The following is a 57,671-nucleotide window of genomic DNA, read 5'->3' on the forward strand; positions in this document are numbered from 1 at the left end:
ATAAGCTTGTCTTTATAGGTTTTGATTTTCATTGGCTTGGTGTGTCTAGCCAATATATCGGTTGCGCTGCCGATGTCGACGATGTGACCGTTTTCTACGACGATCATGCCATCTTCAAAAAATTGGTATGAGTTCTCTAGACCCACATCTTTGGGGTCAGCAATGCTATGTAAAATGCTGGCGCGATAGGCCTTGCGTTGTGTTGTCATGACACTTCCTTTCTCTGCCCGAATTCCTCAGGCAGTATTATTATTGTAATCCTTTTGCGGCTTTTTAGCCTGCTTGGTCTAGCTCTTGGCGCGTGTTCGTGGGACGCTTTTGCTCTATCGGGTTACCTTGATAGTGGGAAATCAGCTCACCCGCAACCGAGACCGCAATCTCTGCTGGGTGTTTTCCAGTGACCGCTCCGATGCCTATCGGGCAGGTCATAGTGTTGATCTCATCTTGACTGAAGCCACGTTGCGCCAATCGGAAATCAAACTTCTTACGCTTGGTCAGTGATCCAATCATCCCAAAGTAGGCGCTGTCACTGCGCTTGATAATCGCTTTTGCCAGATCGAAATCGAGTTGATGATTGTGAGTCATTACGAGGTAATAACTGTTTGGTGGCATCTGAGCGATTTCGCCAACTGGATCGTCACTCACAAGCTTATTGACACCTTGCGGTAAGATGTCCGGAAATTCAGCCTCGCGCTCATCAATCCACGTTACTCTAAAGGGCAGAGTAGCGACAATATGAACCAATGCTTTTGCCACATGACCTGCACCAAAAAGTACCAAATGCTTTTGTGAAGTACCGATAGGTTCAAAGCTGAGCGTTGCCATACCACCACAGCATTGTCCTAATCGAGCACCCAAATTAAATCTTTCTACTTTTAGGCTTTGCTCTCCAGAAAGAAGCATTTCTCGTGCCATTTTAGAAGCGACATGCTCTAAATGACCGCCTCCAATGGTCGCGATGATGTTGTCTCGGGTTACCAGCATTTTTGTACCTGCATCTCGCGGCACGGAGCCGCGATCTTCAAGTACGGTCACCATGACACAAGGTTCGTGTTGTTCTTCGAGCCTAGCAAGCTCATGAATCCAGTTATCCTTAAACATAGTGACCTCCTGTTAATTAGTTTCCGTGAAGGATGCCGTGTTAACACTCTGACCTTGTGTCACGGCTTGTACCGCCATTAACACACGTTCTGGTGTTGCTGGGGTATCCAGTTTGGGAATCGCACCATCAACGGCGACATAAGAGATGGCGTCTTTTAGCGCACTCCAAACGGACATGCCGAGCATGAAAGGCGGTTCACCCACCGCTTTGGAGTTGAACACGGTGTCTTCTGGGTTACTTCGGTTTTCGAGAAGATGCGTTCTAAAATCGATCGGCATGTCTGCAATAGCAGGAATCTTGTAGCTTGCAGGGCCATTCGTCATCAAACGTCCTTGCTCATTCCAGACGAGCTCTTCGGTTGTCAACCAACCCACACCTTGAACGAAGCCACCTTCTACCTGACCAATGTCAATGGCAGGGTTAAGCGATGCGCCTACATCATGCAAGATATCCACGCGCAAGATTTTGTATTCACCAGTGAGGGTATCGATGATGACTTCTGAACACGACGCGCCGTAAGCGTAGTAATAGAAAGGGCGGCCACGTGCTTTCTCATGGTCATAGTAGATTTTAGGCGTGCGATAAAAACCTGTGCTTGATAGTGAGATTTGGTTCATCCATGCCAACTGCGCAAAGTCGGCAAATGTCATTATTTGTTCGCGTATTTGGACCATGCCATTTTTAAACAGCACTTCTTCAGGAGTGACTTTAAAGTGAGAAGAAGCAAATTCAATCAGACGCTGTTTAATGGTTATTGCGGCGTTTTGTGCAGCTTTACCGTTGAGATCGGCGCCCGATGAGGCCGCCGTGGGCGAGGTGTTCGGCACCTTGTCGGTGTTGGTAGCGGTGATTTGGATACGGTCAACATCTACTTGAAACTCCTCTGCAACGATTTGCGCCACTTTGATATTCAGACCTTGACCCATCTCAGTCCCCCCGTGGTTTAGGTGGATACTGCCATCGGTATAGATGTGTATAAGAGCGCCAGCTTGGTTTAGGAAGGTGGCGGTAAACGAGATACCAAATTTGACGGGCGTGATAGACAAACCCTTTTTCAAAATTGGACTGTTTTTGTTGAACTCAGCGATCTCTTTGCGCCTTGCGTGGTAATCACTGCTTTGTTCTAACTGCTCAGTGATTTCAGGAAGGAAGTTATCTTCCACTGTTTGGTAGTAGTGGGTAACGTTTCGACCCTCTTCGCCGTAGTAGTTGGCTTTGCGAACTTCTAACGGGTCTTTGTTTAGGTAGCGGGCGATTTCATCCATGATGTGTTCAATGGTCATCATCCCCTGAGGACCACCAAAACCACGGTAAGCGGTATTCGAAGCGGTATTGGTTTTGCAGCGGTGTCCGGTAACGGTCGCATCACCCAAATAGTAAGCATTGTCAGAGTGGAACATGGCACGGTCGACAATCGAGCTCGACAGATCTGGCGAGTAGCCACAGTTACCGGCGACAACAATATCGACACCTTGAATCACACCGTTATCATCAAACCCAATCTTATATTGGTTGTAGAATGGGTGACGTTTGCCGGTCATGGTCATATCTTCATTGCGAAGCAGACGCATCTTGGTTGGTCGACCTGTCAAATGGGCGATGACCGCTGCCATACAAGCAGGCGCAGCCGCTTGTGTCTCTTTACCACCAAAACCACCGCCCATGCGGCGCATATCGATAACTACCTTGTGCATCGCAACTCCAAGTACCTCAGAGACCAGCTTTTGCACTTCTGTTGGGTTTTGTGTAGAGGTATAAACAATCATGCCGCCGTCTTCGGTTGGCATTACGCTGCTAACTTGTGTTTCGAGATAGAAATGTTCTTGACCGCCAATTTCGATTTCACCCTCGATGACGTGCTTTGCGCTCGCGAGTGCTTTGGCGGAGTCACCGCGCTTTTGCTGGTGGCTTTCTGTCACGAAATGCTTTTTCGCGAGTGCTTCTTTGACATCCAGAACGGCAGGTAGTGGTTCGTACTCAACGATGGCTGCGTGCGCTGCTTTTCTTGCAGTTTCGAGGTCGCTCGCCGCCACTGCGATGACAGGCTGACCATAGTACTCGACGATGCCATCGGCAAGCAGAGGATCACCGGGAAGGATAGCGCCAATATCAAGCTGTCCTGGCACGTCTTTGGACGTAATCGCAATAGCAACGCCAGCGAAATCATAACAAGGAGAGACGTCTATCTTCGTGATTTTTGCGTGTGCTTGTGTGCTTAGTAGTGCGTAGACATGAAGTTGGTTTGGGAACTCAAGTCTGTCATCGATATAGACAGCCTCACCCGTCACTTGTTTTGGTGCGCTATCGTGCTTTACGCTTTTACCAACACCTGTTTTAAGATCTTGTTTGACGATAGCAACCATCTCTTCGTGAGTCAGCTGCTGATGATTCACATTAGACATAAGATGTTACCCTCGTTTCAATCAGATTGTTGGTGTTATTGGTTTCAATGTAATAGCGTTTGAGCATATTGGCTGCGGTGAGGCTCCGGTAAGTCTGGCTTGCGCGAAAATCTGATAGGGGCTCAAAGTCGTGACTCAGTGCTTCCATTGCCTTGCTAATGGTCTCTTCATTCCAAGGCTGTCCGACTAACGTCTGCTCACAAGATATTGCTCGTTTAGGTGTTGCAGCCATGCCGCCAAAGGCGATACGAGCACTCACTACATGGTTATCTTTCACTTCAATGCTGAAAGCACCGCAAACTGCAGAGATGTCGTCATCGAGACGTTTCGAGAGCTTGTAAGCTCGGAATGTGCTTGATGATGGCTTAGGTATAACGATCTTTTCAATGAACTCGCTAGGCTGCTGAGCAGTGACTTTGTAGCTAATGAAGTAGTCCTCAATAGGCATAACACGTGTTTCATCACCACAGCGTAGTTGGATTTTTGCATCAAGAGCGATGAGCAGCGGTGGGGTGTCTCCGATAGGCGAAGCGTTAGCAATATTGCCACCTATAGTGCCTTGATTTCTAACTTGCAAAGAGGCGAAGCGATGCAACAGTTCACCAAAGTCGGGATAGTGCTTGTTTAGTAGTGTATAGACATCGCTGATTGGAAGGTTTGCGCCAATCTCTAGGCTGTCTTCTGTCTCTTGGCAAACTTTCATCTCTTCGACGAGATTCACGCTGATAAGGGTTTCTATCTCGCGATGGAATTGAGTAACTTCGAGTGCCAAATCTGTACCACCGGCAACCAGTTTGGCCTGTGGATGAGCTTTGTATAGTTTGGCAAGCTCTTCAGTGTTCTTTGGAGAAAATGCGGTAAGGTGTCCAAGACGAAGACTCGCTTCTTCATTTTGGATTTTTTCTAGTTTAGCGATGGTCGCTCGTTCAAGCTCTGAGAATTGGTCAACGATTTGCTCTTCCGAACACAGTGACAAAGCAGAATCTACGATAGGTCGATACCCTGTACAACGGCATAGATTGCCCGCCAATGATTCCATCACATCGGCTTTGTTTGCATTCGGCTTGTTCTTAGTCAGAGCGAACATCGACATGATGAATCCAGGCGTACAGTAGCCGCACTGAGAGCCATGAAACTCGACAATGGCTTGTTGAACTGGGTGAAGTGACTTATCGCGAGCTTGCAGATCTTCTACCGTGATAAGTTGCTTGCCGTGAAGAGCAGAAATAAAAGTGAGGCAGGAGTTAACGCTGCGATACTCAAGCTTACCATCGACGAGCTCACCAAGTACCACGGTACATGCACCGCAATCACCAGAACCGCATCCTTCCTTGGTGCCTGTTTTTTTAACATGAGTGCGCAGATAGTTCAGCACCGTCATGTTTGGGGAGACATTTACTTCCTGTCTGATTTCTTGATTGAGTAAAAAAGTAATCAAGAGACCTCCTTGTACAGTGTATTCATGAATTTATTTTTCTGACCTTCTGGTCAATAATTGGCTAAATTGACCACAAGGTCAACTATTAATTTACAAGTTGGCAACATTTCTAATGGGTTGAGATCGAGGTCAAATTGGGAGTTGTGGCTAGGTTGTTGGTTTGGAAAGTGTTGTGTGGTGGAGAGTACCGCTGTGTGCGATACAAAAAATCATCGTTGAAAACTGACGTTAAGAACTGATTTTTGGGTAAGGGTGCAAATGTAAAAAGACCAGCATTTTGTTTGCTGGTCTTCGTTTTAACTCGCTTTGTTCTTCAAAACATCTGAGAACACGACATGGAGGTCATTAGAGGCAACGCTATCATCAAGGTTAAGCTTAGCTCGAATGTGTTCTAGGTGAACTTTCATCAATGAGACTGCTTTCTCTTTGTCTCGATCTTCGATCGAATCCAATAGCTCTCGGTGTTCGTCTTGCGAACAATGAGCATTGTTAGTTGTTTCGTACATTGCGATAAGTAGAGATGACTGAGAGACTATGCTGCGTTGGAATGTTAATAGTGGCGCGTTCTCAGCCATTTCAGCTAGCTTGATATGAAACTCACCGGATAAACGTAAGCCTTTGCCGTAGTCATTAGTAGCAAAAGCATTATCTTCGTCTTCCACCAATTGACGACACTCTGTAATCTGAGCGCTAGTTGCGTGCTCCACTGCAAGCTCGATAATAGCAAGCTCAAGTACTTCACGCGCTTTGAAGATCTGTTTGGCTTCTTCGACTGAAGGAGCCGCAACGATTGCACCTCGGTTTGGTCTTATATCTACGACCTTTTCCAGTGAAAGCCTTAGTAGTGCACGGCGAATAATCGTTCGGCTTACGCCAAAGATTTCAGCCAATGCTTCCTCACTAAGCTTTGTCGCTGGTGGCAGTCGTTGTTCAAGAATGGCATCAAAAACGTGGCAATAGACCACATCGTCTTGGGTCTGTCCTGCGATTTTGGTTTTCACACCTTTATTCACTGAGCTTTTTAGGTTTCCCATCTGGTTACAGCACTCTACAGTTTTCTTTCCTTGTTAGAACAATAATACTCCACTTTGTATACAAATAGCCACTACGACCAGATTTTGTGAAACAACCAGCAATAATAGGAACAATAAAGGTTAAGAGTCGGTTTGTGTTGGTGAGAAGGAGGAACGTTTCCTCCTTCGATCGATGAGAAGTAAGTTCGAGTTAGATCCCGAAGTCATAGCCTTTGTAAATATCAGAGAGTGTTTTCGGCTTTTTACTGCGTTTTGACTGCGCAGTGTGTTGTTGACTCTGTAGCGCTTCAGCATGAGCTTGCGCAGATTTCATGAATTCAGGATTGGCCATCGCTTTTTTACGCAGCTCGTTGATGCGTTCTAGTCTTTCTTGCAACATAACTACACCTCATGAATTACTGTATGTAAAAACAGTATATGCAGTAACTGTATAAAGATCCAGTATTGATGTGCAATCGTTAGATTTTCTGTTTGTTTAGTCAATTGTTGATGAGTTGATGAGGGAATACCCAGTGCAAATTGACGTGGAAGTTACCATTCTTGACTTACGTATGTGATTTAGATCAAACAATTGTGATTGTCTTGGGGTACAAAATTTGCGCGGTTTAACATAAGTGGTGCGCTTGGTTGCATGTGTTTGGTTATTGAAAAGTAGGTAAAGATTTTTAGGGTTAGCAAGATGTTAAAATCACAAGTCTACGTCCTAACTTCATGTAAATTAAAACAATATAGAGATTAGCTTGTTTTTTGAACATTGTTTTTCATGGTTTATCGTTATGGTTCTAGTATTGCTAATGATGATGAATGTTTAATTATTCATGCACTGTGCGTAAAGATTGTTAAAATTTGTGACAGGCGAGGGTAGTGGGTATAGTCTCGGCCAACTAACAAAATGTGTCTAATTGTTTCAAGAAGACATCAGTTAAGGAGATTTATCGACATGATCACTAATGATGCTGTCATCATGGGTTTGTTAGCCGTTATCCTCGGCGCTGTATTTATCACAGAAAGCAGTAAAAACCCGTTCTGGAAAAAATTCTATTCCGTCGTTCCTGGTCTTTTGCTGTGTTACTTTCTGCCGTCGCTACTTAATACGACTGGTTTGATTGATGGCTCAGCCTCTAACTTGTATTTCGTTGCAAGTCGTTATCTGCTTCCAGGTGCGTTAGTACTACTTATCGTATCTGCTGATCTGAAGAAGATCTTCGGCTTAGGCTCTAAAGCCGTCATCATGTTTTTAACAGGCACCCTTGGTATTATCATTGGCGGCCCAGCGGCGATTATTATTTTAAATTTCGTCAATCCTGACCTTGTCTCTGGTGACGTATGGCGAGGGCTAACTACGGTAGCGGGTTCTTGGATCGGTGGTGGTGCAAACCAAGCGGCGATGAAGGAAGTGTTTGGCGTTGGTGACCAACTGTTCTCCGCAATGATCACTGTTGATGTTATCTGCGCCAACATCTGGATGGCCGTGCTGCTTATCATGGCTGGTCGTCAAAAGAAAATGGATGCTTGGCTAAAAGCAGATACAACGTCCATCGACGAACTTAAAGAGACGGTGGCGAAATACGAAGAGGAAAACTCTCGTCCGATCACGACAACAGATATGATGAAAGTCGTCGCGATTGCGTTTGGTTTGACAGGCTTGGCTCATTTTGGGGCAGACTTAATTGCACCATGGATTGCAACCAACGCACCTGAGCTTGAAAAGTACAGCCTGACTTCAGGATTCTTCTGGCTAATCGTATTGGTTACGACATTCGCTCTTATCGCTTCAATGTTTAAACCTGCTCGCACCCTAGAGCACGCTGGTGCATCAAAAATTGGTTCGGCATTCATCTATATTCTCGTCGCGACGATTGGTATGCAAATGGATGTGACTGCGATTCTAGATAACCCAGGTTACTTCTTTATCGGTATTACATGGTTAACGATTCATGCACTGCTGATGATTGGCGTCGCGAAGCTTATTAGAGCGCCACTATTCTTTATGGCGGTAGGTAGCCAAGCAAACGTGGGTGGCGCAGCATCGGCTCCAGTTGTAGCGGCAGCATTCCACCCATCACTGGCACCCGTTGGTATTTTGATGGCGGTTCTCGGCTATGCATTGGGTACTTATGGCGCGTATATTTGCGGCATATTGATGCAAAGTGTTGTTGGCTTCTAAAACTAGCTGAATACACTCAAAAGAAAGGCATGGTTTTTACACCATGCCTTTTTACGCTTTGAACATCTGCTTCAGTTATTCTGTTGCTTGTTGAAGCTTTTGCCGTTTTTTCATACGCAAAGTTGAGTACACAGAGAACACCGCCAATACGATGAACGCGAGTGCGATCGGTCTTTCATATAAGAATGACCAGCTGTTATCGTACATAAGCAACGCTTTTCGAAGGTTGGTCTCTGCCATCGGTCCCAAGATTATTGCTAGCAGAATTGGTGACGAAGGTATCTCTAGCTTGCTTAGAACAAAACCAAGGAAACCAAAGCCAATCGCAATGCCGACATCAAACATTGAGTTGTTGATGGCATAAGCACCGACGACCGACAAGAAGATGATGATTGGAATCATGAGTATCTTCGGCACCTCAATGATGCGGCAGAAGAATCGAATACCGATCAACCCAACGATAAGCATGACAAGGTTAGCCACCAACATTGAACTGAACACGCCATAAACGACTTCTGGGCTTTGTGCGAACAGCAGAGGACCAGGCGTTAAACCTTGAACAATCAGAGCGCCAAGCAAGACCGCGGCGACCGCATCTCCTGGAACACCAAGAGTAAGCAAAGGCACGAGTGAGCCGCCTGTTACCCCGTTATTACCAGCTTCTGCGGCAGCAAGCCCGCGCACAGACCCTTTACCAAACTCTTCTGGATTCTTCGACGAGCGCTTCGCTTCGTTGTAGCAAACAAACGCTGAGATATCCGCGCCAGCACCGGGCACTGAACCAATAGAAGTTCCTAATAAGCCGCTTTTGACTGCTGTTGGCATCATCTCTTTGAGATCTTGCTTGCTCATTAGGCTTCGATCGAATTTCGGCTTCGCCATTTTCTTTTCTGACGTAATTTTTTCGATTTGATTGAGCGCTTCGGACAGAGCAAATAAACCAATCAGTACAGGAATGACGTTGATACCGCTGTATAGATCCATTACGCCAAAGGTAAACCTAGGGACGCTACTAATAGGGTCTAAACCGACCGTTGAAATAAGAAGTCCAATCGCACCCGCGAGCAGGCCCTTGAGAATATTTTGAGCTGAGACGCTAGCAATGATGGTTAGGCCGAACACAGCCAATGCAAAATATTCAGGAGCATTAAATCTCAGAGCGAAGTCTGCTAAGAGCGGTGAGATACCGATGAGAACTATGGTACTGATTAAGCCACCCGTAAATGAAGCCACAGCAGAGATACTTAACGCACGAGCCGCTTGCCCCTTAGCAGCGAGAGTATGCCCATCTAGAACGGTTGCTGCAGATGCTGGCGTGCCCGGAGTTTTTAGCAAAATAGCAGCAATGGAGCCGCCGTATATTCCACCGATATAAACACCGATTAGCATCACGAGTGCGGCGGTTGGCTCCATTCCAAAGGTAAAAGGTAGCAAGATGGCAACCCCCATGGTGGCTGTTAAGCCGGGTAGGGCACCAAGGATTATGCCCCCAAGGACACCAAACACAAGAACAGGAAGAACGGAGAAACTAAATGCGACCGCTAGGCCATTAACTAAATGTTCAAACATAGCGGTCCCTTAATATAATAAGCCTTCTGGTAAAGCGATGATAAACACCTCACCAAATAGATAGTAAATTCCATAAACAAATGCCCACGCGACGGCATAGTAGAGCGGCTTTTTGACTTTGAATATGACGAGATAAATGGTGAATGCGATAAATGATGCAATGAGATATCCCACTAAATTGATCAATAAAGCGTAGCCACCCAAAAATGCGAGACCGAACACCGATAATTTAGTGAAAATTGGCAGCTCTTCTTTAGTGAGCTTGTTTTGCATGACATGTTGGATGATCAGTAGACCGGATAGAAGAATGATGGCGATGGCGACAACGCTAGGAAAAAATTTGGCATCTACACTCGCGTCTTGAAAGCGAGGCTCTGCAAACTGACTTATGAAATAAAGGCTTAGAGCGCCAAAGATGATCATAAGCGAAGGGAAAATAACATGACGACTTTTCATAGACTCACCTCAACTGCGTGAGAGATGCGGGGGAGAGAAACGCCCCCGCAGGTAATACATACTAGATAATTGAATTAGTTAATAAGTTGACCCAGTGCTTTCGTGTCTTGCTCTACGAACGAGGTGAACTCTTCGGCATTTAGGTTATGGATTGTCATGGCACCTTTTTCCATAAACTCGATAAACTCAGGTGATGCCATAGCTTGGTCAAATGCTTTGCCAAGTGTTTCGATAACTTCATCTGGCGTGTTCTTAGGAGCGCCAATGCCACGCCATGTACCTGTTTGCACGTCTACACCTTGCTCTTTAAGCGTTGGAACGTCAGGAATGTAAGCAATGCGCTCTTCAGACATAACACCTAGCGCTTTTAGTTGACCTGAGCGCAGTTGAGCAATGGCTTCTCCCGGCGTAACCATAGTCACATCAGTATGTTTACCAAGAACCGCAGGGATCGCTTCAGAAGCGCCGTTGTAAGGAATGGCATTGAGCTTAATGCCTTGGTCTTTTTCTAACGCCATCAGATAGAAGTTAGGCGCTGCTGTTGATGCGAACTTAACCGCGCCATCTTCTTTCTTCGCCTCAGCGATCAGATCGTTAATGGTGTTATATGGGCTGTCAGCGGAAACAAGTACAACAGCTGGGTCAAGGTTGACCATACGAATAAGTTTGAAATCATCAGCCGTATGCTGCATCAATCCCATTTGTGGAAGAGAGGCAATCTCGCGAGTGACAACCGTTAGTGTATAGCCATCTGCACGTTGCTGAGCACCAAAGCTCATACCAACAGCGCCAGCACCACCAGTACGGTTCATTACCGCAATGTTCTGTCCTAGAACGTCTTTCGCTGAGTTTGCTAGTGTACGACCAACTGCATCGGTACCACCACCTGCACCGAATGGAACAACAAGGCGAATATTTTTAGCTGGGTAGTCGGCAGCGATGACCGATGTCGAAAGGAGAATACCAGCGGTAACAAATAGTTTTTTAAGTAAGTTGCTCATAGTTTTGACCTTAATTATCTAAATTGTTGTGTAGGGGTAGTGTTTTTTATTGATTGATATTCACTGATAGTGAGTTGCTCTATAGCTAGAGCAATCCAACTGCTAATTAGCATGTCGTACCATTGTTCAACGCCACTACATGCGACGACGATATCGCCATAAACAAAGGAGCCATAAAATAAAACGTCGCCTTCACGCAGTGAGGAAGGGTGAACAGACTGCTGATGAATATTTGGAGTGTTGTTCCTCCATGCCTGCTGGGCTTTCTTTCTTGCCAATTTATCGAATTCAATCGTCCATTGAGATGGATTTCCTAGTGAAGACTCGATCAAAATAGACTCTTCAAAGCTGCCTTCCCAAGGCTTGATGGATGGGTCCATAACGACGATGTGTAGCTCTTTGCGATTCGTACGCTCAAACAGTTTTTCAATTGCGGGTTTCACTAATTCGATAGCATCTAATGCGATCTCTTTATTGCTTTTCATAGCACCTCCAATGGCAATGAATTTACTATATTGTAAGACAATAATTTCTCGCCACTTGTCGTCGAACAAAATGATAGAGAGGTCACGGTAGATAGATTTTATTTGCCGACAAGATCAATTTAATTAATTAAAATAGCAATTTAAATGTGATGTGGAATAGGTTTTTACAATTCAAATAAACTGTGAGTTATTAAAATATATTTGTACTAATAAATTACAAAAATATGACGAAATTACCGCCAAAATATTCCATGTTATGAACTGTTTATTAGACCTGATATTCGTCACTAGCTCTCAAAACCTGCAAGTCGATGATCAGGGGGCTTGCCTTAACTGGTGTGTTTGTGACAATCTTTTGAATAGTTATTCATTTTTTAGGCAGGAAGCCCATGAAACCCATTATTAAACCAAGCAATCCTAACTTCTCTTCAGGACCTTGCAGTAAGCGCCCAGGCTATCAACTATCGAATCTCGATACGGCATCTTTGGGGCGCAGTCACCGTTCTTCACTTGGTAAAGCCGTTTTAGCTGAGTCTATCGACAAGACTAAGGCGATTTTAGGCATCCCGGACGACTATCGCGTCGGTATTGTCGCAGGTTCAGATACCGGTGCGATGGAAATGGTGATGTGGTCAATGCTAGGCGCACGACCTGTTGATGTATTTCATTGGGAGTCGTTCGGTTCTGGTTGGTTAACCGATATCACTAAGCAGCTAAAGTTGGATGAGGTAAATAGCTATCTTGCGGAATACGGCGAGTTGCCTGATCTCTCTCAGGCTAATCCAAGTCATGATGCGGTGTTTACGTGGAACGGTACTACCTCTGGTGTGAAAGTCCCTAACGGTGATTGGATCAGTGATGAGCGTGAAGGACTGACTATTTGTGACGCGACTTCGGCAGTATTTGCAATGGATATGCCTTGGGAGAAACTCGATGTTGTGACCTACAGCTGGCAGAAAGTACTTGGTGGAGAGGGTGGTCATGGCGTGATTGTTCTAAGTCCAAAAGCGGTTGAGCGTCTAGAAAGTTACACACCATCTTGGCCACTTCCGAAGATCTTCCGAATGACGAAAGGCGGTAAGCTGATCGAAGGCATTTTCAAAGGGGCGACCATTAATACTCCTTCAATGCTGTGTGTGGTGGATTACATAGACGCTCTAGATTGGGTGGATGGTTTAGGCGGGGTCGACGTGGCAATAGAGAAATCTCAAGCGAACTTAGCCGTGTTAACGAACTTTGTTGATTCTCGCGACTGGATTCACTTCTTAGCGAAAAATCCAGAGCAGCGCTCAAATACCAGTGTGTGCTTAACCTTAGATGCGACGGAAGAGCAGGTTAAAGCCATGATTAAGCTTCTTGATGAAGAGCAAGTTGCGTTTGATATCGGTGCTTATCGTGATGCCCCTGCTGGTTTGAGGATATGGGCGGGAGCGACCGTCGAGGCAACAGACATAGAAGCATTGTTGCCGTGGCTGGATTGGGCTTACGCAGAAGTCACTAAATAAAGAACAAAGCACCTGCTTATCAGGTGCTTTGTTGTCTCTGGCGCAACATAAAAAAGCCAGCATTGGGACGAATAAAGTGCACTGATGGGTAGAAAAGGATTTTCAACTTAAAGTGGAACCAATAATGAAACAAATAAAAACCTACAACGCGATTGCTAATAAAGGACTCGATAAGTTTTCACGTGATCAATACGAAGTCTCAAGCGAGTTTAGTGCGCCTGATGCGATTCTTCTGAGAAGTCAAAAACTGCATGAAGAACCGATAGCCCCGAGCGTTAAAGCCATCGCTCGCTGTGGAGCGGGGGTGAATAATATTCCGATTCAAGCCTGCACAGAAAATGGCATTGTGGTATTCAATACACCTGGCGCTAATGCGAATGCGGTAAAGGAATTAGTATTAACAGGGCTGTTACTCTCGGCGCGCGATGTTTTTGGCGGAATGCAGTACTCCCAGTCGCTTACTGAACTCTCTGATGCAGCCGCAATGGACAAACTACTGGAGAAAGAAAAGAAACGCTTCTCGGGTTCGGAAATCAAAGGTAAAACGCTGGGCGTTATTGGTCTTGGTGCAATTGGTGCGTCTGTCGCGAATACCGCTATCGATTTAGGTATGGAAGTCATCGGTTTCGACTCGGCGCTCAGTGTTGAGGCAGCATGGCGCCTTTCAAGTCGTATCCAGCGAGCGGAGAACTTGCAGTCGTTAATCAGTAAGTGCGACTTCGTTACGGTCCATGTTCCAGCCCTTCCAGCGACCATCGGACTTATCAGCAGTGAACTACTCGCATCGGCTAAGCCGGGTCTGGTGCTGCTTAACTTTGCTCGCAAAGAGATTGTCGATACTGACGCCGTGGTTACGGCACTAGAAAATGGTCAAGTAGGTCAATATGTGACGGACTTTCCAACGCCGTCATTGATAGGCAGAGAAGGCGTTATTCTCATGCCACACATCGGCGCGTCTACGGCAGAAGCAGAAGAAAACTGTGCGGTGATGGGAGCCATGCAGCTTATTGATTTCCTTGAAAACGGCAATATTACCAACTCGGTTAACTTTCCTCAGATCACCCTAGAACGCGCCGAAGGCTATCGAATCACGTTTGCCAACGACAATGTTCCTAAGGTGCTTGGTACGGTTCTTTCTTTACTTGCGGATCTGAATATCAACGTACTTGATATGCTCAACAAAAGTCGAGATGAAGTGGCGTATACAATACTGGACATCGAGCAAGAGCCGAACGCGGAGCTTCTATCTGCAATCAGTGGGGTGGAGCACGTATTCAACGTTAGGGCGCTTTGATTGTCAGTTATTTGCGAGGATTACTAGTACCTTCGTATAACAATGACTAGGTTGGTGACCCGTTTATTGGGTCACCAGTGAATCATTGGTGACAAAGTCATAAATCGAGTTCTTCCCTAACGCCTTGTACCAAAGTGCGGTAAGCACGAGCGAGTTAGTATTGATGTTGTAAGCCGTATTGGTACCACCATTTTCATAGATACCTGTGGGAATACTGCGCGAGCTCAAGCTTGAATTAAGCACAGTTTCGTTTAGCGTAGCGGCGAATTCATCGTCAAAGATTACACTAAGTCCAAAACCTACTTTGTTACTGAAAATCTGCGGATTTTCAATGGGCTTTCCTCCTGGACTGACACTTATCCACGGTTTTCCGTAGTAATAGACATTATTGTAAGCAAACCAAGGGCTTTTATTCATCGCGTCTTCCGCATAGACCTTGAGTTTTCCTGACAAGGCAGACTCACTTTTATGAAGTTCATAAAGAGTGTCTAGCTGATTCCACCAAGTATTCAGATTACCGATTTCAATCGCAAGAAGAACATAAGGATCAGTGGTGAAATAGGGGAGGTTACGCTGGTCAATGAGGAGCTTTTGATTGTCGACTTCTACGGCTTCAATGTGGTTCCAACTGAAACTCTCATCCAAATCATAACCAAACAACACAAAGCCTTGAGCAGCATATTGCAGGTATCCTAAACGCCCTTCTTGACGATAATACTCTTTGCCTTGGTATAGCTTGGTCCCAAATAAGTCTCCATCTTTAACTGCTTTTTCAATCGACCATCGTTGTAGTATTTTTTCAATGTCTCGGTTTAGGTCCGGAAATCTTTCTTGTGTCACTTTGAGCCAGATAAGTAAACGGCCAATGTCGAGTGCCGACCAGCCATTGCCATTGCTATCAGATTCAGAATAACTGCCTGAAGGTAGGCCAGACTCGGTGCTGTACTCTCTATTGGGTAGGGTGTTTTTGTAGAGAGGAAGTTCGGCGAGTGTATTTAGCGTCAGCGTTAGGGTGTCCTTTGTCACTTCACGCGATGCGAGTTCTAAGTCATAGGCCGCAATGGTTGCTGCGATGCCACTGGCCACATCCCACATCGTGGCGTGATGATAGCCTTGTACTGAATCCCAAAGTCCGGTCTCTGGGTGATAGTTGCGATCAAAGTAGTGCTTTGACTTTTTAGCCAATAGCCAGTCGTTGCGATCTAATCGTGAGAGGTCGAGGGTTATTTTTTTAAGGGTAACTTCATTTATCGGGAGGACAGACGACGATTCAAACTCGTTGCGTGGTTCGGCATGAGCTTCGATGATGATCGGTGGAGCTATCGCTCGGCGCTGAAACTCTATCTCACTTTTGGGGCCAGTTGCCTCTCCTTGAGTCATACCCCGTCCGCCATAAAAACTTGGCGACGCCTCTTCAGAAGCAATCACATGAACGCTAAGTATACAACCCAGTATGGGAAACATTACTTTTTGTATACTCACTGTTCGCTTCATCCTTGGTAATTGGCAATCCTAAACTAATGATAATACATGGTTTATGTATTTCGAGAATAATTAATCGGGCGTACATCAAATCTTCGAAAAATCGCAACATTAGGTGTGTATAAAAAATGTACAAATAAATGTCATTCTGCGTTAAGTTTTGCTAATATGTTGGCGTCAACGGACTGTAATGGGTCAACGGATAGGCAGGGCTTCGAAGTCAATAAGGTGCTCCTATGCGAAATTTCATTCAATCGCTCACCCGTTCAGAGAATATTCTTGTCAGAGATTCTGCATTTAAACTTCATCACTTCTTAGATAAAAGTGTTGCTGATTATCGCCTCGACGATACCCAAAAAGCACGCCTTGAAGACTACCTACATTCAAATGAACTCACCCATACCGATTTTGGTGACCCGTTAAAAGCTCATGGGATTATCGCTTTTTCGTTTGGCGATAGTGAAGATGTGAATAAAGAACTTGCCGATGTTAGTGTGTCACTCATGAAAAACAATGCGTTTCTAGACGCACACTTACAACAAGAAGTTGCGGTACACGCATTAGATAAAGTGACAAACATCAATGTGATTCGAAATGATGACTACCAAACAACAGCGGACGTCGCGAGAGTCGCTTTGGAGCATTCCGTTGGTCGCAATGTCATTGTCGTCGCACAATCTTGGCATGCGAAGCGTTGTATCGAAACCTGCCAACAAGCTGGTTTAAACGTGGTTGGATTAAGGACGGTACAGAGCTTTCCAAAAAATGATCCACAGCCTTGGGTGCGTAATCCAATCAACTGGGTACTAAAAGAGAGTAATCGCCGTTTTGCTACTGGCTACGAGATCAGTAAAGAGCTTCAGCTCGCATAAGCTATGGAGCTCTAACATCTTGTTTTAATGCCGAAATTAAACTCGAATTGTGCGACTTGATTACTATACTTCCTTTTATAACGTTATGACTGGGTTTATAGGTATTGCATGGAACGCATCACTGAGGCTTTTAACGAGACCAAAAGAGAAATGTGGGTTGCGGGTTGGTTTAGTTTAGCAATCAATTTTCTGGTTCTTTCTCTGCCCATCTATGGTCTTCAACTCTTTGACCGTGTTTTATCAAGCTACAGTCTCGAGACTATGTTCGCTTTGCTCGCGATTGTACTGTTCTTGGTGACTGCACAGTTTGCTCTTGAGTATATTCGTACTGAGTTGCTTCAGAAATCCGGCTTGAAATTAGATTCAAAACTGAGTGGTATTCTTTTAGCTCGAAGTATTGCTCAATCCTCACAAACCAACAGAATTGAGAAGCAAGGTCTGCATGATCTATCTGAGATCAGAAACTTCCTAGTGACACCTTCGACTTCTGCCATCTTCGATATACCCTGGACGCCATTCTTTCTCCTCATACTATTTATGCTCCATCCCTATATTGGGACTGTAGCGCTGATAGGCAGTGTCATCTTTGTGATGTTGGCATTTGTCATGTTGCTTCAATCTCGAAAGCCCAATGAAGAATCTAGCTTGTATTCCAACAGAACCAACATGGAGCTCAATGATTATCTAAGGAACGCTCCGACGCTCAATGCAATGGGCATGTCAGACAACATCGGCAAAGTTTGGGAAAAGAAAAGCGAGAAGCTCTTAGCCTATCAATGGGAGGTCAACTCTCGCGCGGGTAAGGTGTTGGCCGTTAGCCGCTACTTTCGAACCATTCTTCAAGTTGCGGTTCTATCTGTTGGGGTGTATCTGGTATTGAACCAACAGCTAGGCACTGGCGCTATTATCGCTGCCTCAATCATTATGGGACGAGTACTTTCACCTTTTGAACAAGCTGTCGGTGGATGGAAATCATGGTATGTTGCTTTCAAGGCATGGCAGCGATTGAACTCAGCTCAGAGTTTGAAAGTGCCAGTGGAAAAAACCAGGCTTCCTCGACCGAAAGGGCATATTCATTTCAAAAACGTGGGCCTTAAGCTTCCTAGTGCCAACGAACCGATACTACAAAACATCAGCTTTAAACTTGGTGGCGGACAATCTCTCGCCATATTAGGTAACTCTGGCTCAGGAAAATCCACACTCGCGAAACTCATCATGGGCATCTATCAACCAAGTGTTGGCATGATAGAAGTCGACGGAGCAGCAGTGAGCCAATGGTCTGAGGTTCAATTTGGCGAGCATGTGGGCTACCTACCTCAGCATGTAGGTCTCTTGGCTGGAACGGTAAGGGATAACATAGCCCGCTTTAGCGATGCCAAAGATGAAGATGTAGTCGCGGCCGCGAAACTCGCCTGTATCCATGAGTTGATCATCTCTCTCCCTGATGGTTATCAGACATATTGCGGAGAAGGGGGCGTCCAACTCTCGGGCGGACAAATGCAGCGTATAGGACTGGCTCGCGCTATTTTTTCGAACCCTAAGGTGTTGGTGTTAGACGAGCCAAACTCAAACCTCGATCCTGAAGGTGAGGTGGCGCTGGCTATCGTGCTCCAGCATTGCAAAGAAAATGACATTACTGTGGTGATGATAAGTCACCGTCCGGGCTTTATGCGTCAGATGGACTGGGTCATTTTGCTGAAAGACGGCAAGGTGGAAAGAGCAGGCAAGAGCGAGCAGTTTTTAGGTTTAAGTTCAGATGTCGACAACGAGAACAAGGCAAGCAAGCCGCAAACACGCAGTGCAGGCTAGGGAGTAGTGATGGTATTCGATACGTCAAAAGTCATTCGCAACGGCATCATTCTTACTCTTGTGACAACCGTGGGTTTTATATGGTGGAGTACGTCGGTAGAGCTCAGTTCGGCGTCTATCGCGCGTGGGGTAGTTGTTGTTGAGTCAAAGCGTAAAAAAGTACAGCACTTAGAGGGTGGGTATGTTAAGCAAATCTATGTGAGGGAAGGACAGCATGTCGAGCAAGGGGATGTGCTGGTGGAGTTATCCAACTCGCGAGCGGAAGCAGACTTTCAGCGACTGACCTTAAAATCGATTTCATTGGATTATCAAATTAGACGTCTACGCGCACTACTGGAAGAGCAGCAGACAGTGGATTGGACTTATGATGATCCGGATTCAACGGCCGATACTGTTGAAAAAAACCAAGTGGTTGCCAACATCATTAGCAATGAACAAGTTCAGTTTCAGCAAGCGCTGCTTAAGAATGAGCTAGCGGAAGGTCAGTATTTACAGAAAAAATCACTATTGGATGAGCAAATTCGAGGCGGCACTTTTCAACAGCGAGCAGTAAAACGTCAGCTGTCTTTGGTTAAACAAGAAATTGATATGACCAAGGGGTTAGTGGACAAAGGATATGTCTCCAAAACTAGGATGTTAGAGCTTCAAAGGGCGTTAGCTCGCATCGATGCCGAACTGGCAGAGGTCACGGCAGAAACCGAAGTGGGAATGCGACAACTAAAAACGCTTGAGCAAACTCATAAAGCGGAGCAGTTAGCGCTTAAGCAAACCTATTCTGCTGAACTTACTGATATTCAAAAAGAGGCTCGAGATGTCAGTGAGGCTTTGCGTGCAGCGTCTGACGTACGCTCTCGCGTCACAATTCGAGCTGAGCATGCCGGAACCGTAGTTGGGTTGGGTATTACGGGTGTTGGTATGGTGGTGAATCCTGGCGACGTCATCATGCAAATTGTTCCGGATAGCGATGAACTTATTGTAGAGGCTCTAGTTCCACCACAGGACATTGATGTTGTTAGAATCGGGCAGAATGCCAAGGTTAGATTAACGGCTTACAACATTCGCAAGACGCCACCTGTGGAAGGTGAGGTGACTTATATCGCAGCCGATAGACTCGGTGATGAGAGTGACGGTAAAACGGCCGGGTATACCGTTCAAATCAAGCTAAATGGCGAGAGCCTTGAAAATCTTAAGCACATTGAATTGTACCCAGGCATGCAAACGGAAGTCTTCATTGTGCTCGAAGAGCGTACATTATGGGATTACCTGACTGCGCCGCTAAGCGTCAGTTATTATCGCGCGATGAGGGAAGTGTAGATGGAATCAGAAACGTTATTTTGGCTTTTGTTCTATGCGTCATTCTTAGTGGCGACCAGCATAGTCGGAGCATTAAAAGGGCGCTTAATCGCGGGTGTGCTATTGGGTTATGTATTAGGCCCAATCGGATTTGTAATCATGCTATTTAGTAAGGACAAACGGATGCTACCGTGTCCCCATTGTGGACAGAAGACTCACCGCCATTCGTACCACTGCCAAGTCTGCCACGAGAAGGTTTATGGTTGTTTAAACTAGGTCTAAATAGTGTTAAGCATAAAAATGTTCAGATTGGTGACGAATTTAAAAAAACGTGAAGCCATAGGGCTTCACGTCAGACTGCTGACAAAGGTCTAGCTATTGAGCTAGACCTTTGATCTAATAGGAGTATCGAAATATGGATACTCTGACATGCTCCAAGAACCCTCTCCACAACAGTACGAACTCGAAATGGTGACGATGGAACAACTGGTTCCCAAAGACCATCTTGTACGCAAAATTGATTCTGCTGTCGACTTTGAGTTCATTCGTGACGAAGTTGCCCACCTCTACTGCAAAGACAATGGCCGACCGCCTGTAGACCCTGTCCGCTTATTTAAAATTATCCTACTGGGCTACATCTTCGGCGTAAAAAGTGAGCGTCAACTTGTCAAAGAAATCGAAGTGAATGTCGCGTATCGTTGGTTCCTACGCATGTCTCTCACCGAAAAAGTCATCCATGCTTCGACACTCAGCCAAAACCGTATCCGTCGCTTTAATGGTACGGATGTCTTCGAACGTATCTTTATTAACATCGTTCAACAAGCCATGGCGAAAGGCTTAGTCGCTGGACAAGAGCTTTTTACTGACAGCACTCACCTCAAAGCAAACGCGAACAAAAACAAGTACACCAATAAACAAACGGCGGTTCGAGCTAGTGCCTATTTAGACATGTTAGATGAAGACGTGGTACTATACCCAATCAACTTGAAGATGCAGGCTTGAACACCTGAAAATTATCATTGATTCGAGACGTCAGCGAGCCTGCAATCTCTGGAAGAGTCACCGTAAAGAATTGGGTAATGGCTTCCTTGAAATCCCGTTTACTTTTGAAGTAAACGTTATTCCTTGACTTCTCGTTCATAACCTTCCAAAGCCGCTCTATTGGGTTAAGATTCGGGCTGTAAGGTGGGAGATAATGCAGTTCAATATTAAGGACAAATGCCGCATCTCTGACTAAATCACTGCGGTGATATCCAGCTCCATCTAAGATGACATGGAGCTTGTGATTTAGCGGGTAGCTCTCTCTGAGTTTGCAGAAAAATCGAACCATGTTTTCACTGTTAATGCTGTCGTATTCGCTAACAATGGTCGCTCCAATATCTGATAGGTTCAGAGCACCAACAATGTTCAATCGGCTACGATTACCTGTTGTGTCCAGAACTTTACTTTGACCTGTACGTATCCAACCATGGGAGAGTTTGGTTGACAGTGTGGGGTGAACGGCATCGATAAACACTATCGATTCATCCTCGCCACAGCTTGCTTTCAGTGCTTCATAAGCCTCTATGAACGCTTGCTGTTTTTCCTCATCGAACTTATGTGGAACGCCTTTCGGCTGCTTGTAGCTGAAACCATTGTGATGAAGCCATTTGTTCATGCCAGGAACACTATAGTGAATCTGAAACCTTTCAAACACGTACGCAATAATCTCGGACGAATGGTGGTATGTATTTTCAGTTAGATGCTGAACCAACTCTTGGGTTTGCCGAGCCGATAGATAGCTTTGTGAACCGCCATTTTCAGGCTTGGAGCTTGTTCGACTCTAGGTAATCTTTGATATGTTGTCGAACAGTGGATTCATGAATAAGAAGTGCGTCTGCAATTTCTTCGGGGCACCAACCATTACTCGCATGAATAACCGCTTTTATACGGTCACGAACTCGTCCGTCACGCGTTGTGCTGTGCTGGATTTTTAGTTCCTGCTTTTGTTCATTGGTCAGAGTAATTTTCATAGTTGCTAGCATGATCCTCTATTCAGGAAAAATCAAGCGTCTTCAATGATCACGGGTATAGACCGAGAAAAAGAAGGAAAGAAACCGCTAAAAGAACGACCTTCTGAGCAGAAGACCAAGAATACGAAGAGCAGTACGACTGACCCAGAAAGTGGCTTCATGACCCGCGACAACAAGCCGCAAGGGTTCTTCTATCTCGACCACCGCACGGTCGATGGTCAGCATGGCATCATCGTTGATACCCACGCGACCGCGGGGAATATCAATGACTCCCAACCTTATATCCACCGCCTCGACTACACACTTGAACAGTTTAATCTCAATCCTATCGCCGTTGGCCTTGATGCCGGTTACTTCACTGCCCCTGTCGCAGAATCCCTTGAGCGCAGAGGGATACTTGGTGTGTTCGGCTATCGCCGACCATCACGAACAAAGAATGCCTTCAAGAAGAAGCACTTCATCTATAACAAAGAAAAAGACAGCTATCGTTGTCCTAACGGACAAGAACTTATTTACAAGACAACATCACGCGACGCTTATCGAGAGTATCACTCAGACCCTAAAGAATGCGTGTTCTGCCCAATGCGTGATGAATGTACTCAAAGTAAAAACATGAAGAAGGTCGTTACAAGGCATATCTATACGGAGGCCATGGATAGAGCGAACGTGATGCGAGTCTCCGCTTATGGAAAGAAGACCTACAGGCGTAGAAGTGAAACGGTAGAAAGAAGCTTCGCCGATGCAAAACAGCATCACGGTCATCGTTATGCTCGCTTCCGTGGCCTAGCCAAGGTGCAGATGCAGTGCTGGTTGGCGGCAACTGCTCAAAACATCAAAAAGATAGCGTTGGTGGTGAACTATCTGCGTAAACTCGGCCTAAATCGAAGTGAAATACCGCAAATCCTCGCTTATGTACGCCAACTTAAGAACACTAACGCCCCACAGGTTACTTGACAAAAAATATCGCGATCGCGACCTACGGTCGCTCATAAAAAAGAACCCCACTTTAAAAAGTGGGGTTCGTCATCAATCTGACGTGAAGCCATAGGGCTTCACGTTCTCTTATTTTCTCGGTCTATTGGCCGATTCTACAATCGAAGCTTGCGCCTTCATAGGCGTCGAAATTTAGCTCAAAGATCTTCTCACCAACTTCGTTGAACTGTCCAGTGAAGCGCAGTCCTTCAATCTGATCGGCACAGATATGGGACTCGTCATCACTCGAAGAGGAGAATTGGATGGTGTGGCCAGGAGCCTGAAGACGGAAGTTTTCCGCGTTCTCAAAATCCAAGAACGTCCCTTCTTGAGAGTCAAGTCCAAGTCTGTACTCAAAGTATTGTTGTACCAATTCACGGTTCGAATAAGCGGCATCCGCTTTTACGATTTCAGAGTCGCGAACACCAGGAAGCGGGTTGTCTTCACGTTGACCTTCTGATGCACGGTACGAGTTGGTCATTGCATAAACAACTGCGTCGTCTTCTAGTGGCTTGCCATCATAAAGAATCTCTACCAAGCGATGGTTCTCTTCCACTGGTTCGTATTGACCGTTTGGATAACGCGGTTCAACCGTAACATCTATTGTGTACTGAAGCAGACTGTTGCCTTCATCATCGAAACCACCAAAGAAAACATCGAAGTCAAAACCCATATAGCCTGAGTTTAGGAAGCTTTCGCCTTCAGCCAGTGGAAGTGTGCGGTATTGGTTAGATGCATCCCATTCGATCCACTCTTTAACTGCTTTGCCGGTCATTTTTAGTGCAGCCGGAGTGTTGTTATCAAACACATAAAGGTCTGCAATGCTGCCGTTTGTTAGTTTACCAGTGTTGATATTGGTGTAATCGTCATGCCCATTACGGCCAGACTTAAATGGTGCAGAGAGAGAAAGTACGATGTCGCCACCTTCATATCCTTCAAATGCATCTGGGTCTGACTCAATCCATTGCTCTAACGCATGCAACTGAGCTTGGTTTACTATTTGAACTGAAAGGTCAGGAATCACTTGTGTAAAGAAACTATTGATGTACTGATCCGTTTCAGCAATCTCAATACCCATGTATTCGATCGTACCACGGTGTTCTTCCGCAACCAGTGCTTCGATTACTGGATCAGATTCACGCTCAACGAGTGGGCGAAGTTCAACTGCCGTATCAGCGACGCCCCAAGTTTGGCCGCCATCAAACGAAGTAAGGCTTAAGTCAATAACGCCTAATGCTTCACCCCTTGCTCCAGGCATGGTTGCTGGTACACCGTGAATTAGACCGGCTTCTGCATCAATGCCTTCAAAATCCTCATAAGCACCATCGTAGTTCGGGAAAAATTTATGGTCATGACCGAACATAATCGCGTCGATACCGTCTACTTTTGCTAACTGGTAGGTGGCATTCTCAGCATGCAATGATGATTCTTTATCCAAGCCGGAGTGAGGAACGGCGATAATGATATCGGCGCCTTCCTGCTTCATCTTTGGCACGAAATGCTCTGCAGTTTCAATAATGTCAGATACGACTACCCAGCATTCGAGATGATTTGCATCCCACGCCATGATGTCTGGTGGAGTAAAGCCGATCACGCCAACATTTAGCGTGTAGTACTCACCATTATTCGCAAGGAAGTCTCGTTCTAAGATCACATACGGGTCGTATAAGGTATCGATTTGGTCAAAGATAGGCTTATCGTCTTCGTCGCGAGGTAGATAAACTTCACAGTTCTCGTCCGCGATAGTATTGATGTCGTGACCTTGCTTGGTTTTCCAAACATTTGAACCAACATATGGGAAGTTAGCTCCCTTAATAGCATCATCTAGGAACTTGAGACCGTAGTTGAACTCGTGATTTCCGACATTACCGGCATCGTAATTTAGGTAGTTCATCGCCTTGAACACTGGGTGACGAGCTGTCTCTAAGTATTCCACATCAAGACTTGCAATGTAGTCACCCATAGGACTGCCTTGAATCAGATCACCGTTGTCAATCAATAAGTGGTTATCAACCTCTGATCGAGCATTTTCAATGACAACTGCCGTGCGAGCTAACCCCCACTTTGGCAGATTTTGGCCTGTGTCGTCGTTGTAGCTGTACGGCATGACATTCGCGTGAATGTCGGTTGTTTCAAGTAGTCGCAATTCCATGGATACGACGTCTACTGGACTGTTATCACTGCTATTACAGCCAGCCAGAACCATAGCAATACTAGCTGCTGCTATTGCCTTTTGTGGCAACTTTTTCATCTTGTTTCTCTTTGTTTTGTAGTTGTATGTATTGAGGTTTTCGCGGGAGTAGTCTATTGGCTGGGTTTTTAAATATAAAGTGAGGGTGAGTGTTGCGCAGTCTTTATAAATAGTGCTTATGTTTCTAGAAGGTTAGCAAAAGAGGCGCAAACCTTTGCGTGGCGATAAGTTGATAACGTCTAACCGGTTATTGCAACATAGTAATTGGTGCAATGTCACATTTTTCAATGTAGTAATTGTTATTTAATATTATGATAATGTGATCTGAGTCACTTAAATATTTAAGTCCCCCAAGTTCATCGAGAAAGGTTTTATGTGGTATTAACAAAGCATTTTCAATTTTAACGCTTGTATTGATCACTAACGCTCTCGCTTATTTAGCTAAATGCCAAAAAAAGCCCTCCAATTGGAGGGCAAACAGTCAAGTATACAAGGAAAGGAATTAAGCAATATCAGACGGGAAGTTGATGCTGTCTTGGTCCAGATCACTCCAGATAGTAACTTCTTTACCGTCTGAACTTTCAAGTTTGTAACCATATAGATTTGAGGTATCAAGGTTTTGAGCTTCGTAGGCATCTTTAAGACCTTGGTCCATTTCAGCAACAGTACTCTTAAGCTCCCATCCCCAACCTGTAAGGTCAATGGAATTAGCGCCTGTACATACAAACTGGCCGTTTGCATCGCCCGCTGTGTCATTTACCACAATCTTATCTAGTGAAATAGAGATATCAGTATCAGTAGAGTTTACTTTCACGCCTTCAATCTCTTGGAATGCCGTTTTGGACATGTCGATGGTTTGTCCGTCGCCGTCATTTCCCACTACTAGTACGTCGAAGCCTTCGCCACCACTAAAGTAGACTGAGTTAGCATCTCCCGAAGTCAGCTCCTCGCTATCAAAGATTAAGGTGTCATCGCCGCTACCTGCAAACAGTTGGTCAAGACCCGAACCGCCGTCAAGAGAGTCATTACCTTCTTGACCAAAGACTAAGTCATTGCCAGACCCGCCTCGAAGCGTGTCGTTGCCTACACCACCGTCAACGAAGTCATTGCTGCTACCACCTTCTAGAGTATCGTCACCTTCTTTACCAGAAAGGTTGTCAGCACCTGAGCCACCGTACATCTTATCGTCACCCAGCTCACCGTACATTTGGTCATCGCCTGACTGACCGTACATGGTGTCGTTACCGTCTTGACCAAATAGCGTGTCGTTACCAGAACCACCTTCAAGTCGGTCGTCACCTTCACCGCCAAACAATTGGTCAACACCAGCATCACCTTTCAGCTTATCGTTGCCGACGCCACCGGTTAGTTGGTCGTCGCCGTCGCCACCAAACAGTTGGTCATTACCTGTGCCACCGTCAAGTGTATCGTTGTCGCCATAACCATACAGCTTGTCATCACCGTCGTTGCCTTCAAGGATGTCATGACCCGCGCCAGCGTTCAGTGTATCGTTGCCATCGCCACCATATAGTTTGTCGTGTCCGTCGCCAGAGGATAGGGCATCGTTACCTTCTCCACCGAATAGTTGGTCGTCACCAGCACCTGATGTAATAGTGTCGTTACCTTCATCACCGTATAGAGCGTTGTTACCACCAGAAGCAGCAATAGTATCGTTGCCAAGGCCACCGCGAATAGTATCGTGACCTGCGCCTGACTCGATGACGTCTGCACCTTCACCACCATCTATTGTGTTGTTACCAGAAAGGGCAGTGATTGTGTCATCGCCTTCATCACCAGAGATCGTATTGTTGCCAGCCTCAGCGATGATTTCATCATTACCTAGACCGCCGGACACGGTATCGTTACCTTCACCAGTCTTGATATAATCAGCGCCTTCACCACCGACAATTGAGTCGTTTCCTGTACCGCCAAACAAGATGTCATCACCCGCGCCACCGTCAATCGCGTTGTTACCCGATTCACCAAAGAGTTGGTCAACACCCTCGCCACCGATTAGGGTATCGTCACCTGCACCAGCATAAACAAAGTCATCACCAGCGCCGCCATCTAGGGTATCTTTGCCTGCACCACCCAGCAGTACGTCGGTTTCGTCGCCGCCGAACAGTTGGTCATTGCCATCGCCGCCATCTAGCGTGTCTTCACCTGCGCCACCAGATAGAATATCGGCACCGCCACCACCTGATAGATTATCCTTACCAAGACCACCGATGGCATTGTCGCTACCCGAACCACCAAATAGGGTGTCGTCGCCTTCGCCAAGGTCGATGGTGTTATTACCCGCTTCGCCGTAAACAGTATCGTTGCCTGTACCTGCATTGACAGTGTCTTTGCCGTCGCCTGCGAATAAAGTATCGTCTCCTGCGCCACCGGTGATCGTGTCATCATCTTCGCCGCCGTATAGGGTGTCAGAGGCATCGCTACCGATGAGGGTGTCATTGCCAGAACCACCAAAGATGTTGTGTGAACCGGTTGAGGCTGCAGTCAGTGTGTCGTTACCAGCTTCGCCAAGTAGGGTATCTTGACCATCATCGGTTATGGTGTCATCGCCGGCACCACCTGCTAGGAAGTCGTAACCCTCACCACCGACTAGTACGTCGTTGCCTGCGCCGCCAAAGATGGCATCGTTACCGTCTTCGCCGTATAGTTCATCATTTCCGTCACCACCATCGATATGGTCATCACCGACACCCGCTTTGACAACATCATCGCCTTTGTCTGCAAATACTGCATCGTTGCCCTCGCCAGTGTTCACTGTGTCTGTACCGATACCACCATAGACGGCGTCATTACCTAAACCTGTATTGATGGTGTTATCACCAGCCTCACCAAATACAGTGTCATTACCTTCGCCTGTCTCCACTGTGTCTGTGCCTGAACCTGCAAATACCGTGTCGTCGCCTTTGCCTGAAATGAGCGTGTCGTTGTCCGCTCCGCCAGCAAGGACGTCGCTTTCATCTGAACCCGTTAAGGTGTCATCACCCGAACCGCCGAAAAGCTCACTTCCATTTAGACCAGCAACTAAGGTATCGTCACCGTCTTCACCGAACAGTTTGTTGTTGCCTTCCTGTCCCAGAACCGTATCGTTCCCAGAGCCTGCGAAGATAGCATCATTACCTAATCCCGCCTCGATGGTGTCGTTACCACCGCCGGCAAACACTTCGTCATCTCCAGTACCTGCAATGATATTGTCGTTGCCAGCACCTGCGTACAGCTTGTCGTTTCCTTCGCCACCGTCAATTTGGTTATTACCATCACCTGCATAAATGGTGTCGTTGCCTTGCCCAGCGTTAATGACATCATCCCCACCATCTGCGTAAACGGTGTCATCACCTGTTCCAGTATCTATTTGGTTTTGACCGCCTCCGGCAAAGATAGTGTCGTTATCAGAGCCAGAGTTGATAACGTCGTCACCCGCCTCCGTGTAGATAGTGTCAATACCTTCACCAGAATCGATGACATTGTTACCGCTTTGACCGAACACTAGGTCATCGCCTTGACCAGTGGTAATAACATCATCACCTTCACCAGCGTAGACTTGGTCATTACCTGCGCCTGTATCGATAATGTCTGCACCTTGGTTTGAGTGGATAACGTCGTCGCCTTCGCCACCGACCATAGTGTCAACACCTTCGCCGCCGTATAGTTCGTCGTTACCAGCACCACCTAAAAGGACATCGTCACCAGCGTCGCCAATCAGAACGTCGTTGCCTTCGCCGCCAGCAAGTTGGTCGTTACCGTACTCACCAACAAGAACGTCGTCACCCGCGTCGCCTTGCATGACGTCGTTGCCATCGCCACCAAGAAGAAGGTCGTTGTCATCACCACCATAGATGGTGTCGTCCCCGGCACCGCCCATCGCAAAGTCAGCACCAGCACCACCAGAAATGGTATCCGCGCCTTCTTCACCTTGTAGCTCATCTGCACCTTCACCGCCTTCTAAGTAGTCATCGCCTTTACCACCGAACACTTTGTCGTCGCCAGCGTCGCCATAAAGGGTATCTGTGCCGTCATCACCTATGACAACATCGTTGCCTTCACCGCCGTAGATAACATCATCGCCGAGTTCACCAAGAAGGGTATCATTACCTGCATCACCTTTGAGCGTGTCGTCCCCATCACTACCCAGTAGCGTATCATTACCTTCGCCACCAGAAAGGAAGTCGTTTCCGTTACCACCCACTAGAACGTCATCACCTTCTTCACCGAACAGGCGGTCGTCGTTGATGTCACCATCTAGGAAGTCATTGCCAGTACCGCCGAAAATCGTGTCATCGCCTTGCTGGCCTTTTAGGATATCGTCACCAGCACCACCGTAGATTTGGTCATTGAAGATGTTGTGCACTTGAATATCGACAGTGTTAATGTCAGATACAGGTGCACCGCTGGTGTCTTCCAGTGAGAAAAATAGGGGAGCGTCACCGGAGACTTGCTCTTCCGTGAACTCAAAGTCTACAGAGATATCACCGTTTTCGTCGACGATAGCTTCTTGAGTGTGAACGACAGCGCCTGACTCGTCTTTAATGGTGACAATCACTTTGTCGTAGCTGCCTTCAACATTGAAATTCGCGGTTAGGTTGCCGGTTTGGTCGATAATGTAGTTGCCCAATCGAACACCGTGAGCATCAACATTGGTGTCAGCGCCAGCTTCACCGCCGGAGTATGTGTAAACTGAAGTGCTTGTACCCCAGTTATCATCACCAGACCCGCTGTTTGATTGCTGTGCGTTGTTCTCGTTGTTGTATTCGACATCACCTAAGACAACATCGGCACCTTCTCCTGCTTGAATGTGGTCAGAACCTTCACCACCAGCAACGAAATCATCGCCTTGTTGAGTATGGATTTCATCGTTACCGGATTTCGCATTTACGTTATCAGCTTGCTCTGTGCCTGTAATTAGGTCGTCGTGTTTAGTTCCTTCCATGGTGTCCTCTCTTAAGCCATGTTTTTGCTAGCAGCGTTAGTTAGTGATTTAGGAGGTTTTGACAACTTTTCAACAAAACCGAGTTGCATAGATAAGAGCAGAATGCGTGCCAACTGGAGATACTGTTATTAACGTATTGAATACGCGGAACTTTCTTGTTACCAGAGGGCGATGGTGTTATTTATCTGAACTGTTTTCTTAATTTGAGAATAGATCTGAGATAACGATGTGAGTCATTTTGATTAAAATGCAAATGAGTAGGCAATCATTATAGAACCATCCAGAAAACGGCCCGTGTTTTCACCAGCTTCGCTGGGGTTCCATCGATTTCCAGAGTAGTTGTTATATTGCAAAGTAATTGTACCCGGCCGCCAATCAAAATAACCGAAACCGTAGGTGTAGTCGGGGTTCCAAGGTTGTTGTTGGGATTTGTCAAAATAGTAAAATGCGGTCGCATTTATGTACCAATTGCCAAATATTGCGTATTTACAACCTAACGATGCCGTTCTGTGGTGTGCTTTATAACTACTAGATTCCAAGTCAAAATAAGAAGGCGTCCAGTTGTAGTCAACTTGACAGCCAATGCTCCCATCGTCCGTCATTCTGGTCCATTCGAGTAGTTTGCCTGTGACGGGGAATTTCCAACCGAGAGAGACTGTACCTTCATCAAACTGAGTTCTTGAGCTGTCCGGTTCTGGGCTAAATCGGTTCCCACCATAATTAGAGTAGATAAGACTGAATGTGTATGGACGCCAATCGCTGTAACCGAAGACATAGGTAAAGTCGGGGTTCCATGCCTGCTGTTGCTCTTTGTCAAAGTAGTAATAGAGGGTGCCCGACGCAAACCAGTTCCCTAACAACACATATTTAAGAGAAAGGTTCGCCGTGTAGTTGACATTAGACGGGCCGTTAATGGCGCCGGAGGGTAAGTTTGCATCTGGTGTCTGAATTAAAGGCAAGTTTAAAGAAAAGTTACCACTTAACCCTGACAAACCTTCACGTTCCTTTAGCTCCCCAAAAGGTAAGTCAAATGAACTCTCAACACCTCGCCATATTAAATCAAGCTCACTCTCTTCCTCAGCAGGGATACTTTGTCCGTTACCAGCAGTGATATTGGGTGAGATAGGCTGCGGAGCATGTTGTCTTGTTTTTGAAAGGTATTCGTCCGCTATCGTTGACGATGAAAGTAGCACCAACAACAACGGAATATTAAGGCTTACTTTCATAGAGTTGTGCATCCTTGCATTCACCTCTGAGTATCTGGTTTAAATATAGAACGTCGCTAAGGTGAAGAAAACCAATAAAAATTTGTTTTTTCTCCGACACTTTCTATTCTAGTAAATAGTTGCTCCAAAACTGAGACGTTTTCTCAAAAATGACACAGCCGAGACCTAACTCACAAAACGAAAGCAGAGAAATACTCCTTGTCGAAGACAATAAGACGACGCGTATTCTCATGAGTTCGCTGTTGAAAAAGCGCGGTTACAAGGTAACGGTAGCTGAACATGGCTACGAGGCCTTAGAGGTCTTGCAACAAAGCGAAAATATTCAGTTTGTTTTGAGTGACTGGGTCATGCCTGAAATGGATGGTGTGGAGTTGTGTAAAGCGCTCAAGTCTCACGATTACAACCGCTATATCTTTTTTGTACTTCTTTCCTCTCAAGACGACAAAGACTCCATTGTTTGTGGCATCGACGCAGGAGCTGACGACTTTGTTGCTAAAAATACGCCGATTGATGAGCTAGATGCAAGGATCAGGGCGGGCTTTAGAAACCTCCGGCTTCACAATGAGCTACTTATGAAGAATCTGGCGCTAGACTCGGCCTACGCGACGATGCGCCAAGACTTAGACTACGCGGGAGACTTTATAAGGCAGTTGCTGCCTACCAAAAAAGTATTCGACAAGGTCGCACTCGATTATACCTCGATACCCAGCGCTCAAATTGGGGGAGATATTCTCGGTTACTTTGAACTCGACGAAGAGCATCTAGGCTTCTATTTATTGGATGTATCCGGTCATGGGGTTTCGTCTGCTTTGCTGTCGTTTTCGGTCCAGCAAACCTTGTCTGTAGTCAATGGAGCAAACTCCGTAGTCTTTAAAGATACCCCAAATGGCCGAGAGATTCGTGCCGCTGACGAAGTAGTGACAAAGCTCAATGAGATTTATAGCCAAGATGATTCGAATACGCTCTATTTCACTATGGTCTATGCCGTTTTGAATCGTAAGAGCGGTGAGATGAACTATTGCGTTGCAGGTCACCCACCAGTTATCTGGTTTCAGCATGAGAGCCAATCAACGCAATTTTTGGGGGATGAAAACTTCGTTGTGGGGATGTTTGACTTCGCTGACTACAAGCAAGACTCAATCACACTAGGCCCAAACGACGAAATATGGCTTTACACCGATGGAATCACTGAAGCGAGATATGGTGACGAATTTTATACAGAAGAAGGATTAAAGCTGTTGATCGACAACAGTACAGATCTTGAGCTAAAAGATAAACCAGACGCTGTCGTTTCAGCAGTCAGGAAGTGGCAGCATAATGATGAATTTGAAGACGATATCAGTATGTTGGTCTGCAAATGGACACCGAACCAATAGGAAGGCGATATGAAGTATGAAGTAAAGAACAACGACCTGTTTACCGTCGTTGAAGTTCAAGAGGCGAGATTTGATGCGAAACTGGCTCCGATGTTCCGCCAATCGATCGAGGATATTCAAGTAGATATTAAACCTAATCTGCTTCTCGACTTATCGTCGGTAACTTTTATGGATAGTAGTGGTTTGGGAGCAGTAATGGCGGTTTACAAACTGCTACGTGATCGCCAGATAGCGATTGTAGGCGCACGCCAACCCGTTCGAGAGTTGCTTAAACTGACTCGAATGGACCGATTGGTAAAAACATTCGATACCGTTGAAGATGCGATGACCGCTTCCGCATAACAAGATAAAGGCTAGGGAGGACAGCGATGAAAGGAATGATCTTGGCTGCAGGTAAGGGAACGCGAGTTCGACCAATTACTCAGCAAATACCCAAACCCATGATTCCGATACTGGGAAAACCGGTAATGGAGTCCATGATAGAGCTGTTCGCCCAGCATAACATTACTAAAATTGTTATTAATACTAGCCACTTGTCAGAAGTGATCGAGGGCTACTTTGGTGATGGTCACCATTTTGATGTCCAGTTGTCGTACTCCTGTGAAGGAGAGCTTCGAGATGGTAAGTTTGAAAGTCAAGCGCTTGGCTCTGCCGGGGGTATGAAAAAGATACAAGAGTTTTCCGGATTCTTTGATGAGACTTTTGTCGTTGTCTGCGGAGATGCGTGGATTGACCTCGACCTAAAAGAAGCGGTGCGTAAGCACAAAAAAAATGGCGGTATAGCGACCATTATCACTAAACAAGTATTGGATGATGAAGTCGAAAAATACGGTGTTGTTGTTACCGGCGATAAGGGCATAGTTCGCAGTTTCCAAGAAAAACCTTCAAAAGAAGAAGCGCTGTCTAATCAGGCGAACACCGGTATTTATATCTTTGAACCCGCAATCTTTGACTATATCCCAGCCGATCAAGAGTTCGATATTGGTAGTGAGCTTTTTCCTAAGCTAGTTGAACAGCATGTACCGTTTTATGCGGTGGAAATGAACTTCCAATGGCTTGACGTTGGCAACATTAAGGATATTTGGGGAGTCACCAAAGATGTATTGAGCGGTAAAGTACCCGGCTATCGAGTTCCCGGAACACAGATCAAAGCGGGTGTATGGCTTGGTATCAATACCAGCATCGATTTGAATAACTGCACGATTGTTCCACCTGTTGTTATTGGCAGCGGCTGTCACATAGAAGCTGGTGCAACTATTGTTGGTCCAGCGCTTATTGGTGCTAACTGCCACGTTGAGTCGGGTGCAACCGTTACAAACTCTCTTATTTTTGATTACACCAAGATTCTTAAAGACGTCGAGGTCTCGGAGCAAACCATTTTTGGTGACTATAGTATCGGCCATGACGGCAATTCCGGAACCTCCGAAACATGGACAAATTTGAAACCGTATCCCGTGCTCAACCGTTTATCTGATGCGATTAATAAAATGTGAGGAATGTGATTTTATGACTATGGATAGCCACACATTCTCAAACACTTATATGAGTTCATTAGCTACGTCTCGCAATGTTGCAGATGATCTTAAACGCTTTTGGTCGGGCTGGAATATTCAAGGTACTACAATCGATGAGTTAGAACTGTGTGTGGTTGAACTGGTAAACAACGCTTACGAGCATGCTTACAAAGAGGCGGAAGGAAAACCAATCGAAATAATAAGCCGCTGTCAGAATGCCAAAATTATTGTAGATATAGCCAATTTTGGTGAAGGAATGTCGCAAGATGAGTTCGCTTCAGCGCTAGAAGCTGATTTTATTGAGCCCGACGCCGATGACCCTGATACATGGACGACCTCTGGCAGAGGGTTCATTATCTTAGCAGCCCTAGTTGATAGCGTTGAGCTAGAACACGAGGGGGAAAAAAATATCTTTCGACTCATCAAATCTTGTAAGTCTAGCGTTTAGGCGATGAGCTATGAGGACTCTAGCATGTTTGCTTACCCTTCTAGTTGTCACTGCTTGTGTAAGTGAGCCTGACCCTGTCTATTTATCAGAAAGACATTTACTCAATGGTGATTGGAATATTGAGCTTCTTGATTCTGAAACTCAAACTGAAACAACCATAGAAGTCCCGTCTAATTGGTATTCTCAGGGGATCGAGTATTCAGGTAGTGCACTTTATCAAAAATCCTTTACTGTCAATTCAGAGCCTGACAAACGATATTGGCTAAACTTCGAGGCCGTCGACTATCAAGCGGATGTTGCTCTAAACAATATTCCACTGGGGGGACATACAGGATACTTTGGCGCGTTTGATTTTGAGGTAACCCCTCATCTAGTTTCTGGCGATAACCAATTAGCTGTAGTTGTGACCAGTGAAGATGACCCAAAAGTGAAAGATTGGTCACTAAATAAAAGAGAGATTAAGGGGGTGCTCAATCACCACGATACACGTCCCGGGGGAGCTTGGTCCGATCGAGGTCAAGATGCCAACTCGGGCGGTATTTGGGGCAACGTGTATATTGAATCCACAGGGTCAGTGGCGATAAAACAAGTGCATTTTCTACCGAAGGTTATGAAAGGGGATCAAACCGGTGCACAACTTGAACTCCAACTAGATAGCATGCTAAACGAGAATGTGACACTTATCATTTCGTTGTCTCCTGCTGGGGATAATGTTAGCGATGTTAGAGAGTCTTACACGATCAATAAAAACTTGATAGCCGGTGTGAACCATATTAAATGGTCGCTTCCAACAATGAAAAGAGCTTTATGGTGGCCTTATGATTGGGGGACACCAACGCTCTACGAACTCGCCATAGAAGTGAAAACACAAGATGGAGATCTGTCCCATCAAACCAGTCAACAAGTTGGATTCCGTAGCTTTAGTTATTCCGAAAGCGAGAAGCAGTTCTACGTTAACCATCAGAAGTATTTTGTACGTGGCACCAACTATATTGCTAGTCAATGGCTTGGTGAGGTGTCAGAGCAAGATTATCGTCAAGACCTTGAACTGATGAAAGCCGCCAATATTAATAGCGTACGAGTACACGCCCACGTCGCGGGTAAGTCTTTCTACCAAATGGCAGACCAACTAGGACTTATCGTCTGGCAAGATTTTCCTTTGCAATGGGGATACGAAAACTCAGTCTCGACGGCCGCAGAAGCAGGAAAGCAGGCTAAAGAAATGACGAGTCAGCTCTTTAATCACCCATCTATCGCTTTTTGGAGTGGACACAATGAGCCACCTTGGGATGCGACGTGGATGAAGTATAAGTATCCATCCTACGATAAAACTCACAACCAGCTACTCACGAAGACGGTGTTTGAGGCTTTGAAGGAAGCAGATGATGGTCGCGTTGTAAGAGAGGCTTCTTATACATACGAACACCCTTGGTTTGGCTGGTATTCAGGGCACTATAAAGATTATAGAAATATTCAAGGGCCACCCATTATCAGCGAATTTGGTGCGCAGGCTTTCCCTGACTTTGCCCTTAGTAAAGAGATATTGAGTGGTGATACTCAGTGGCCACCAAGCGAAAAGCAATTAGCAGCACTCGATTACAGAAACTATCAACACCATGAAACTCAGAATCTCGCCAAAGTGGACTTAGGTGAATCTCTTAGTGAGTATATTGATAATACCCAGCAATACCAAAGAACGGTTAATAAATACGCGGCGGAGCAGTTAAGGCTGAAGAAGAATAACGGTATCGCGGTTATATACCAATTTATGTTTGTCGATAGCTGGCCATCAATAACTTGGTCTGTATTAGATGATTCCCGCCAGCCAAAGCCGGCATACTTCGCACTTCAAGAGTCATTTCAGCCAATTTTGGGTGTTGTGAGTGTAAATCCAGATTCTTCGTCTAAGCTTATAAATGTCAGTGTAATCAATGACTCAAGAGATGAACTGCAAAATGTGACGGTTGCCGTGAAATGTGCAGATGAAGCAAAAGTTTCGTCTGCATGTTGGCGTAAAGCCGGCGTAAAAGTAGCGGCTAATAACGTATCGTTTGTTGGCGGTATAGAGAAAAAACTACTTGGCGAAAAATTCATCATAGAGTTGCTTGATGAATCCGGAAAGATTATTTCTAGTAATCACTATCAAGAGGGTGATTACTAGTGGGCTAGCAAGGCAGGCTTTATTACTGCTAGTCATTTACATGTGAATAAAACGCCTTTCGATAGGGAAGTTGGGTAAATGGATAATTATTTTCAGAAGTATGAGCACAGAGTGCCACCCGAACCAGTGCCGCATAGCATACCGCGAGAGTTGCTTTATCAGTATCTGGCAACTTGTAACCTAACTTTAGGTATCTGGTACTTATGGTGGCGATGGACGTATGCGCTCAATATGGATGCGTTGTGGTTCTCGCTGCCGCTTGCATTTGCCGAGTCATGCGCCTTCATAGGCTCAATTCTATTCACAATCAACCTTTGGAAAACCAAGGATGAACCGCGACGCGAGCCACCTTCGAATATCAATCAGTGTGTTAAACAAACCGATGAAGATAGGCCTTTGTCGGTGGATGTATTCTTTCCTAGTTACGACGAAGAACCAGAGCTGGTTCGGCTCAGTATTGAAGATGCCCAGAAGATAACGTATCCACACGAGATCGATATGAAGATATTCATACTCGATGACGGTAAGCGTGATTCAATGAAGGCATTAGCCGAAGAGATGGGTGTTGGTTATATCACTCGTGAGGGTAATGTTGGCTTCAAAGCGGGGAACCTCCGAAATGCAATGGAGCAGACATACGGTGACTTCGTTGTTATCTGTGATGCTGATACCCGACCATTCCCATCGATTCTAGAAAATACATTGGGTTACTTTCGTGACCCTAATGTGGCATGGGTTCAAACACCTCAATGGTTCTTTGATCTTCCGGAGGGCGTGAGGTTACCTGATTGGCTGAAAAGAAAGTTTGGTAATACCGCAGCAAGACTCGGCAAGGGTATAGAAAAGTTCTACGGGCCCGTTACCTTTGGTCAGGACCCCTTCGTGAATGATCCGCAGATGTTCTACGATGTGATTCAGCGCAGACGAAACTGGGTGAATGCTTCGTTTTGTTGTGGTGCTGGTTCTATTCATAGACGAGAAGCGGTAATGGAAGCCGCGCTTCGAGCCTATGCGGAGCAAATCACCAAAGAGCAGCAAGACGTAGAGAAGCAGATTCGTAAACTCACCAAAGAAAAAACGGTGGATCAGTCCATTTCCGACAACTTAAGAAATGAGATCCTGTTTGACACTGAATTTACCCCTTATAAATTCCACGTATCAGAAGACCTTTACACGTCGATCGTTCTGCACTCTGATTCGGAGCGAAACTGGCGTTCAGTGATGCACCCTAAAGTCGAAAGTAAAATGCTATCGCCGCAAGATTTGCAAACGTGGACGGTTCAGAGATTTAAGTATTCAGGCGGCTCGATTGATATTTTTATGAATGACAATCCGATCTTCCGAAAAGGCCTGAAGCTCAAGCAAAAGCTTATGTACGGCGCAAGTTTTTGGTCTAACCTTTCAGCGGTTTGGAATATCATTTTCTTAGCGTGCCCAATTATCTATTTCCTTACGGCTATCGCGCCGGTTAGCGCCTACGATGTGACGTTCTATTTACATTTCCTTCCTTACATTCTCACTGCGGAACTGGCGATGATGGTGGGTACATGGGGAGTCGCGGGTTACAAGGGCAAAACCAACTTCTTGTCTTTCTTCCCCGTTAACCTCAAGGCGCTGTGGACGGTTTTGCGCGGGCAAAGAATTAGCTTCCCGACCACTCCGAAAGAGCGGCAAACAGGTAATTTTGCCAAATTGGTTTGGCCTCAGATTACGGTGTTTGTACTTAGCTTATTCTCCATTTTTTACGCATGGACAGGTTATTACACAGGAAACTGGGGTGAATACTCAGGTGGGGGATTGGTGTTTAACACGTTTTGGATTCTAAACAATATGTTAGCTATGTGGGGAATGATTGCTGCTGCATTCTGGGAACCTCCAAAAGAAGAGCAATTAAAACAAGAAGTGACAGGTACGGAGGATTTGAAATATGAAGTTTAAAGATGCGTTGTTGTCAGCTCGACACCATGTGGTATTCATTTTGGGTCTTTTGACCGCACTTGTTATTGCTTTCAGTATCGAAACGCGAGACTACGGACGTGTGCTTGGCAATATTACCTTTGAAGCACACGAAGAGATCCCCTTAAAAGAGAAGCGTGTATTGTCTCAAGAGGAGTTTACTTGGGCCAACACGGCATGGCGCTACTTTGAAAATAACTATCAGGAAAATACTGGGTTAGTGAACTCAGTAGACGGTTATCCTTCGACAACTATGTGGGATACAGCTTCATACTTAATGGGTCTGATTGCTGCAGAGAAGATCAATGTGATTCCGGATGAAACGTTTAAAATTCGGATGCAAAAAGCGCTACGTTCACTGGCAAGGATTCCGTTAGTCGAGGGTAAGCTTCCAAACAAAGCCTACAACACACAAACGCTCGCTATGGTGGATTATCAAAACAACCCAGTACCTGAAGGTATCGGTTGGTCAGCCATCGATATCGGACGAATTTTGGTGCCTCTTAATATCCTTATTTGGCAGTACCCAGAGTTTAACGCTGACGTGAACAACATCCTTAATCACTGGAAGATCAATGAAATGTTGATTGACGGTTACCTCTATGGATCTCGCCCTAACTCAGAAGGTGGATTTGAACTGGTTCAAGAAGGGCGTATTGGTTATGAGGAATACGCGTCCAAATCGTTATTCTTGATGGGCCGAGATGTCTTTAACTCCATGAAGTACATTGATTATCTGGAGCTTATTGATATTTACGGTATCGAGATCCCAACCGATAAGCGTGATCCAGCGAAGTTCCATGCACACAACTACGTGGTGAGTGAGTCTTATATCTTAGATGGTATTGAGTTTGGTTCTGACAGTGTGTCTCGTATTTTTGCTCACCGGGTATTTAGTGCTCAAGAAAAGCGTTATGAAGATACTGGCACTGTGACTGCAGTGAGTGAGGATAACGTCGATGAGGCGCCTTACTTCGTCTACAACACTGTGTTCTCAGACGGTAAAGAGTGGAACGCTATCTCTGATGATGGCAAAGACCAATCGCATTTGAAAACCCTTTCGACCAAGGCTGCGTTTGGTTGGTATGCGTTATATGAGAATGATTATACCGACTTGCTAATTAATGAAGTATCACCGTTGTTCTCTGAGACTAAAGGCTGGTATTCAGGTCGATACGAAGACGACGGCCGACCAAACCGCGCCATTACGGCTAACACCAATGGAATTGTGTTGGAATCACTAGCATATATAGAAAATGGACCACTGCTTCGAGTAGGTGCAGAGTAAAAGACCGAGCTGTTTTAGGGAGAAGAACATGCGCTATTTGACAACTTTATGTGTCGCTTTGGCAGTGGCTGGTTGCGGGAATAAATACAACCAGTTTTCAGATGACATCATAGAGCGAAAATCTCATTGGAGCGTGCCGCAACCTCGTCAAGGCGAGTTGACGGAAAAAGAAATGGATATGGCACGCATTGCTTGGAAGTATTTTGAAAATAATTACCAAGAATCTACTGGGCTGGTAAACGCGGTAAACAATTATCCATCGGTGACTTGGTGGGATGCAGCCTCATACCTTGCTGGTATGACGAGTGCTTACGAGCTGGGTATTATTGAAAAAGAAGAGATGGACAAGAGGCTTATCGCATTTATCGGTACGCTAAACCGTCTCGATCTTTTCCAGGGTGAGTTGCCAAACAAAGCTTATAATACTCAGTCAGCAGCAAAAGTGGACTATGGTAACCAACCGGGAGAAATCGGCTATTCAGCGCTCGACTTGGGCCGTTTGTTGATTTGGCTTTACATAGTCAAGCATCGTTATCCTGAATATGCAACAGGCATCGATCAGGCTGTTCTGCGTTGGAACTTTTGTAATGTTGTCGATGAGAATGGAACCATGTTTGGGGCTCTACTAGAGAAAGATAAGCCAGTCCAATACTTGCAAGAAGGACGCCTCGGTTACGAAGAATATGCGGCGAAAGGTTTCCAACTATGGGGCTTTGATACTAGCCAAGCGTCGGATCCTGAACCATATGCAACTATAAATTTATATGGCTATGATGTCCCTTACGATACGCGTGACCCTCGCAAGTTAAAGGCGCATAGTTACGTAGTAACCGAAAGTTACGTTCTTGATGGAATCGAGCTGGGTTGGGACTTAACAGAAGATAAAACTGGGCATGACTATAAATACTCAAACGAGTGGATGGCTGAGTTTGCTCTGCAAATCTATCGCGTTCAGGAAGAGCGCTACAAACAAACGGGTATCATTACTGCGCGAACAGAGCACCAGTTAGCAGGGCCACCATACTTCGTATATGACACAATCTACACTGACGGCTTTGCTTGGAACACCATCTCAGAAAATGGTGAATATCTTCCGCAGTTCTCTGCCGTTGCCGTTAAGGGTGCAATCGGTATGTGGGTGCTGTGGGATACAGAATATACAGACCTTCTATTCGACCATATCTCTCATTTGTATGACCGTGAAAAAGGTTTCTATGAAGGTATCTTTGAAAATGGGACAGGTAAGATCAACACATTTACCTCGAATAACAACGGCATCACTCTAGAAATTTTACTGTATAAGCAGCAAGGCAAACTTCTCAGGTATCACGATGATGTCGCACCAAGCTTGTGGGAAAAGGCGTTGGAGACACCATTTGGTTACGAGGGACAATGCCTACCACGCGAAAACTTTAAAAAGAAAAAAGACCAAGCGTAGGAGCTGACTGAATGCGAAAGCTAGTAGTTTTGCTTTTAGCAATGCCGCTTCTATTTTCATGTGGCACTATCGTACAGGGCATTGGCTCTGGGGTAGAGGCTATTAATTCGTCACAGACGTTTAGACAAGGGCGTTACGGTGAACTGACTGAGCAGGAGTTGGCATGGGCAAGTACCGCTTGGAAGTATGTAGAGAACAATACGCAGTTCCAAACGGGTCTTGTCAATGGCATTGATAACTACCCGTCAACCAATATGTCGGGCATCGCTGATTATCTGTTTGCTGTGTTGGCTGCGAAGGAGTTCGAGTTCATTTCGAACAAGCAATATGATGAGCGTTTGACTCTTGTCTTAACATTCCTTAATGACATGAACCTCAGTATGGGGCAAATACCGCATAAGGTGTATCACACCCAAACCGGGCAAATGACCGACTATGGCCTTCAGCCTAAAGACATTGGCTGGTCTTCGCTTGATACAGGTCGGTTGCTCATCGCTCTTGCCATCGTCAAACAGTACTCTCCAGAATTTACTGAATACATCGATAAAGCCGTACTTCGCTGGAACTTCTGTGAGCTCATTAACGAGGAGGGAGAGCTGTTTGGCGGCGCTATCTTCGATGGTAACGTAACGCGCTATAAAGAAGGTCGTTTAGGTGTTGAAGAGTACACCTCTTATGGCTACCTCGACTGGCAAGTTGTCCCATATAAAGCGATGCGAATCGATCCCTATGATGTAGCTACTATTTACGACATAGATTTACTCTTTGATGGCAGAGACCCACGAGACTTCGATGTACTAAGACCGGTTTACAGCACACCTTATCTATGGATGGGGTTAGAGTTCAACTGGGATAAAGTGAGTGATTCGAGCTCTAGCGACGCTAACCACACCGATCCCGTTATGTCAGCCATGGCCGACTCCCTTTATTTAGTGCAACAAGCTAGATGGGATGTGGACCGAATTTATACCGCTCGCGGTGATCATGTCGTGGCAGGAGAGCCATACTTTGTGTATGACGCTGTTTATGCATTAGGGACGCCTTGGATAACGCTAGCCGAGGATGGCAGTTCACACGATCACTTAGCTCTAGTGTCAACGCGAGTTGCGTTTCAGATGTGGGCACTGTGGAAAACCGACTACACAGATAGACTCATGGTACTTGTCAAAGAGCTCTACGATCCCCAACGCGGTTGGTACGAAGGGCGCTATGAAAGAAACAGTAAATACGAAAAGAGTATTACGCTAAAAACCAATGCGGGTGTACTAGAAGCGTTGCTGTATAAGACCAAAGGAAAACTGTACCAGCCTTCAGGCTCGAGAGAGTATCGTGACGTTCAGTTTGATTCTCGTTTTTATCATCCAGGTAAATGCCTAATTAAGACGTTTGATGCTTATGATTAGACTATTGATTCTAATGCTAGTGGTAGCATTTGCACCTGCATCACTAGCCAATGTTCAAAATGTTGAGCTTAGATTGTTCTCCCAACCAACCCTGTTAGCGGGTAATGGTCGCTACAAGCAAGCCGCAGAGCAATACCATAGATTAAGTATTCAGATATTGGCATCAGAGTCTAAGTTGGGTACGTACAAGATGTGGCAGTATGCAGGGCTTGCAGAAGCGCTCGCGACAGTTTGTGCAAACCTGGATAATGACGCAAAAGCCTATGAGTATTGGGCTAACAGTGTAAGGTATTTACTCACGGGCGGCACTGATTGGAGCCAGATGAGGCGACACTTACATCAGCGAAATGAGCAGGCGAATACTCAACTACTTACGCAGATGCAAACATTTGATGTAGCTGGGGGTTATGACCAATCTTGGGAAAATGACGCGGCTGTGTTGCAAGTCTGGCAAGAGAAGTTAAATTTGTTCACGTTCAACGGGCCACGAACAGGGATGAGGACGTCAACTGCCAGTGTTAATACGATCCCCGAACCGGTAGCTCCTGTCGCAATTCCATCCGCAGGCAGTGGCGTTCCCGGACAAAAAAAACTTAAAGGGATTGAGTCTAACTTTTCACAAGCCCCATCTTTTGCTCCAGTACCGGAATCGGCAACACCTAAAGCAAGTGAAAGGGTAAGTGAACCGGCTTCACGGACCACTCCTAATGTCCCGAAAACTAATCGTCACCTCATTCAGACTCAATCTGAATCCTCTGCGACAGGAGGCGTCGTTGCAACCCCTATTGAAGAGTTTGACTATGAATCGATGGAGCGCGACTCAGTCACGGAGTTTTTAGAAAGTAGTGACACAAGTGCTCCCGGTGAAACTCAGATAGAAAGATCTGTACCAAGGGCCAATATTGATGCCGAAAGTACCTCTGGTGTCGAAGCAATTCAGAGGCGTTCGTTTGTTCCCGTGCCCGCGCAAGAAGATTAGCCAAAATGATTCTTACCAAAGGTCCCATCAAATAGAGCCGTAAACGCCAATTTCTGGGCTGCTATATGTTTTTATTTTGTAATAAAATTGAAGTTTTTCTGTTAATTCCTAGTTTGCTTATACCTACAGCAAAAAGGAATATGTCTTATGGCAAGAGAAACGGATTTGCTCAAAGCGTACGAGCTATCTCAGCAAGCAAATGAGCACTTTGATCTAACCGATAATGAACAGCAAAGAACGTTGTTACAGCTCGCCGAGCAGCTAGATGCTCTCGACGCATTATCGGTTGGTGATCTAAAACAGCTGGCGATTGAAGAGCAAGCTCCTCTTGAGTTTCGTTTGGCTGTGAAACTTGTCGATTCAAAACGGTTTGTGAGAACCATAGAGCAACCGATTAAAGTGGGTGTCGTGTTTGCGATGTGGGGTGAGCATAACCGGCTAAATCCAAAGCAAGCACAAAACCCTAATGGTGAGGACTCGTTGAGAGTTAAAGCTGACCAGCTAGCTTGGATTACTAAAGACAGTCAAGTGAGTTGGCAACTCTATCCCGTTGATGACGGATGTCCTCATGATAGTGCGGGCATCGCTTCTGGTATCGTTAAAACGCTTGAACACCCCGAACGGGTTTCTGTGGTTTGTTTAGAAGACTATGTACATACGACTGAAGGTCCTTTAGCCAATTTAATGAGTGTCGATGACTCTCGCAAAGGGGGCGCGATAGTATTGGGTTGCCAAAAAGCCCTTGAAGACGATGCGGAAGTCGTGGTGTATACCGACGCTGATAACTCAGTACACTTAGGTCAACTTGGATTGCTTCTTAAGCCTTACCTGACTGAAAACAAGCAAGTTGCTCTAGGCAATCGCAAACATCCAGAATCGATTCTCGTGAAGCAAGAAGAGAGATGGGGTGTAGGTATTAAGACCCTGCGTCACATGCAGCGCATGATTGGTGAGCAAATCTTTACTCAGGGCATTAAAGACACTCAAGCTGCGTTTAAACTTTACTCGCGCGATGCCCTAGAGGTCATCTTAAGAAATCCGACTGTCTATGACTTTTCATTTGATACAGACTGGATTTTAGCCGCGATGGAGTACAACAAGAGTATCACTACGGTCCCGTTCGCCTTTATTGACTCAGCTGCAGAGTCAGCTTCTATCGTACAAGGCCCAATGACGACGTGGTACACGTTATTAGAAGGGCTGGTCAAAGCGGTGAGGGCGAGACATGCCTCATACAGTCGTGATATGGCCAGAGTCTTCGACGAAGAAATTCACTCACACAAAGATTTGGAGCTTCTCATCGATAAATTGCCTACCGAGTTAGCGAATGTCGATGATAAGTCGCTAGGTGATCCTTCTATTATGTCGCCTAATCAGATGAAAGCTTGGATCAAGCAAGCACGACTGGATGCGGTTCAGAGCTAAATCTATTTTGAGTTATTGGAGTGAATAAAAATCGGCGATGGTCGTTACCATCGCCGATTCAATATCTGATAGGGTATGTCCGAGCGACTAGTTCACGACTTTCACACCTTCGAGGAGTTTTCCACTAGCGAGCATAACAATAGCGGTGTCCTTGGAATGCTCTTGTAGTTTTTGGTCGTGATGCTCGACTTCAACCACTTCGCTGCCTAGTACAATGTGACCATTTCTATAGACACTTGAGTGTCCATTCGCGTTGAGTTTAACGTAGTAGTTTGAGCTATCCATAGCGACTCCTTTTTCGTGACCCTAAATATAACTTAGTCGTAATAAGGGCGAAATCAAACCTTCATTTTAACCTGTGTCGACTTAAGTGAAGGGGAAGGGGAGATCTTTAAAATGACAAGACTTGAAGCGATTCTTCGTTTTCGATTGTTATTTTATACACTTTGGTTAAAATGACCGCTTGCTCTGGATGAGGCATCCGTATTTGCTTCAAAAAGAACAGTTAATGATATGACATCGCGGCAATTTGTTTTCTATAAAGTTGCCAGACATTAATGCATGTCTTGCTTGGTGTGCAAGACCACTGTAAATAGGACTATACATGCCTGTAATTACTCTTCCTGACGGTAGCCAACGTCAATTTGATAACCCAGTATCCACTATGGATGTCGCTCTATCTATCGGCCCTGGTCTTGCGAAAGCAACCATCGCTGGTCGTGTAGATGGTGAGCGCGTTGATGCGTGTGATCTGATTGAAAACGACGCAAGCCTAGAAATCATCACGGCGAAAGACGATGACGGTCTTGAGATTGTTCGCCACTCTTGCGCTCACTTGCTTGGTCATGCGATTAAGCAGCTTTACCCAGACGTTAAAATGGCTATCGGTCCAACGATCGACAGCGGTTTCTACTATGACGTTGATTTAGACCACTCTTTGACAATGGAAGACGTGGAAAAAATCGAAAAGCGCATGAAAGAGCTAGCGAAAACCAAGTATCAAGTTATCAAGAAAAAGGTTAGCTGGCAGGAAGCTCGCGACACATTTGAAAGTCGCGGCGAAACGTACAAGATGGAAATCCTAGACGAGAACGTATCTAAAGACGATCGTCCAGGTCTTTACCATCACGAAGAATACATCGATATGTGTCGTGGCCCTCACGTGCCAAACATGAGCTTCTGTCAGCACTTTAAACTGCTGAACGTAGCGGGCGCATATTGGCGTGGTAACAGTGACAACAAGATGCTTCAACGTATCTACGGTACTGCATTCCACGATAAGAAAGCTCTTAAGGCGCACCTAACTCGCCTAGAAGAAGCGGCAAAGCGTGACCACCGTAAAATTGGTAAGCAACTGGATCTATTCCACATGCAGCAAGAAGCACCGGGTATGGTGTTCTGGCACCACAACGGTTGGTCTGTATTCCGTGACCTAGAAGTATTCATCCGTGAAAAACTGACAGAATACGGTTACCAAGAAGTAAAAGGTCCACTAATGATGGATCGCGTTCTTTGGGAACGTTCTGGTCACTGGGACAAATACGCAGATGCGATGTTCACGACGTCTTCAGAGAACCGTGAGTACGCTATCAAGCCAATGAACTGTCCAGGTCATGTTCAGATCTTTAACCAAGGTCTTAAGTCTTACCGTGATCTACCACTACGTATGGCAGAGTTCGGTTCATGTCACCGTAACGAGCCATCAGGTGCACTTCACGGCATTATGCGTGTTCGTGGCTTTACTCAAGATGACGCTCACGTGTTCTGTACTGAGAGCCAAATTCAGGACGAAGTAACGTCTTGCATCAAGATGGTTTACGATACGTACAACACGTTCGGCTTTGACAACATCGTAGTGAAACTGTCAACTCGCCCAGAAAAGCGTGTTGGTAGTGATGAAATTTGGGATCGCTCTGAAGAAGCACTAAAACAATCTCTTGAAGCAATGGGCATCGCTTATGAAATTCAAGAAGGTGAGGGTGCGTTCTACGGTCCTAAGATCGAATTCACACTATATGACTGCCTAGATCGTGCATGGCAATGTGGTACAGTTCAGCTAGACTTCAACCTACCGGGTCGTCTAGGTGCAACTTACGTGGATGAAAACAACGAACGTCAAGTTCCTGTTATGATTCACCGCGCAATCCTAGGTTCTCTTGAGCGTTTCATCGGTATTCTTATCGAAGAATACGCTGGCTTCTTCCCAACGTGGTTGTCGCCAGAACAGGCAGTTATCATGAATATCACTGACAAACAGTCGGATTATGTTCAAGAAGTAACACAAAAACTGCAAAAAAGTGGAATTAGAGCCAAAGCGGACTTGAGAAATGAGAAGATTGGCTTTAAAATCCGCGAACATACTTTGAAGCGTATCCCGTACATGCTTGTTTGTGGCGACCAAGAAATGGAAGCTGGCGAAATCGCAGTACGTACACGCAAAGGTAAAGACCTCGGCAAATTTAAAGTGGATGACCTCATTTCATACATCCAAGACGAGGTTTCAAGCCGTAAGCTCAATCTGGAGGAATAAGCTATTAAAGGCGGAAGACGTGGCCAACAACCGGCCAAACAAAACCAGCATCGTTTAAACGGTGAAATTCGTGGCGTTCGTGAAGTTCGTCTAACAGGTGCAGATGGTGAATCTGTTGGTGTTGTTTCTATTCAAGAAGCACTAGATGCAGCTGCAGAAGCTGGTATGGATCTCGTAGAGATCAGCCCTAACGCCGAGCCACCAGTTTGTCGTGTGATGGACTATGGCAAGTTCCTCTTCGAGAAGAGCAAAGCTGCGAAAGAGCAGAAGAAGAAGCAAAAGCAGATCCAGATTAAGGAAGTAAAATTCCGTCCTGGAACTGATATTGGAGACTATCAGGTAAAACTACGCAACCTGACGCGTTTCCTAGAAGACGGCAACAAAGTGAAGGTAACAATTCGCTTCCGTGGCCGTGAAATGGCTCACCAAGACATTGGTGTCGACGTTCTTAACCGTCTGAAAGAAGATACTGTAGATTTAGCTGTAGTAGAATCTTTCCCGACTAAGATCGAAGGCCGCCAAATGATCATGGTATTGGCCCCTAAGAAGAAGTAATTAACGGCTTTACAAGTAAGAAAACCTAGCCGTTCTCGAATGGCTAGGTTTTGTTCGCCCTAATTACTATTGTTTAACAACTCAACAATGCGGAGTTATTCATCATGCCTAAGATGAAAACCAACAAAGGTGCTGCTAAGCGTTTTAAGAAAACTGCTGGTGGTATTAAATTTAAGCACGCTACAAAACGTCACATTCTGACTAAGCGTACTACTAAGAACAAGCGTCAGCTTCGTCCAAATGCAATCCTTCCTAAGTGTGAAGTGGCTGCAGTTGTTCGTATGATGCCATACGCTTAATTCTTTTTAGTTTATCAATCGTTTAGTTTAGGAGAGACATAATGCCTCGCGTAAAACGTGGTGTACAAGCTCGTGCACGTCATAAGAAAGTTCTAAAACAAGCTAAAGGTTACTACGGTGCACGTTCACGTGTTTACCGCGTAGCTTTCCAAGCAGTTACTAAAGCTGGTCAATACGCTTACCGTGACCGTCGCAACAAGAAACGTCAATTCCGTCAACTGTGGATTGCACGTATCAACGCGGCATCTCGTCAAAATGGTCTATCTTACAGCCGTTTCATCAACGGTCTTAAGAAAGCATCTATCGAGATCGATCGTAAGATCCTTGCTGATATCGCGGTATTCGACAAAGCTGCATTCGCAGTTCTAGTTGAAAAAGCGAAAGCTGCTCTTTAATTAGCAGTTTAGGTCTATGTAAAAGGGGAGCGCAAGCTCTCCTTTTTTGTATCTAAAGAATGTTCGATAACGGGCTTTTTACGCCACTTGCACCTCGATTAATGACGTGAGTGTAGATCTGAGTGGTTTTAATGTCGGTGTGACCTAGCTGCTCTTGTACTGTTCGAATATCAGCGCCACTTTCCAATAAGTGAGTTGCGAAAGAGTGCCTTAGCGTGTGGCAACTAACACTCTTGGTAATTCTCGCTTTCTTAACCGCAACTTTTAAGGCTTTTTGTACACTGGTCTCGTTTATATGATGACGCCGAGTCAGTGTAGACTGTGGGTCAATCGAAAGCCGAATAGATGGAAAAAGATATTGCCAGTTAAGCGCCTTATTGGCGTTCGGGTATTTCTTCTCTAAAGCGTCAGGAAGCCAAACTCCAGCGTAATCGTCATGTTTTACGTCTTGCCTCCATATCTTCTCAACTTGCTCTTGCTGAAGCTTCAAAGACGGTAAAAGCTCTCTTGCAAGGGTGACTACTCGGTTCTTATTGCCTTTCGCTCTCCAAATTCTTAGCGCACCATAATCAAAGTCGATATCGTGATAACGAAGCCGTAAGCATTCCATCAGCCGTAACCCAGATCCATACATTAACTGAGCAGGTAACAGGAAGTGTGGCGGCATATTGGAAAGCAGACCTGCTACCTCCTTGACGGTGAGTACTGTTGGCAACTTTTTGTTCCTGTTTGACTTTTTAAAGCGCATGTTTACATCGATAGGTTTGTGTATCACGTGCTTGTACAGAAACACCAGCGCATTAAGCGCTTGGTTTTGAGAGCGCATAGCCAGGTTTCGATCAGTCACCAAATGTGAGAGAAACTCTTCTACTTCTCTAGTACCCATTTCACTAGGGTGGCGCTTATTGTGATAAACAATGTACTGAAGTATCCAATATAAGTACGCCTCAATAGTTTTCGTGGCGTAATGCCTCGCCTGCATGAATTCTCGAATGTAGCTCAAAAATGGTGATTTCATACCTAACCTCGATGCTGTTTGTATGTACAGTAGATAGAGCCTAGCGACAGAATTCGAACTTATACGGAATAAATCCGCTTTTTGTGATATGCAACAAATTTAATTGTTACTAAATGTATGATTTTCATCATGTAATCATCTAACATAGTCAGATTCTATAGATTTAGAAGGCGGTAGCGTGGAAGGAAGTACGGAAAAAGTCCGTCTATAAAGCGTTGAACTAAGCCGCTTCGCGGAGATCCGCATTTTCCCCTCATCGATGAGCCAAACTTATGATGTATCCATTGAAAGAGGAATACATCATGACGCCATTAAGACAGCAGTTTATCGATGAAATGACGCTTCGGCGTTTCTCTCCACGCACCCATAAATGTTACCTACGCTGGGTTATTGAGTTATCGAAGTGCTACCAAAGCTCACCCGATCGACTAAGTGATGAACAAATCCGTCAGTATTTACGCTCGTTAACCAATGAAAGACATCTTCGCGCGAGTACTTGCGCGCAGGCGCTTAATGCCATTGTGTTTTTCTATCGAGCGGTACTAAAGAGAGAGTTTAAGGAGCGACTTGTCCCTCCAACTAAGCGGGACAGTAAAATACCACAGCTGTTAAATCGCCACGAAGTAAAGGCTATCATCAGTCACTGTCGCAGTTTGAAATATCAAACGGCACTCGAGCTTTGTTATGGATGTGGATTACGAGTGAGTGAAGTCGTCGCTCTCGATGTAAAAGATATCGATGGTGTGGCGAAACGTCTGCATATTCATCAAGGCAAAGGTAAGAAAGACAGGTTTGTTCCATTGTGTGATAGCCAATTAAACCATTTAAGGAATTATTGGCGTCACTACCACCCAACCATCGCCCTTTTTCCTAGCCGAGAGCCAGAGCAACACCTTGATATCAGCTCAGTGCAGCGGTGTTTTAAGGCGGCAAAGCGTGCTTCGGGTGTTAAAAAGGAGGGAGGCATTCATGCTTTGCGACATGCTTATGCTACCCATCAACTTGAGTCAGGTATGCCACTGAATGTCTTGCAGCGACATCTTGGTCATACGAGCATAAAAACCACCTTGAGATACACACATTGGATTGGTCACTATAGCGAGGGAGAAAGTCATAATGAGTTTGACCTGATTGAGCAGCTATGGAGTGCCGAATGAGTGTCTTATCTCCTTATCAAACTGTGCTCACTCAAGGGTTGGATGAAATTAACAAAGCTAAGATCACGCCAAGGCAGTGGCAAGTGCTTCACCACTTGCGAGACTGTCGGACGGAGCGAATGGGCACCTATGATTGGCGGTGTGAGAAATGTGGTCATGACGTGACTTGGTACTGCTCTTGTCGAGATCGTCATTGTCCCAATTGCCAAGAGCAAATGAGGCAGCAATGGCTTGTGAAACGTAGCCAAGATATTTTACCGGTCGTGTATCACCACTTGGTATTTACCTTGCCTCATGAATTCAATGCGATGATCAAAGCTTACCCTAGAGAAGTTTATCAGTGCTTGTTTCATTCAGTATGGACAACGTTACAAGCCTTTGCCAACCCACGTCATCATCTTAAAGGGCAACTTGGAGCGCTGATGGTTCTACACACTTGGGGCAGAAACCTTAGCCAGCACACTCATGTGCACTGCTTAATCCCAGGTGGTGTATTAACCGAAGATAAGTCTTGGGTTCCAACGAGAAAAGAGGGCTATCTATTTCCAGTAAAAGCACTGTCAGTTCGCTTTAAAAGAGAAATGATGCAGCATGTTCAACAGGTGATAGATACTTATGAAAACATACTCTTAGAAGTGAGTAGGAAAGCATGGGTAGTGTACAGCAAACCGGTCTTACACAGCCCCCTCGCCGTGGTGGGGTATTTGTCTCGGTATTGCAATCGGATCGGGCTTAACCCTCACCAGTTGAGCTATGGTAACAATGGTAGTATCGAGATGACTTATAAAGATCATCAAGCACAGACATTGAAGCGAATGAGTTGTAGCCCGGGAGAAATGCTACGACGGCTACTGCTTCATGTGCTGCCTAAAGGGTTGATGAGGATCCGTTACTATGGGTTTTTAGCCAATGCAGTACGGGCTCGTGCTTTATCAGAAATCAGAAAAAGTATCAGTGAAGTCCCGAATGAAGCCGCAGAGGTACCGAAAGAAAAACCAAGTTGCCCCAAGTGTAAACGCCGATCTATGGTCTTGATAAGATTAGCGATACGGCCGCGAGTCGTTGCTGAAAAGGAACGACTGAGCTAGTTGCTTGATAGCAAGACAAAAAATCGCAGTTGAAGTGCGAGGGAGAGGTATCGTTCGCTTCAAAAATGGTTATGCAACAAGTATAGTTGGCACTATGGAAATGGGTGGCTACGGTGTGAATGGTGGGTGATAGTGGACCTCACTTGGACAGAGTAGCGATGAACGGGCAATGAGCGATAAAAAAGCAAAATCCATAGAAAGAAGCGGCTCAGTCCAACAGGCATTTATCGAGTGTGCTGCGACAATGGATAAATGCTTAAGCGTTATGTTCAAGATGATTTAAATGGAAAAATAGGGAAACAATATGAAAACTAAAGGATACTTTATTTCGATAGTAGGCTCGATTCTATGTATAGCATATCCTCCGTTTTTAAATGGAAGTTATAGTGGTTATGCGTATATATTTCAAACATATGAGACAATATTTGGGACGATGAAAGTTATTGATGCAATCAATTTTCAACAGCTCGGACTCCAACTAATAGCTGTCAATGTGATTGGGCTAGGTTTAGCTATCATAGGGACGCTACAGGAAAAAAGTGAATCTGAAACTAAATCAGATCGTAAAGCGAAAATTGCAGAGTTCGATTTTCTGAAAGAAGAGCTTCTGAATCTCTACGAAACTAACCCAGAGAAGTATGAAAATAACTCTACGTTAATGAAGACGATTGCTCAGTTGAAAACAATGGATAAATATGACTTTGATTTAGAGCTTAATGAGTCAATGAGAACAATGCTATCTGTGTTAAAACCTGCTGAAAGTACAAAGTAAAATAAACATAACAAATAAGGATTAAACGCTGCGAAGCCAGCGCTTAATCCCAAGTGTTGAACAAGCCCGATGCCTCTATATAAGTAAATTGTGCGATCTTTGTCTGCGGTGCTCTCACCTTGATGATTTTTTCAAGGCGAGCGCTGCCATGATAAAGCCAAGAGTATAGCTTTATCAGAAGGTTAGCTGTTGTCCGTCAGTCTCTAGCGTTTACGTTTTCTCCCGGTTTGTACTTCAACATTATCCTTATTCTGTCTGCCTTTCGGCTATCTCGGTCGAGTGACCCCAACACAAGCCATCTCATGCTGGCAGCAAGGGCAGAAGCGTGTTGCTTTATTCTTGGTCACAGGCTCAAGGTTTGGGAGCTGATAAAACAGCCCAAGCAGCAATCGCTGTATACGCCTAAGTGCTTGTCGAGCCTGTCCTCGCAAGAAGCCATAGTCACGAACTCGTTGCAATCCTTTGGGAAGTACATGCTGTAAGATGAGCATCAAGAACTGAAGAGTGGGTAGTGTTCGCAGCTTCCATTGTTGGGTTTGGCTCTCTTTGTATCGGAACGTCACTGTGTTTTCTTCTACCTTGATGATATCGCTATCAGGCAATACGCCTCGGTAAAGATAACGTGATAGATACTCCAGTGCTGGCTGGCCTTTTCCCACACATCGACAGTCAACCACCCATTTGTGGGGGAGGCGCTTGGGGAGCCACAACTGTGGATGTTGCTCTATCACTTCTAACAACCTTGCCCGCCATACCTTAGCCAGAGCGAAGGCATTAAACAGGTATTGCTTGTTATCTTTGTGGCATACTTCTCTTGATGAGTCATACCGCCCACCTGCGACAATCACGTGTAGGTGGGGATGCAGATTTCGCTGCCTGCTGTGAGTATGCAGTACGGCGGTGAATCCGAGCGCGCCTTTGTTCTGTCTTTGGGCAAAGCTTTTGAGCACACTCGATGTCACTTGGAACATGGCACTGTAGAGGGTTTTAGGGGCTCGCCTAGCCAACGGTCTTAACTGGTAAGGTAACGTGAAGGTCACCATAAAGTAATGAACAGGCAGCAACTTCTGTTTTTGGCGCTCTAGCCAATCAGAAGTGGTGCGGTGCTGGCACTGGGGGCAGTGTCGGTGCCCACATGAGAGTGGCAGCCGGTCGTCATGATGGCAGTGAGCACAATACCATTGTGAGCGACCTTGCTGCTCTGTTTTGCAGCGGAGCATGGCTTGGATAGCTGAACGCATGTCAGCTGTGAGTTGGTTGTCGTAATGACGTTCAAAAACATCGAGATGGGCGCGGAGTAGGTCGATAAAGATGCTCATACTTCCTCCCATTGAATGACGAGTGCATCGGTAAGCTGGTTAATTGCCAGCGCTGCATCTTTTTGTTTCAGTTGGGTCATACGGGTATAGCGAGCCGTGGTGTTGAGGCTACCGTGTCCTAGCAAAATCTGCAGAGAGCGTAAATCCAGACCTTGCTCAAGTAAGTGAGTTGCAAAGCAATGTCGAAGCGAGTGCGGTGAGATGGGCTTACTAATACCACAGTCTTTAAGGACCAACTTCATGGCCTTTTGTACGCCACCTCTGTCCATAGGGTTATCAGTCATAAGCTCTTTACCAGGAAAGAGTAGCTGTGGGTGACGGTGAGTCAGCCAGTAGCTACGCAGTGCGTTTAGTGTGCGCTGTGGAAGTGGCACCAACCGGTCTTTGCCTCCTTTTCCATTACGAACATGTACCTGCATGGTGTGGGCATCAATATCTTGCACCTTTAGGCTCAGCCCTTCCCTCAGTCGTAGCCCCATGGAATACAAGGTAAGAAAGAACACCTGATAGCGCCGTTGTCGTGTCATCGTGATTAGCAATGCTACCTGTGGTGGGGTTAAGACATCGGGCAGTTTTTTGGTACGAGGTGGCCTGACAATATCGAGCCACTCCCACTCTTTGGTCAAAGTATAGCGATAGAAGAACTGCAGCCCACAGCGGTCGAGCTTTACGGTACTCCAAGAGTGGGTTTCGATGAGACTTGCGAAGTAATGCTTGAGTTGGTCAGTCGTTAAGGTGTCGGGACAGCAGTCGTAGAACTGGGTAATTCGACGTACTGCACGAGAGTAGGCATCGATGGTGGCAGGCCGTTTACCTTGCAGTTTAAGATTGGTAAGGTGTTGGTCATAAAGGAAGTTGTAGCGTTCAAGTTCAGCGGGTGTCATGATATTTACTCCTATGTTGCCCATTGGGTGATGGGGTTATTAGGAGTATGGTGGGTTGTGCGCTTTACTCTGCCGCAGAGCGGCTTCGTTCAACAAGTGCTTTAAGTGGATTCATAACGCTCGCCGAATTTGATGTCATAGTTGGCTTAGGTGATTATGGTTTCTAATTTTGGTTCGGTGGTGCGTTATTCAACACTTAAGCAAGCGTTATGCGTTTTATCGACTAGAGGATTATCGTGTTTGAGAAATTAATTGTTGTCATTTTAGGCGGTTTGGTCGGTTTTCTTTTAACTATCCTCAAAGAGTCTGTTGCTGCGAAAAAGTCAAAAGCGGCAGAAACGTACTATCTGGCAATTATTGTCACGAGTAGTATCGAGCAGTTTATAGTTGGTTGCCGTGAGGTCGTCACTGATAATGGCACCGAAGATCAGAATGGATACACTTACTATCATTCGCAAACCCCAAGTTTTACTCCGTTAGAACTTGAGGTTGATTGGAAAATACTGCCTCAAGATTTACTCTACGATTTGTTAAACCTACCTCAAATGGTTCACGAAGCTAACTCATATATTTCAGCTGTAAGTGATTACACTGCTACACCTCCTGATTTTGCGGAATTTTATGAGGCGAGAGCAATGAAATATGCTGCTTTAGGTTTATTAGCCATTCAAATGTCTGAGAAACTTAGAGACCTAGGTGGCTTGCCGAAGCGTAAAGTAGAAGAGTGGGGTGATCGTCAGACATTCTTGTTGGCTCTTCATGAGAGCGAAGAAAGAGAAATTATGCGAAAAGAGTTCCAGCAGAAAATGCTAGATTCTTTGAAGCCTCAGGCACACGCATAACAAATAAGGATTAAACGCTGCGAAGCCAGCGCTTAATCCCAAGTGTTGAACAAGCCCGATGCCTCTATATAAGTAAATTGTGCGATCTTTGTCTGCGGTGCTCTCACCTTGATGATTTTTTCAAGGCGAGCGCTGCCATGATAAAGCCAAGAGTATAGCTTTATCAGAAGGTTAGCTGTTGTCCGTCAGTCTCTAGCGTTTACGTTTTCTCCCGGTTTGTACTTCAACATTATCCTTATTCTGTCTGCCTTTCGGCTATCTCGGTCGAGTGACCCCAACACAAGCCATCTCATGCTGGCAGCAAGGGCAGAAGCGTGTTGCTTTATTCTTGGTCACAGGCTCAAGGTTTGGGAGCTGATAAAACAGCCCAAGCAGCAATCGCTGTATACGCCTAAGTGCTTGTCGAGCCTGTCCTCGCAAGAAGCCATAGTCACGAACTCGTTGCAATCCTTTGGGAAGTACATGCTGTAAGATGAGCATCAAGAACTGAAGAGTGGGTAGTGTTCGCAGCTTCCATTGTTGGGTTTGGCTCTCTTTGTATCGGAACGTCACTGTGTTTTCTTCTACCTTGATGATATCGCTATCAGGCAATACGCCTCGGTAAAGATAACGTGATAGATACTCCAGTGCTGGCTGGCCTTTTCCCACACATCGACAGTCAACCACCCATTTGTGGGGGAGGCGCTTGGGGAGCCACAACTGTGGATGTTGCTCTATCACTTCTAACAACCTTGCCCGCCATACCTTAGCCAGAGCGAAGGCATTAAACAGGTATTGCTTGTTATCTTTGTGGCATACTTCTCTTGATGAGTCATACCGCCCACCTGCGACAATCACGTGTAGGTGGGGATGCAGATTTCGCTGCCTGCTGTGAGTATGCAGTACGGCGGTGAATCCGAGCGCGCCTTTGTTCTGTCTTTGGGCAAAGCTTTTGAGCACACTCGATGTCACTTGGAACATGGCACTGTAGAGGGTTTTAGGGGCTCGCCTAGCCAACGGTCTTAACTGGTAAGGTAACGTGAAGGTCACCATAAAGTAATGAACAGGCAGCAACTTCTGTTTTTGGCGCTCTAGCCAATCAGAAGTGGTGCGGTGCTGGCACTGGGGGCAGTGTCGGTGCCCACATGAGAGTGGCAGCCGGTCGTCATGATGGCAGTGAGCACAATACCATTGTGAGCGACCTTGCTGCTCTGTTTTGCAGCGGAGCATGGCTTGGATAGCTGAACGCATGTCAGCTGTGAGTTGGTTGTCGTAATGACGTTCAAAAACATCGAGATGGGCGCGGAGTAGGTCGATAAAGATGCTCATACTTCCTCCCATTGAATGACGAGTGCATCGGTAAGCTGGTTAATTGCCAGCGCTGCATCTTTTTGTTTCAGTTGGGTCATACGGGTATAGCGAGCCGTGGTGTTGAGGCTACCGTGTCCTAGCAAAATCTGCAGAGAGCGTAAATCCAGACCTTGCTCAAGTAAGTGAGTTGCAAAGCAATGTCGAAGCGAGTGCGGTGAGATGGGCTTACTAATACCACAGTCTTTAAGGACCAACTTCATGGCCTTTTGTACGCCACCTCTG

At 45.6% G+C, this 57,671-nt stretch carries 46 protein-coding genes and 3 pseudogenes (2 of these 49 only partly in view); 28 read left to right on the forward strand and 21 right to left on the reverse strand.

Features of this window, described 5'->3' with window-relative positions; translation table 11 throughout:
• From guaD to AC6I8U_RS06945, 6 genes are all read right to left on the reverse strand, one after another.
• Positions 1-209 carry the 5' portion of a guanine deaminase gene (guaD, locus tag AC6I8U_RS06920; RefSeq protein WP_498018125.1) on the reverse strand. Its footprint begins 1,126 nt before the window's first position, so 209 of the gene's 1,335 nt are visible here — the first part of the coding sequence; its start codon is at positions 207-209; its stop codon lies beyond the left edge, outside the window.
• Between the two features lie 64 nt (positions 210-273).
• Positions 274-1,101 carry a xanthine dehydrogenase accessory protein XdhC gene (gene xdhC / locus AC6I8U_RS06925; protein ID WP_498018126.1) on the reverse strand — a complete coding sequence of 276 codons (828 nt, stop codon included), beginning with the start codon at positions 1,099-1,101 and terminating at the stop codon, positions 274-276.
• 12 nt (positions 1,102-1,113) lie between these two features.
• Positions 1,114-3,504, reverse strand: coding sequence for a xanthine dehydrogenase molybdopterin binding subunit (xdhB, locus tag AC6I8U_RS06930; protein WP_498018127.1), 2,391 nt, complete (start codon positions 3,502-3,504; stop codon positions 1,114-1,116).
• Entirely contained in the window at positions 3,497-4,885 is a 1,389-nt protein-coding gene (gene xdhA, locus AC6I8U_RS06935; protein WP_498018328.1) for a xanthine dehydrogenase small subunit, read from the reverse strand. The genes xdhB and xdhA overlap by 8 nt, the downstream gene beginning before the upstream one ends.
• 353 nt (positions 4,886-5,238) lie before the next feature.
• Positions 5,239-5,976 (reverse strand): GntR family transcriptional regulator, encoded by a 738-nt coding sequence (locus AC6I8U_RS06940; protein ID WP_498018128.1) that lies wholly within the window; start codon positions 5,974-5,976, stop codon positions 5,239-5,241.
• A 190-nt stretch (positions 5,977-6,166) separates the two neighbouring features.
• On the reverse strand, positions 6,167-6,355 hold the full coding sequence (locus tag AC6I8U_RS06945) for a hypothetical protein (protein WP_042472651.1): 189 nt from the start codon (positions 6,353-6,355) through the stop codon (positions 6,167-6,169).
• A 561-nt stretch (positions 6,356-6,916) separates the two neighbouring features.
• On the opposite strand from AC6I8U_RS06945, the gene AC6I8U_RS06950 reads away from it, so the two are divergent.
• On the forward strand, positions 6,917-8,143 hold the full coding sequence (locus tag AC6I8U_RS06950) for a DUF819 family protein (RefSeq protein WP_234495847.1): 1,227 nt from the start codon (positions 6,917-6,919) through the stop codon (positions 8,141-8,143).
• 75 nt (positions 8,144-8,218) lie between these two features.
• Here the strand turns inward: AC6I8U_RS06950 and AC6I8U_RS06955 are convergent, their stop codons facing one another.
• The 4 genes from AC6I8U_RS06955 to AC6I8U_RS06970 form a co-directional block, all read right to left on the reverse strand.
• On the reverse strand, positions 8,219-9,712 hold the full coding sequence (locus AC6I8U_RS06955) for a tripartite tricarboxylate transporter permease (RefSeq protein ID WP_498018129.1): 1,494 nt from the start codon (positions 9,710-9,712) through the stop codon (positions 8,219-8,221).
• Positions 9,713-9,721: 9 nt separating this feature from the next.
• Positions 9,722-10,168 carry a tripartite tricarboxylate transporter TctB family protein gene (locus tag AC6I8U_RS06960; RefSeq protein WP_498018130.1) on the reverse strand — a complete coding sequence of 149 codons (447 nt, stop codon included), beginning with the start codon at positions 10,166-10,168 and terminating at the stop codon, positions 9,722-9,724.
• A gap of 74 nt (positions 10,169-10,242) precedes the next feature.
• On the reverse strand, positions 10,243-11,169 hold the full coding sequence (locus AC6I8U_RS06965) for a tripartite tricarboxylate transporter substrate binding protein (protein ID WP_234495850.1): 927 nt from the start codon (positions 11,167-11,169) through the stop codon (positions 10,243-10,245).
• A 14-nt stretch (positions 11,170-11,183) separates the two neighbouring features.
• Positions 11,184-11,654 (reverse strand): hypothetical protein, encoded by a 471-nt coding sequence (locus AC6I8U_RS06970; RefSeq protein WP_234495851.1) that lies wholly within the window; start codon positions 11,652-11,654, stop codon positions 11,184-11,186.
• Positions 11,655-12,043: 389 nt separating this feature from the next.
• Here AC6I8U_RS06970 and AC6I8U_RS06975 point away from each other — a divergent pair, with 389 nt between their 5' ends.
• Positions 12,044-13,159, forward strand: coding sequence for a phosphoserine transaminase (locus AC6I8U_RS06975; protein WP_498018131.1), 1,116 nt, complete (start codon positions 12,044-12,046; stop codon positions 13,157-13,159).
• Positions 13,160-13,283: 124 nt separating this feature from the next.
• Complete coding sequence (locus AC6I8U_RS06980) at positions 13,284-14,453, forward strand: phosphoglycerate dehydrogenase (RefSeq protein ID WP_252011062.1); 1,170 nt, start codon at positions 13,284-13,286, stop codon at positions 14,451-14,453.
• A 63-nt stretch (positions 14,454-14,516) separates the two neighbouring features.
• On the opposite strand, the gene AC6I8U_RS06985 is transcribed toward AC6I8U_RS06980, so the two are convergent.
• The gene (locus AC6I8U_RS06985; RefSeq protein ID WP_498018132.1) at positions 14,517-15,833 is read right to left on the reverse strand and encodes a DUF3131 domain-containing protein; all 1,317 of its coding nucleotides are present in this window, start codon (positions 15,831-15,833) and stop codon (positions 14,517-14,519) included.
• A 338-nt stretch (positions 15,834-16,171) separates the two neighbouring features.
• Between AC6I8U_RS06985 and AC6I8U_RS06990 the strand changes: the two genes are divergently transcribed.
• The 5 genes and pseudogenes from AC6I8U_RS06990 to AC6I8U_RS07010 form a co-directional block, all read left to right on the forward strand.
• The gene (locus AC6I8U_RS06990) at positions 16,172-16,807 is read left to right on the forward strand and encodes a hypothetical protein (RefSeq protein ID WP_128650073.1); all 636 of its coding nucleotides are present in this window, start codon (positions 16,172-16,174) and stop codon (positions 16,805-16,807) included.
• A 108-nt stretch (positions 16,808-16,915) separates the two neighbouring features.
• On the forward strand, positions 16,916-18,616 hold the full coding sequence (locus AC6I8U_RS06995; protein WP_498018133.1) for a type I secretion system permease/ATPase: 1,701 nt from the start codon (positions 16,916-16,918) through the stop codon (positions 18,614-18,616).
• Positions 18,617-18,625: 9 nt separating this feature from the next.
• Positions 18,626-19,930, forward strand: coding sequence for an HlyD family type I secretion periplasmic adaptor subunit (locus AC6I8U_RS07000; protein WP_498018134.1), 1,305 nt, complete (start codon positions 18,626-18,628; stop codon positions 19,928-19,930).
• Complete coding sequence (locus AC6I8U_RS07005) at positions 19,931-20,185, forward strand: hypothetical protein (protein WP_498018135.1); 255 nt, start codon at positions 19,931-19,933, stop codon at positions 20,183-20,185. It abuts the gene before it with no gap.
• A 153-nt stretch (positions 20,186-20,338) separates the two neighbouring features.
• Positions 20,339-20,875, forward strand: a pseudogene (locus AC6I8U_RS07010) (transposase); the annotation flags it as partial.
• Between the two features lie 13 nt (positions 20,876-20,888).
• Here AC6I8U_RS07010 and AC6I8U_RS07015 read toward each other — a convergent pair.
• Positions 20,889-21,921: pseudogene (locus AC6I8U_RS07015) on the reverse strand (IS630 family transposase).
• 60 nt (positions 21,922-21,981) lie between these two features.
• On the opposite strand from AC6I8U_RS07015, the pseudogene AC6I8U_RS07020 reads away from it, so the two are divergent.
• Positions 21,982-22,913, forward strand: a pseudogene (locus AC6I8U_RS07020) (IS1182 family transposase); the annotation flags it as partial.
• A gap of 83 nt (positions 22,914-22,996) precedes the next feature.
• On the opposite strand, the gene AC6I8U_RS07025 reads toward AC6I8U_RS07020, so the two are convergent.
• The 3 genes from AC6I8U_RS07025 to AC6I8U_RS07035 form a co-directional block, all read right to left on the reverse strand.
• Positions 22,997-25,144 (reverse strand): bifunctional 2',3'-cyclic-nucleotide 2'-phosphodiesterase/3'-nucleotidase, encoded by a 2,148-nt coding sequence (locus AC6I8U_RS07025; protein ID WP_498018136.1) that lies wholly within the window; start codon positions 25,142-25,144, stop codon positions 22,997-22,999.
• 442 nt (positions 25,145-25,586) lie between these two features.
• The gene (locus AC6I8U_RS07030; RefSeq protein WP_498018137.1) at positions 25,587-30,026 is read right to left on the reverse strand and encodes a beta strand repeat-containing protein; all 4,440 of its coding nucleotides are present in this window, start codon (positions 30,024-30,026) and stop codon (positions 25,587-25,589) included.
• Positions 30,027-30,268: 242 nt separating this feature from the next.
• Entirely contained in the window at positions 30,269-31,252 is a 984-nt protein-coding gene (locus AC6I8U_RS07035; RefSeq protein ID WP_498018138.1) for a hypothetical protein, read from the reverse strand.
• A gap of 230 nt (positions 31,253-31,482) precedes the next feature.
• On the opposite strand from AC6I8U_RS07035, the gene AC6I8U_RS07040 reads away from it, so the two are divergent.
• The 11 genes from AC6I8U_RS07040 (at position 31,483) to AC6I8U_RS07090 (ending at position 45,240) form a co-directional block, all read left to right on the forward strand.
• Positions 31,483-32,628 carry a SpoIIE family protein phosphatase gene (locus tag AC6I8U_RS07040; protein ID WP_498018139.1) on the forward strand — a complete coding sequence of 382 codons (1,146 nt, stop codon included), beginning with the start codon at positions 31,483-31,485 and terminating at the stop codon, positions 32,626-32,628.
• Between the two features lie 9 nt (positions 32,629-32,637).
• A complete protein-coding gene (locus tag AC6I8U_RS07045) occupies positions 32,638-32,970 on the forward strand; it encodes an STAS domain-containing protein (protein WP_234495860.1) in 333 nt (110 codons plus the stop codon).
• Positions 32,971-32,996: 26 nt separating this feature from the next.
• Positions 32,997-34,121 (forward strand): nucleotidyltransferase family protein, encoded by a 1,125-nt coding sequence (locus tag AC6I8U_RS07050; protein WP_498018140.1) that lies wholly within the window; start codon positions 32,997-32,999, stop codon positions 34,119-34,121.
• Positions 34,122-34,134: 13 nt separating this feature from the next.
• On the forward strand, positions 34,135-34,590 hold the full coding sequence (locus AC6I8U_RS07055) for an ATP-binding protein (RefSeq protein WP_498018141.1): 456 nt from the start codon (positions 34,135-34,137) through the stop codon (positions 34,588-34,590).
• Positions 34,591-34,600: 10 nt separating this feature from the next.
• Positions 34,601-36,751 (forward strand): glycoside hydrolase family 2 protein, encoded by a 2,151-nt coding sequence (locus tag AC6I8U_RS07060; protein ID WP_498018142.1) that lies wholly within the window; start codon positions 34,601-34,603, stop codon positions 36,749-36,751.
• Between the two features lie 78 nt (positions 36,752-36,829).
• Positions 36,830-38,689, forward strand: a complete 1,860-nt coding sequence (locus AC6I8U_RS07065) for a glycosyltransferase family 2 protein (protein WP_498018143.1) — start codon at positions 36,830-36,832, stop codon at positions 38,687-38,689.
• A complete protein-coding gene (locus AC6I8U_RS07070; protein ID WP_498018144.1) occupies positions 38,679-39,995 on the forward strand; it encodes a DUF3131 domain-containing protein in 1,317 nt (438 codons plus the stop codon). The genes AC6I8U_RS07065 and AC6I8U_RS07070 overlap by 11 nt, the downstream gene beginning before the upstream one ends.
• Before the next feature lie 28 nt (positions 39,996-40,023).
• Positions 40,024-41,433, forward strand: coding sequence for a DUF3131 domain-containing protein (locus tag AC6I8U_RS07075; protein WP_498018145.1), 1,410 nt, complete (start codon positions 40,024-40,026; stop codon positions 41,431-41,433).
• Between the two features lie 11 nt (positions 41,434-41,444).
• Positions 41,445-42,836, forward strand: coding sequence for a DUF3131 domain-containing protein (locus AC6I8U_RS07080; protein ID WP_498018146.1), 1,392 nt, complete (start codon positions 41,445-41,447; stop codon positions 42,834-42,836).
• Positions 42,823-43,815, forward strand: coding sequence for a hypothetical protein (locus AC6I8U_RS07085; protein WP_498018147.1), 993 nt, complete (start codon positions 42,823-42,825; stop codon positions 43,813-43,815). Before AC6I8U_RS07080 ends, AC6I8U_RS07085 begins: the two co-directional genes overlap by 14 nt.
• A 147-nt stretch (positions 43,816-43,962) precedes the next feature.
• A complete protein-coding gene (locus AC6I8U_RS07090) occupies positions 43,963-45,240 on the forward strand; it encodes a glycosyltransferase (RefSeq protein WP_498018148.1) in 1,278 nt (425 codons plus the stop codon).
• A gap of 87 nt (positions 45,241-45,327) precedes the next feature.
• Here AC6I8U_RS07090 and AC6I8U_RS07095 read toward each other — a convergent pair whose 3' ends face one another.
• Complete coding sequence (locus AC6I8U_RS07095) at positions 45,328-45,525, reverse strand: hypothetical protein (protein ID WP_498018149.1); 198 nt, start codon at positions 45,523-45,525, stop codon at positions 45,328-45,330.
• Between the two features lie 319 nt (positions 45,526-45,844).
• On the opposite strand from AC6I8U_RS07095, the gene thrS reads away from it, so the two are divergent.
• The 4 genes from thrS (at position 45,845) to rplT (ending at position 49,019) form a co-directional block, all read left to right on the forward strand.
• Positions 45,845-47,770 carry a threonine--tRNA ligase gene (gene thrS / locus AC6I8U_RS07100; RefSeq protein WP_234495869.1) on the forward strand — a complete coding sequence of 642 codons (1,926 nt, stop codon included), beginning with the start codon at positions 45,845-45,847 and terminating at the stop codon, positions 47,768-47,770.
• Positions 47,771-47,836: 66 nt separating this feature from the next.
• Positions 47,837-48,325, forward strand: coding sequence for a translation initiation factor IF-3 (gene infC, locus AC6I8U_RS07105; RefSeq protein WP_326492003.1), 489 nt, complete (start codon positions 47,837-47,839; stop codon positions 48,323-48,325).
• 104 nt (positions 48,326-48,429) lie between these two features.
• Positions 48,430-48,624, forward strand: coding sequence for a 50S ribosomal protein L35 (gene rpmI, locus AC6I8U_RS07110; protein ID WP_019275792.1), 195 nt, complete (start codon positions 48,430-48,432; stop codon positions 48,622-48,624).
• 41 nt (positions 48,625-48,665) lie between these two features.
• Positions 48,666-49,019, forward strand: coding sequence for a 50S ribosomal protein L20 (gene rplT, locus AC6I8U_RS07115; protein ID WP_004401084.1), 354 nt, complete (start codon positions 48,666-48,668; stop codon positions 49,017-49,019).
• Positions 49,020-49,071: 52 nt separating this feature from the next.
• Here the strand turns inward: rplT and AC6I8U_RS07120 are convergent, their stop codons facing one another.
• The gene (locus AC6I8U_RS07120; protein ID WP_498018150.1) at positions 49,072-50,037 is read right to left on the reverse strand and encodes an integron integrase; all 966 of its coding nucleotides are present in this window, start codon (positions 50,035-50,037) and stop codon (positions 49,072-49,074) included.
• Positions 50,038-50,309: 272 nt separating this feature from the next.
• Here AC6I8U_RS07120 and AC6I8U_RS07125 point away from each other — a divergent pair, with 272 nt between their 5' ends.
• From AC6I8U_RS07125 to AC6I8U_RS07135, 3 genes are all read left to right on the forward strand, one after another.
• Positions 50,310-51,194, forward strand: coding sequence for a tyrosine-type recombinase/integrase (locus tag AC6I8U_RS07125; protein ID WP_498018151.1), 885 nt, complete (start codon positions 50,310-50,312; stop codon positions 51,192-51,194).
• Positions 51,191-52,282 (forward strand): IS91 family transposase, encoded by a 1,092-nt coding sequence (locus AC6I8U_RS07130; protein ID WP_498018152.1) that lies wholly within the window; start codon positions 51,191-51,193, stop codon positions 52,280-52,282. Before AC6I8U_RS07125 ends, AC6I8U_RS07130 begins: the two co-directional genes overlap by 4 nt.
• Positions 52,283-52,586: 304 nt before the next feature.
• Entirely contained in the window at positions 52,587-53,054 is a 468-nt protein-coding gene (locus AC6I8U_RS07135; RefSeq protein WP_498018153.1) for a hypothetical protein, read from the forward strand.
• 266 nt (positions 53,055-53,320) lie between these two features.
• Here AC6I8U_RS07135 and AC6I8U_RS07140 read toward each other — a convergent pair whose 3' ends face one another.
• Both AC6I8U_RS07140 and AC6I8U_RS07145 read right to left on the reverse strand, forming a co-directional pair.
• Complete coding sequence (locus AC6I8U_RS07140; RefSeq protein WP_498016951.1) at positions 53,321-54,373, reverse strand: IS91 family transposase; 1,053 nt, start codon at positions 54,371-54,373, stop codon at positions 53,321-53,323.
• A complete protein-coding gene (locus AC6I8U_RS07145; RefSeq protein WP_498016953.1) occupies positions 54,370-55,257 on the reverse strand; it encodes a site-specific integrase in 888 nt (295 codons plus the stop codon). Before AC6I8U_RS07145 ends, AC6I8U_RS07140 begins: the two co-directional genes overlap by 4 nt.
• A 236-nt stretch (positions 55,258-55,493) precedes the next feature.
• Here AC6I8U_RS07145 and AC6I8U_RS07150 point away from each other — a divergent pair, with 236 nt between their 5' ends.
• Positions 55,494-56,099 carry a hypothetical protein gene (locus AC6I8U_RS07150; RefSeq protein ID WP_045986704.1) on the forward strand — a complete coding sequence of 202 codons (606 nt, stop codon included), beginning with the start codon at positions 55,494-55,496 and terminating at the stop codon, positions 56,097-56,099.
• Positions 56,100-56,354: 255 nt separating this feature from the next.
• On the opposite strand, the gene AC6I8U_RS07155 is transcribed toward AC6I8U_RS07150, so the two are convergent.
• The gene (locus AC6I8U_RS07155; RefSeq protein ID WP_498016951.1) at positions 56,355-57,407 is read right to left on the reverse strand and encodes an IS91 family transposase; all 1,053 of its coding nucleotides are present in this window, start codon (positions 57,405-57,407) and stop codon (positions 56,355-56,357) included.
• On the reverse strand, positions 57,404-57,671 hold the end of the coding sequence (locus AC6I8U_RS07160) for a site-specific integrase (RefSeq protein WP_498016953.1). 620 nt of this gene lie beyond the right edge of the window; only the last 268 of its 888 coding nucleotides appear in the window; the start codon falls outside the window, past its right edge — the gene reads right to left on this strand; its stop codon occupies positions 57,404-57,406. The genes AC6I8U_RS07155 and AC6I8U_RS07160 overlap by 4 nt, the downstream gene beginning before the upstream one ends.

The sequence above is a fragment of the Vibrio sp. KUL80 genome, assembly GCF_059725495.1.

Bases quoted from the DNA above. Each gene is read 5' to 3' on its own strand.
- AC6I8U_RS07140 (WP_498016951.1), bottom strand. From the start codon at position 54,373: ATGAGCATCTTTATCGACCTACTCCGCGCCCATCTCGATGTTTTTGAA.
- AC6I8U_RS06990 (WP_128650073.1), top strand. From the start codon at position 16,172: ATGCGAAATTTCATTCAATCGCTCACCCGTTCAGAGAATATTCTTGTC.
- AC6I8U_RS07080 (WP_498018146.1), top strand. From the start codon at position 41,445: ATGCGAAAGCTAGTAGTTTTGCTTTTAGCAATGCCGCTTCTATTTTCA.
- AC6I8U_RS07025 (WP_498018136.1), bottom strand. From the start codon at position 25,144: ATGAAAAAGTTGCCACAAAAGGCAATAGCAGCAGCTAGTATTGCTATG.
- AC6I8U_RS07045 (WP_234495860.1), top strand. From the start codon at position 32,638: ATGAAGTATGAAGTAAAGAACAACGACCTGTTTACCGTCGTTGAAGTT.
- AC6I8U_RS07005 (WP_498018135.1), top strand. From the start codon at position 19,931: ATGGAATCAGAAACGTTATTTTGGCTTTTGTTCTATGCGTCATTCTTA.
- AC6I8U_RS06955 (WP_498018129.1), bottom strand. From the start codon at position 9,712: ATGTTTGAACATTTAGTTAATGGCCTAGCGGTCGCATTTAGTTTCTCC.
- AC6I8U_RS07060 (WP_498018142.1), top strand. From the start codon at position 34,601: ATGAGGACTCTAGCATGTTTGCTTACCCTTCTAGTTGTCACTGCTTGT.
- thrS (WP_234495869.1), top strand. From the start codon at position 45,845: ATGCCTGTAATTACTCTTCCTGACGGTAGCCAACGTCAATTTGATAAC.
- AC6I8U_RS07135 (WP_498018153.1), top strand. From the start codon at position 52,587: ATGAAAACTAAAGGATACTTTATTTCGATAGTAGGCTCGATTCTATGT.
- AC6I8U_RS06980 (WP_252011062.1), top strand. From the start codon at position 13,284: ATGAAACAAATAAAAACCTACAACGCGATTGCTAATAAAGGACTCGAT.
- rpmI (WP_019275792.1), top strand. From the start codon at position 48,430: ATGCCTAAGATGAAAACCAACAAAGGTGCTGCTAAGCGTTTTAAGAAA.
- AC6I8U_RS07055 (WP_498018141.1), top strand. From the start codon at position 34,135: ATGACTATGGATAGCCACACATTCTCAAACACTTATATGAGTTCATTA.
- xdhA (WP_498018328.1), bottom strand. From the start codon at position 4,885: ATGACGGTGCTGAACTATCTGCGCACTCATGTTAAAAAAACAGGCACC.
- rplT (WP_004401084.1), top strand. From the start codon at position 48,666: ATGCCTCGCGTAAAACGTGGTGTACAAGCTCGTGCACGTCATAAGAAA.
- xdhB (WP_498018127.1), bottom strand. From the start codon at position 3,504: ATGTCTAATGTGAATCATCAGCAGCTGACTCACGAAGAGATGGTTGCT.
- AC6I8U_RS07085 (WP_498018147.1), top strand. From the start codon at position 42,823: ATGCTTATGATTAGACTATTGATTCTAATGCTAGTGGTAGCATTTGCA.
- AC6I8U_RS07065 (WP_498018143.1), top strand. From the start codon at position 36,830: ATGGATAATTATTTTCAGAAGTATGAGCACAGAGTGCCACCCGAACCA.
- AC6I8U_RS07120 (WP_498018150.1), bottom strand. From the start codon at position 50,037: ATGAAATCACCATTTTTGAGCTACATTCGAGAATTCATGCAGGCGAGG.
- AC6I8U_RS06995 (WP_498018133.1), top strand. From the start codon at position 16,916: ATGGAACGCATCACTGAGGCTTTTAACGAGACCAAAAGAGAAATGTGG.
- AC6I8U_RS07130 (WP_498018152.1), top strand. From the start codon at position 51,191: ATGAGTGTCTTATCTCCTTATCAAACTGTGCTCACTCAAGGGTTGGAT.
- xdhC (WP_498018126.1), bottom strand. From the start codon at position 1,101: ATGTTTAAGGATAACTGGATTCATGAGCTTGCTAGGCTCGAAGAACAA.
- AC6I8U_RS06945 (WP_042472651.1), bottom strand. From the start codon at position 6,355: ATGTTGCAAGAAAGACTAGAACGCATCAACGAGCTGCGTAAAAAAGCG.
- AC6I8U_RS07075 (WP_498018145.1), top strand. From the start codon at position 40,024: ATGCGCTATTTGACAACTTTATGTGTCGCTTTGGCAGTGGCTGGTTGC.
- AC6I8U_RS06970 (WP_234495851.1), bottom strand. From the start codon at position 11,654: ATGAAAAGCAATAAAGAGATCGCATTAGATGCTATCGAATTAGTGAAA.
- AC6I8U_RS06940 (WP_498018128.1), bottom strand. From the start codon at position 5,976: ATGGGAAACCTAAAAAGCTCAGTGAATAAAGGTGTGAAAACCAAAATC.
- AC6I8U_RS07145 (WP_498016953.1), bottom strand. From the start codon at position 55,257: ATGACACCCGCTGAACTTGAACGCTACAACTTCCTTTATGACCAACAC.
- AC6I8U_RS06950 (WP_234495847.1), top strand. From the start codon at position 6,917: ATGATCACTAATGATGCTGTCATCATGGGTTTGTTAGCCGTTATCCTC.
- AC6I8U_RS07070 (WP_498018144.1), top strand. From the start codon at position 38,679: ATGAAGTTTAAAGATGCGTTGTTGTCAGCTCGACACCATGTGGTATTC.
- AC6I8U_RS06965 (WP_234495850.1), bottom strand. From the start codon at position 11,169: ATGAGCAACTTACTTAAAAAACTATTTGTTACCGCTGGTATTCTCCTT.
- AC6I8U_RS07000 (WP_498018134.1), top strand. From the start codon at position 18,626: ATGGTATTCGATACGTCAAAAGTCATTCGCAACGGCATCATTCTTACT.
- AC6I8U_RS07125 (WP_498018151.1), top strand. From the start codon at position 50,310: ATGATGTATCCATTGAAAGAGGAATACATCATGACGCCATTAAGACAG.
- AC6I8U_RS06975 (WP_498018131.1), top strand. From the start codon at position 12,044: ATGAAACCCATTATTAAACCAAGCAATCCTAACTTCTCTTCAGGACCT.
- AC6I8U_RS07155 (WP_498016951.1), bottom strand. From the start codon at position 57,407: ATGAGCATCTTTATCGACCTACTCCGCGCCCATCTCGATGTTTTTGAA.
- AC6I8U_RS07095 (WP_498018149.1), bottom strand. From the start codon at position 45,525: ATGGATAGCTCAAACTACTACGTTAAACTCAACGCGAATGGACACTCA.
- AC6I8U_RS07035 (WP_498018138.1), bottom strand. From the start codon at position 31,252: ATGAAAGTAAGCCTTAATATTCCGTTGTTGTTGGTGCTACTTTCATCG.
- AC6I8U_RS07090 (WP_498018148.1), top strand. From the start codon at position 43,963: ATGGCAAGAGAAACGGATTTGCTCAAAGCGTACGAGCTATCTCAGCAA.
- AC6I8U_RS07040 (WP_498018139.1), top strand. From the start codon at position 31,483: ATGAGTTCGCTGTTGAAAAAGCGCGGTTACAAGGTAACGGTAGCTGAA.
- AC6I8U_RS06960 (WP_498018130.1), bottom strand. From the start codon at position 10,168: ATGAAAAGTCGTCATGTTATTTTCCCTTCGCTTATGATCATCTTTGGC.
- AC6I8U_RS06985 (WP_498018132.1), bottom strand. From the start codon at position 15,833: ATGACTCAAGGAGAGGCAACTGGCCCCAAAAGTGAGATAGAGTTTCAG.
- AC6I8U_RS07030 (WP_498018137.1), bottom strand. From the start codon at position 30,026: ATGGAAGGAACTAAACACGACGACCTAATTACAGGCACAGAGCAAGCT.
- AC6I8U_RS07050 (WP_498018140.1), top strand. From the start codon at position 32,997: ATGAAAGGAATGATCTTGGCTGCAGGTAAGGGAACGCGAGTTCGACCA.